Consider the following 57,671-nt stretch of genomic DNA (forward strand, 5'->3'; position numbering starts at 1 on the left):
TAGGGCTGGTGTATGTTGTTCAGTTCTGGGTGAAGAGGTGTCTTTAGTCGTGGAGCCCGCCCCCTGCTCCCCCTGCTCCCGCTGCTTCCCCTGCTCCCCCTGCTCCCCCTGCTCCCCCTGCTCCCCCTGCTCCCCCTGCTCCTCCTGCTCCTCCTGCTCCCCCTGCTCCCTACCCCCACCACAAGACTTATTCAGCAACCCCTAATTATTGGCGGTACTGAGAACTTCGACTAAAGCCTGATAAGCTGGTTTTGGACGATAGGATTTATCAAAAATTAAGGGCAAGTCTGGCTGACCGACAAATCCAGGAATCCAGGTAAATTTATCGGTAAATCCCCAGGTGACAAATGCCGTACAGTTGGGCGCCTTTAGACAGACGCCTAGCATATCCTGATAAACCGTTGCCTGTTTGACTAATCTCTCTGCCTCAGTTCCTGTACCGTTGTGGATTTGTACATCCATTTCAGTAATATGTACCTCTAATCCCAACTCCTCCAACCGCTTGATATTGGCGGTTACATCTTCTGGTTTAGGCGGATTTTTGATACTTTTGTGCATCTGCAAACCGACGCCATGAATGGGGACATCTTTCTCTAGCAAATCCTTAACTAAGGCGTAAATAGCATCAGATTTTTCGCCTAATCCTTCTCCGCCATAATCATTATAAAATAAGAGTGCTTGGGGGTCAGCTTCATGAGCCCAGCGAAACGCCAACTCGATGTAGTCAGATCCAATTCCTTGTTGCCAAATTGTTTTTCTGAGAGAGTCTTTACCGCCAACGGCTTCATTGACAACATCCCAGGCAGAAATTTCACCTCGGTAGTGACTGACTACGGTAAAGATATGCCGCCGCAAAATCTCTATCAACTCCTCCCGTGTCCACTCGGTTTCAGTTAACCAGTCGGGTAGCTGTCGATGCCAAACCAAGGTATGACCGCGTATTTGCATCTGATTGGCTTTGGCAAAGGTAACGATTTCATCAGCGGCGGTAAAATCGTAGCGATCGCGTTCTGGATGAATAGGCTTAAATTTCATCACATTCTCAGGCGTAACCATGTTGAACTCCCGCGCCAATACCTCCTGATAGGTGGAATCGTCGCGAAGGGCTTTTATCGATACGGCTGCGCCTATGTGGAAGTTTTGTTCTTGGGCTAAAGCACGCAAGGTTATATTGCCCGGTTGGGAAATGGCAGGGAGAGAAATGAGTAATGTTACTATTAATCCTAAGAGAATTAAGGCGCTAAAGCTGAGGATTTTTTTAATCATTTTAATCTCATTTATTTAAGGTATATATATGATATAGTACTTATTTTCCTATCTAGGTAATCATTAAATCTTTGTATCAATCTTATGGGGAGTATAGTTTAGCAGATATCACTAACGGCTAAAATCCCTCCATTTCTCCTATCTCTAAGCGGTAATCAAATACTTTTCCGCTCATACACCTGTTAAAGCGGGTACTCGGTTAGCTTGGGCTTTTTGTAAATCCACGGTTAAATTTTCACCACTGCGACGGGCTTCCCAAGAACCGGAGTCAACGCCACCGATACTCCACTGTCCATGCATAAAGTCTTCCGATTCCGAGATTGTACCGGTGTAACTAATGGGATAGTTAGAACTCGCGAGATAGCGTTTAACAAAGCTAATCCGGCGTCCAACAACTTCCCCAGTTAGTGACGCTTCGCCCAAGTAGCTGTCATCTAAGATATTACCTGTCACGGTATTGCCACTATGCAGCAGTGTTGCCTCAAATCTGGTGGGAACGTCCCACTGCCAATAGGTTCCTAGCCAAGTACCATTTACATCTGCCATCGGAGAAAAATGTATAGGATAAGGGATGCGATCGCTATTTTAACTAACTCCAACTCAATTCTGAAACCCATCCACCTAAATAAAGCAATTATAGCTGGTTTTCTCCAGAGGAAAACACCAATTATTTATATTGAGAATACATTAGACACCAGCTAAATTCTTGGCTGGGACTAGAATATTTTATTACAGATGATAAATTATCGGCATGGTCAATACCAGTCTGCGATCGCGAGTCCTGACACCCTGGAAAATTCCTTGACCTTTAAAGTAGTAGATCAGGGTATTTGTATCTAAAACGTACATTCAAAAACTCTCTCGTCGGATGTCTTCTCCTGATTCAGCACGAATCTCTTCCAGGTTAGGAAAGTCTATTGACCAAGTTCTATATTAGGCATTATCTATAAAATACAATCAATAGTACAAGAAAGCCGCCGCGATCGCATCCCTAGCTGTGAGGCTTCAGTTCAGCCTGGGTTGTATGATTTAACATGGAGGAGAGATGACTTTAAGGAGGAGAATCCTAATGACGTTGCCAGAATTACAAAAGCAAGCTTTACAATTACCGATTGGCGATCGCTGGAAATTAGTGCAAACTCTGCTGGAGTCTCTACAATGGGAAACTCGTTCCGTGGTGAAAAAGGGTAACTTGTCTCGGTTGCGAGGAATTGCCAAAAGTACAAATAAGTTGAGTGATGAAGGAATTACCGAGAATTATATTACCTATCTCACTGAGAAATATCAGTAATGCGAGTTTTAATTGATACAAATGTTGTAGGCGTGGTATGGGTATTTTGGCGATTCGAGCTGACGAGAGAGTTAAAAACGTCTACTTTACAGAGGAAACAATAACTGTAGATCTCATGGATGGGCGGGTAATTTCTGTTCCTCTCACTTGGTATCCAAGATTACTGAATGCTACGTCTGAACAACGGGAAAAATGGGAAGTATGCGGTGGAGGTTATGGGATTCACTGGGAAGAGATAGATGAGGATTTGAGTACAGAAGGAATGTTAAGGGGAGCGCCTGCTCCCAGAGCATCCTTGGCTAATAGCTAAGATGAATTCTGACGCGATCGCACGCCGCACTCTCCACAATTCCCCAAGTTGAGTTGGCATCATTTTATCAGATATTGGATATTGTAATATTAAGCCAACTTACGCTAATAGAGGTATGGCTTACCGCATCGAATACTCACCAGAATCAGAGACACATCTACAATACCTAACGGCTCGACAGCAGGCGATTGTCTTGGATACTGTCGATGAGCAACTGATGTATCAACCGACAGTTGAGACAAAAAACCGAAAGCTAATGCGCCCTAATCCCCTTGCTCCTTGGGAACTTCGCATTGGTAATTTGCGCGTCTACTATGATATAGAAGAGGAGCCTGACGCTGTGGTGTATATCAATGCCGTCGGTATCAAGGAACGCAATCAAGTTCGTATCGCTGGGGAGATTTATGACCTATGAAAATTGTGGAAATTGGACAGGCAAACGCAACACTAGCTGAATATACCTCTGAGCTAGCTGAGGAACCTGTTATCATTACCAGCAACGGTCAACCTATTGCCGCTTTGATAACATTAGAAAATGTCGATATGGAGACGATTTCACTGAGTACCAATCCTCAATTTATTGAATTAATTGAGCGTTCACGGGAACGTCGTCGCGCTGAGGGAGGAATTTCTAGCACAGAAATGCGGCGTAGACTGGGATTAGGCAATAAAGATAGTTTTTAGATTTAGCCAACATGGATAATTAAGCATCTTGGGAAATACCCGTAAACAAGTCAGAGATATCAACAATTTAATTATGAACACACAAGTTTGGATGCCCCTTCCCTATTTTCCCGTAGACCCCAGTAACTACCCGCCTGCACTTGTTCAATTGGGCGCGATTCCCAATCAGCATATTGAACTAGGGCAAGAGATAGAACTAATAAATACTGTCAGTCTATTTACAGGAACGTCTTTCTGCATAAAAATTACGGGTTTTCGAGATAACTTTGTTCTAGCACTTTCTCCCTATAGATCGGTTAGAACCCAAGCTGAGAATTATTTCTTTTCAATATATCCACGAAATGCTTACAGGCGGCTCACGACAGAAGAATACTATAGACTTTACCCGGAAGAACAGAATTTGCTGCCTGAGAGAGTAATAAACCCTGAGTAATTTTTTCGGAGGAATAAAAATAACCTGACTTCTCATCGGAAATCTAGAAACCTGCGAAAGTCGGGGCGGGTTTAGTAAAATCTGGGTGCAACCAAAAACATAGTCGTGAAACCCGCCCCTACACACTCAACACCCACGTTGCGCTACATACCGTGCGTGAAAAGTCAGAAATCGTCATCAGTATATGAGCAGAACAAATAGCACCTCTAATAGTTGACGCGAGATATGGTAATCCAATAAAATAAAATCATAATATTTTTGTTCTTGATTTTCCATGTTACTTGAGGCAATTTTTGCAATCGGTACAATTATTATTACAGAGTTTGCGAGGGTGGCTTGTCGAGAAGTCATTGAGCAATGGACTTCTCGTAGTAAAGAGAATGCATCAAATCACGGTGGATATAGTGAGCGCACTAACAAAACTACTAAAGACATTATCAATGATATTGAAAATATAGATGCTGAAATTGTTGACCTTGAACGGAAGAAACAGCGTGATGTTTATGTACCAATCTCAGACAATGAACATTTAGAGTATCTGGAATTTTTGCGAAATGAAAAATTTAATGATTATCAAAAAGCAAAGAAAAAAGAAATTGCAGAGGAGCAATATAAAAACCCTGATAATTATGAAACGTCAGTTCTAAAAAATGACAGTATCCATGTACTTCAGTATCACATGGGTCAGGTAGTCCTTGAAAAAAAATGTGCAGAACCAGGATGCGGAAAACCAATGATTCTGCAATCTAGAAAACGCTTAGATGGTAGTTTATATTGCCTTGATGACTTCTTCTGGTCTTGTACTGGTTATTATAGCAATCTACCTTTTAAGTGCAACGCAACGCAAAAATTTAAAGCAAAGGATATTGCTTTACTTCACAAGTCAGATATTTTTGAGTTTCAAGTTTCCCAATCTGATCTATCTAGAATATTTAATGAAAAATCGATTCAAAAAGCAACAATAAATCGAGTTAAATATCACTTAAGAGATAAGGATAATGAAGTTCTATGCCCCATTCATTATGTACCTATGATTCTCAGAGAAAAACGTGAACATAAGGGTGTTGCTTTAGATATGTTTTTTCTAGCGTGTCCTCATCCAAAATGTCCGCAACTGTTTAAATTAAAATCACCGGCTCAATTAGCTGCGTATTTGAGCAGAAAAGAAGGTCGTGGAATTCTATAGTCATACCCTCAAATTGAACATGACTAGAATCTGGGAAAATATCTGCAAGCCGACTCACCAGTTTACGGCTTAGATTTTGGTCAAACAATAGCTTCAAGTCTCACCTACCACAGCAATAATACGACGTTCCCGATCAGCCGCAAATGCCAAACACGCTCGGATATCTTCCTCTGTCAACTCCGGGAAATCATCTAAAATTTCTGCATGGGACATTCCCCCCGCCAACCAGCCCAACACATCATACACAGTAATCCGCATTCGTCTAATACAAGGCTTCCCGCCACGCTTACCGGGTTCGATGGTGATAATGTTTCTATAACTCATAACTTGACCTCAACTATAAATTATCATCTCATATACTATCGCCTCAAAAACCTCTGCGTCCCTCTGCGTAAACCTCTGCGCCCCTCTGCGTTAAAAAAACACATCGCTAGCAGAAATAAATCCCCAAAAACAACCCAACTTTTCAAGAGAAATCTAGAAACCAACAAAAGTCTGGGCGGGTTCATTCACATCCCTTGTGCAACCGAAAAGATAGTAGTAAAACCCGCCCCTACAGAGACACCACATACCGTAAAAAGCAAAAACAACGCCCCCTCACAACCAATGGCAGAGGCAACGCTAAGATCATCAAGGACAATTACCCGCCATTACCCTCATGTCTGATCTGACCAAAATTGCCTCCAACCCTACCCCATCCCTCAATGGAAACCAACCCCCCAGCCAAAACACCATCCGCATCCGGGGAGCCAGACAACATAACCTAAAAAACATTAACCTCGATCTCCCGCGCGATCGCTTAATCGTCTTCACAGGCGTCTCCGGTTCCGGCAAATCCTCTCTCGCCTTCGATACCATCTTCGCTGAAGGACAACGCCGCTACGTCGAATCCCTCAGCGCTTATGCCCGTCAATTCCTGGGACAACTCGATAAACCCGATGTAGACGCCATTGAAGGGTTAAGCCCTGCTATCTCCATTGACCAAAAATCCACATCCAATAATCCCCGTTCCACCGTGGGTACAGTTACCGAGATTTACGACTACCTGCGCCTATTATTTGGTCGAGCCGGAGAACCCCACTGTCCGATCTGCGATCGCAACATCGCCCCTCAAACCATCGACCAAATGTGCGATCGCGTTCTGGAACTCCCCGATCGCACCAAGTTCCATATCCTCGCCCCTGTCGTCCGGGGTAAAAAAGGCACACACAAGAAGCTACTCTCCAGTTTAGCCGCCGAAGGATTTGTTCGCGTCCGCGTCGATGGCGTGATCCAAAATCTTTCTGATCCGATTGAGTTGGATAAAAATTATACCCACACCATTGAAGTGCTGATTGACCGCTTAATCAAAAAGCCTGGACTACAGGAACGTCTAACCGACTCCCTCGCAACTTGTCTCAAGCTTAGCAGTGGAATTGCGGTGATCCAGGTATTAAATGATACATCGGCAGAGTCAGCCGGAGTCCGACCAGACTCAAATTATATACGTACTGACGAAGAAAATGCAACCTCTTCTGAACAACAAATCCCCCAAGAAATCGTCTTTTCAGAAAACTTTGCTTGTCCCGAACATGGCGCTGTCATGGAGGAATTATCCCCTAGACTCTTTTCCTTTAACTCCCCCTATGGCGCTTGTCCTCACTGTCACGGATTAGGTAATTTACGCACCTTTTCTCCAGAACTTGTCATCCCCGAACCCAGCCAACCCCTATACTGTGCGATCGCGCCTTGGTCGGATCGAGATAATTCCTATTATCTATCCCTGCTTTACAATATCGGACAAGCCTACGGCTTTGAACTGGGAACGCCGTGGCAGAAACTAACACCCGAACAGAAACAGGTGATTCTCTACGGGGCGGATAATCCGATTTGGATCGAAGAATTTAACGATTACCGCCGTTATCGGGGGGTACTTCCGATCCTGCAAAAGCAATATGACGAAACCAGTTCCGATACTTATAAGCAGAAATTAGATCAATATTTAGTAGATCAACCATGTGAAGTCTGTAAAGGGAAACGGTTGAAGCCAGAAGCCCTCGCGGTAAGGCTGGGACAGTATCGGATTACTGATTTAATTGAGGTTTCCATTGAGGAAAGTCGCCAACGGATTGACCAATTCCAACTCTCATCCCGTCAGGCAAAAATAGGCGAACTCGCCCTCAAAGAAATTAAAGCTCGATTGCAATTTCTCTTAGATGTTGGCTTAGATTATCTCACACTAGATCGGGCGGCGATGACCCTTTCTGGGGGAGAAGCTCAACGAATTCGGCTAGCAACTCAGATTGGCGCGGGATTGACGGGGGTTTTATATGTGTTAGATGAACCGAGTATTGGGTTACATCAACGAGATAATGGGCGGTTATTAGCAACCTTGCAGAAATTGCGGGATTTGGGTAATACCTTAATTGTAGTGGAACATGATGAAGAAACCATTCGCACGGCTGATTGGATTATTGATATTGGTCCAAAAGCGGGAATTCATGGTGGCGACATTGTGGTTGAGGGAAATTTCACCGAATTACTCAATAGTGAAACCTCGTTAACGGGAGCCTATTTATCGGGACGCCAGAGCATTGAAACACCAGGAGAACGGCGCAAAGGTAACGCGCGATCGCTGGTGATCAAAAATGCCCACCGAAATAATCTTAAACATATCGATGTGGAGATTCCTTTGGGTAAGTTGGTTTGCATTACAGGAGTTTCCGGTTCGGGTAAATCCACGTTAGTCAACGAACTCCTTTATCCAGCGTTACAAAATCACCTGAGTCGCAATGTACCGTTTCCCAAAGAGTTAGATAAGGTCAAGGGATTGAATGGAATAGATAAAGCAATTGTCATTGATCAATCCCCAATTGGTAGAACCCCCCGTTCTAATCCCGCCACCTATACTGGGGTATTTGATGTGATTCGCGGACTCTTTGCGGAAACTATTGAAGCCAAAGCTAGAGGGTATAAAGCCGGACGGTTTTCTTTTAACGTTAAAGGAGGGCGCTGCGAAGCCTGTGGCGGACAGGGAGTTAATGTGATTGAAATGAATTTCCTCCCCGATGTTTATGTGCAATGTGAGGTATGTAAAGGCGCAAGATATAACCGAGAAACCTTGCAGGTGAAATATAAGGGATATTCGATTGCTGATGTTTTGAATATGACAGTGGAGGAGGCGCTAGAGGTATTTAAGAATATCCCGCGTGGGGTGAATCGTTTACAAACTCTCGTGGATGTGGGATTAGGATATGTACATTTAGGACAACCTGCACCTACCTTATCCGGGGGAGAAGCGCAGCGGGTGAAATTGGCGACAGAGTTATCGCGACGGGCGACAGGAAAGACGTTGTATTTAATTGATGAACCAACAACGGGGTTATCGTTTTATGATGTGCATCATTTGTTAAATGTGTTGCAGCGATTGGTGGATAAGGGAAATTCGGTGTTGGTGATTGAGCATAATTTAGATGTGATTCGTTGTAGCGATTGGGTGATTGATTTGGGTCCTGAAGGTGGGGATAAAGGAGGAGAAGTGATTGCGGTGGGGACACCGGAGGATGTGGCGGAGAATGAAAAATCCTATACGGGGATGTATTTAAAGGAGGTGTTGAAGCAGTATCCGTTGAAAGTAGAAAGTGCTAGTTCTTAGTTGGGGAAATGTAAGGTTATGGAGGGGAACGAATATATTTTTTTAACGCAGAGGTTCGCAGAGGGTAGCGCAGAGGTTCGCAGAGAATTTTGGAGTGTAGTGATTTCCTAGTGCTAAGGGTTCGCCTAACTGTAGGGGCACCATCCTTGCGCCTTTATCGATTTGAAACAAATATATAATATTATGGTATATGAATTGGAATAGGATAGACTTTTAGGACTATTGGCTGAAAGATAAAGGATTGACCCAATATGACTGACGAGGATCAAACACGGGTAGAACACTTTGCTATCCTTAAGTCTAAGTACCAAGCCAGCGACTATGAAGACTCATCCCCCGCGAGTCTGCTGTATTTTATCCTTCGGAAAGCTGACTTGGGAATTCAGCTAGCCGAGATAGAGGCAATTTGGCTCATAGAGCGTAACCTTTTTGAAACAATTAAAGCTATCCGTAAGCAACAAATACAGAGAAAACAAAAAAATCGAGAAATTAGAGAATTAGAAAGTGACTTTGAGCATTTAAAATCTAAGTATACAGCCACAAAACACTCTATTCCTTGGGAATCAACTCCGCTTTACTTTATACTTCGCAAGTTAGACTATGAAAATAAGCTAAGTGATTCGGAAATAAAATGGCTTAAACATTGTGGGTATGATGAGACAATTGCAATCGCTCAAACAATCAAACATTTTTATACATTAAAAACAAAGTACAAAGCGACTAAATATCAAGATACATTTCCTGATAGTCGGTTGTATCAAATCTTAAAAAAACTGGATGCAAAAGAACCGTTACGTGATTCAGATATTACCTGGCTCAACGAACATGAGCTATTTGAAACTTTGACAGTTATCCAGGAACAAGAAGCGGTAATGGAATCTGAATTTGCTCAACTCAAAGATAAGTACCAAGCGACTAAACACCCAAATTCGTCTGTATCCAGTCCGCTGTATCTTATTCTAAAAAATCTTGAGGCAGATCAGCCGTTAAGTAAGTCACAAATAGACTGGCTAGAAGCGCATCAACTGATTGAAACCCTTGATATTGTTCAGCAGTTGGAACAGACGCGGCACTTTACTGAACTGAAAACAAAGTATAAAGCGAGCCAATACGAAGATTCATCACCCTCTAGTCACCTATACAAAGTCCTGAAAAAACTTGAATCAGAACATCCGCTAGGTGAACAGGATATTAATTTTCTAAAAAAGCGTCAATTAACTGATATAATTACCATCGCTCAAGAGCAATACGCAGCGACGCTAAAGTCCAAGATTGAATTAGGAGATAAACTGGAGGAGTCAGAGGTAGACTGGCTGAAAAATAATGGACGGGAGAATATAATTGCGATCGCGCAAGCCAAACACTTCGCGACTCTCAAGTCCAAGTATAATGTTTCGGACTATAAAGATACATCTCCCTCTAGCCCTTTATATGCGATTCTGAACAAGTTAAAGAAAGCCGAACGTTTGGAACCAAAGGATGTGGCTTGGCTTCAGGAGAATAAAATTTATGAATGGCTTTCACTGTTATCTGGGAAAATTGCGATCGCCTACCACAAAATTGAAGCCAATTTTTACGAACAAGAGTATCAGCGCACTGGCAACAAATGGAATTTGCCCAATGCTAGCAGTCATTGGCGTAAGGCAGATAAACCCAGACAGGCATTAAAACTGACAGAAAACCTCGACTTTGACAAAATTAAAGAAAATAAGCTAAAATCAGCATTACTAACCACTAGGGGTGGAGCATTTCGAGACATTGAGGAATTAAAGAAAGCCGAAAAATGTGCGCTTAAAGCGATTGAGTATCAGCCAAGTAGCCATCACCCTTACACCTTAATGGGAGCAATTTGTTATGAACGGCGTGAATATGGAAAGGGTGATTATTGGTTTGAAGAAGCAATTAAACGTGGGGCTTCTCCCAGAGATCAGGATGCTGAGATTAAGCGAGTGGTGAAAACGGCTAAAGATGAGAACAAGCGCCGCGAAGTTGTGAACTATTTACTTAAAAAAGATCCACAAAGGTATGCTTGGGCTAAGTCTTATCTGAAAAAGTCTAAAAAGAAAGGAAAATGACAGGGAAAAAGATACCTTGCACCTATGGTGTTCAGTTTGTGCGATCGCGCATTCTTTTGGGGCGCATTCTTTTGGGGCGTCTTTTGTAGGGGCGGGTTTGACAACCAACTGATATGACTCACCATTTAATTTTATAAACCCGCCCCGATCGCATCCTAGATGTGACAGATGTATTATATTGGTAGGATATCCTAAATCTTACCCATCCTGAGAACATGCGATCGCGTCTTTCCTGTAATCTGCTCCCGGATTATTTTTTTGCCCGATTGGGGTGGAGAGGGGGCGGGTTTAGATACGTTATTCCCAAAAACCGTTACGTGGGCTGTAAAACCCGCCCCAGAGAGAATTAATTCATGTTTGATTTATAAATTGTCTCTCACCCAAACCCGAAATACTTTCAATAGAGCTATTTCTCCCATTGTTTTACTCTGCTGAATAAATCGACTCATTTCACTGACAGATACCAAAGGAAAAGCTAGGCTAGATTCGCACTCAATATATTGTCCTTCTACCCGTTGATAAAATCGCAAAACTTGCCCATTATACCGCCAAAGTTCAGGTACACCTAGCGCCGAGTAAATCTCAAACTTATTCACAGAACTGCTGGTAATATCAATTTCAATCGCTAAGTCAGGGGGCGGATCAGTTTCTAAATTGATATCTTGGCGACCTCGAATATCGGGTTCATTTTGGATATAATAACAATTATCAGGCTCTATACCTCGCTTGACTATTTCTCGTTTTAGCGTGGTCGAACCAGCACTTTTAATCTCAATATCTAACTCTTCGGCTAATACAACAATGAAATTACCCAAATTAGCTTTAGGATTTTCATGTTCAAAACGAGGCGTCATAATTTCCAACGTACCACAATCATAAGCAAACCGATAACCCCGGTTTTCACCCGTTTCTGCCAATAAGGTTTCAAACGTTTGCCAGCTAATATTGTGCAGGACAGTTCGTTGTTCAGCTAGAGTTGAGATTGTCAGCATATCTATACAGTTAGTTAGGATCTGTTAAAATCATGGCAACAAACCTATTCCCCTCAAAAACCTCTGCGTCCCTCTGCGCTTACCTCTGCGTCCCTCTGCGTTAAAAAAAATATAAATCCCTAACCCTAAAAAACCGTAGGGTAGGCAACGCCCACCCCACACCTCTACTCCATGACACTTTTGAAAAAGTCTATTGTCTCTTTCAACGCCTGAACAAAAACGTCAATCTCTTCTCGTGTATTGTAGAAATACAAACTCGCCCGCGCCGAACCCATTACCTCTAAAATACGGTGTAACGGTTGAGTACAGTGATGACCCGAACGAATCGCCACCCCTTCATGGTCTAATAACGTAGACACATCACTCGACGCCAATCCCTCAACATTAAACGATGCTAAAGCTGCCCTTCCTTTCCCCTCTGCTGTCGGTTGAGGACCATACAGGGTCAAATCAGGAACATCCCGTAATTGTTGGAATAGATACGCCGTAAGTTCCTCCTCATAAGCATGGATTTTATCCATACCAATCCCCATTAAATAGTCTACCGCTGCACCCAGCGCGATCGCTTCCCCAATCGCAGGTGTCCCCGCTTCAAATTTGTGGGGCAATTCGGCGTAGGTGGAATAGTCGAGAAAGACTTCAGAAATCATCTCACCCCCACCCATAAAGGGAGGCATTTCCAGCAACAAATCTAATTTGCCATACAAGAAACCAATCCCTGTGGGCGCACACATTTTGTGACCCGATGCCACTAACCAGTCACAACCCATCCCCTGGACATCAATGGGTGTATGGGGGACAGATTGGCAAGCATCAATCAATACCTTAGCGCCATACTGATGTGCGATCGCAATAATCTCCTCAACTGGGTTAATACATCCCAACGTATTCGAGACATGCACCACACTAACTAACTTCGTCTTCTCAGAAATCAGAGACTTGAACTGTTCTAAATCAAACTCCTGGCTTTGTGTCAGTTCCACATACTTCAACACCGCCCCCGTCTTCTGGGCAATCATTTGCCAGGGAACAATGTTGCTGTGATGTTCCATCACCGAGAGAATTATTTCATCCCCTGGCTGCAAACGATTTAATCCCCAGCTATACGCCACCAGGTTAATCGATTCTGAGGCATTCCGGGTAAAAACAATCTCATTCCGCGACGCCGCATTCACAAACGCCGCCACCTTATCCCGCGCCGACTCATACGCTTCTGTCGCCCTAACACTCAGCGCATGAGCGCCTCGGTGGACATTAGCGTTATCCCTTTCATAGTAATTTTGCAGCGCCTTAAGCACCGCCAAAGGCTTCTGAGATGTGGCAGCACTGTCAAGATAAATTAATGGTTTATCGTGAACTTTCTCCTGCAAAATGGGAAAGTCAGAACGGACGATAGCAGCTAGGGTCTTTTCTTGAGTGATGGTCATTGGTTATTCGTCATTTGTCTTATGTCATTGGTCATTTGTCAAAGAATTATAGAAATCAAGACTCAGATTCAGGGCGGGTTTTGCATAAAAACTAGATAAAACAATCAACCTTAATCCCTAAACCCGCCCCGGAAAGACGTGCCATGCATCTCTACATTTTTTGGGACTACATTGTCCTACACATCGCACATTGGGCAAGTCTTTGCCCCAGGGATTCCACAGGGATTTGCTGGAGAATCTCCGCTACAAAGGCATCAATTAACAGATTCCGGGCATTAGTTTCATTCAGTCCTCGACTTTGTAAATAAAACACGTCTTCTGGGTCTAATTGACTCACTGTCGCACCGTGAGAACATTTAACTTGGTCAGCCGTAATTTCCAGTTGCGGTTTGGTATCCACACGGGCTTTAGCTGAAAGCAATAAATTGCGATTCAATTGAGCCGCATTGGTGAATTGAGCCCCTTGGGGCACGAAAACCTTACCATTGAATACTCCGTGCGCCCGGTCATCTATGATACATTTGTGCAACTGGTTGGTTATGCCATGAGGATGATTTAACAGCACAGCACTATGGGTATCTGCCACCTGTTCCCCACCAATCATGGTTAAACCGTTGAGCGTGGTTTCTGTCGCCTCACCCGTCTGCACGATTTCTAAATTATGCCGAGATAGTTTCGCCCCTAAACTAATCGCGTTACAAGTATAGCGGCTATTCCGGGCTTGACTTACCGCTGTTTTACCAATGTGCAACCCATCAATCGCTTCTCGCTGATTCCGGGTATGGATAACTTGGGAACCCTCCTCAAGCCAAATCTCCGTCACTGGGTTATTGAAATAAGGACGATTCACCGGAATATCTGGACATCCTTCTACATTCGCCGCGTAATGTTCAATCAGATTCACCACCGAACCCGCTTCAGCAACCACCAGACAGCGCGGTTGGCATATTACAGGTACTTCGTCAGTCGTGGAAATAAACAGCAGATGAATCGGTGTCTCGACTATTCTATTTTTGGGAACCCACACCACCGCCGCATCCGTGAGTCCCGATGTATTTAGGGCGGTGAAGACATCACCAGCGCCCTGTTGCTTCCCCAAATAATTTTGGATTTTCCCTTCATACGCCCCAGGTAAACCCGCCAAATTCCCCACATACACGCCTTCGGGTAATCCACTTACCGACGATAAATCCGACGCATACACCCCATTCACAAAGACTAATCGACTATTCGGGGTTTCGGGTAGGGTTAGGGAAGTCAAGTCTAAGTGTTGCAGGAATTGCTCAAAAAACGTCTCCACCCCTTGAAAATTCACCGCCAATAACGACGACAAATCCGTAAACCGCCATTCTTCATCGCGACGAGTCGGAATTGCCAATTCTTGCACAATCGCCGCCGCTTGGTCGCGCAGTTGCTGGAGAGTGGCGTTTAATTGTCCCCCGACAACGGGTTCATCTTGGCGACATTGGTCTAATAGCGCCTTTAAATAGGAAATTTCCGGTTTCGCAGATAGTTGTATACTCATCAGGCAATCACCTCAGCCGCCGCTTCTTCTATCACCCAGTCATAACCACGGGATTCTAATTCTAATGCCAATTCCTTACCCCCGGTTTTGAGAATGCGCCCTGCTGCCATGACATGGACATAATCGGGTTCAATATAATTGAGCATCCGTTGGTAGTGGGTAATCAGAATCATGGCATTATCAGGATTTGCTAACTGATTCACCCCGTTGGCGACAATCTTTAGGGCGTCAATATCCAAACCGGAATCCGTCTCATCCAGAATCGCCAGTTTTGGTTCTAACAACGCCATTTGCAGAATCTCATTCCGCTTCTTCTCGCCGCCTGAGAAGCCTTCATTTAAACTGCGCTCCAGGAAGCTGGGATTCATCTTGACAATTTCCAGCTTTTCCTCGATTAGGTCTTCAAAGTCAAACGTATCAATTTCCTCTAATCCCTGATGCTTACGGCGGGAATTATAAGCGACGCGCAAGAAGTCTAAATTACTCACCCCAGGAATTTCTAATGGATACTGAAACGCTAGAAAAATGCCAGCCAATGCCCGTTCTTCGGGTTCGAGTTCCAGCAGATTTTGCCCCAGAAATGTCACCTCGCCCCCGGTGATTTCGTAGGCTGGATGTCCCGCTAAAAGCTTGGAAAAGGTGCTTTTACCTGAGCCATTTTGCCCCATGATGGCGTGAATTTCTCCCGCCTTCACCTCTAGGTTTAAGCCTTTGAGGATTTGTTGTCCTTCAACATTTGCCGTCAAATTGTGGACGGATAAGATTACGTCGCTATTTTCTCTAATCATTACACGTTTTCACCAATTCAGATCAATGATTCTTCGGGATAAGGGAGATAGGGTGTTCCAGACGTAGCTGGTCGGGGCGGGCGCGAGTCACATCTGGGTGCAACGGAACAAGAGTAGTAAAACCCGCCCCGGAAAGACGCGCCATGGTACGTGTCAACACTCAACACTCAACCTAACCCACGGCTCCTTCTAATTTCAGACTCAATAATTTATCGGCTTCAGCGGCGAATTCCATCGGCAATTTATTGAAGACATCCTGACAGAACCCACTAACCATCATGGAGACAGCATCTTCTTCTGAGATTCCGCGTTGAGTAAAGTAGAAAAGCTGATCCTCGCCAATTTTCGAGGTTGAGGCTTCGTGTTCGACTTTAGCCGTATTATTTTCAACTTGAATATAGGGGAAAGTATTCGCCTCAGCCGTATCGCCAATCAACATGGAATCGCACTGGGAATAATTCCGCGCCCCTTTTGCTTTCGGACTCACTTTCACTAAACCCCGATAGCTATTCTTAGAATTACCAGCGGAAATCCCTTTAGAAATAATAGTGCTACGGGTATTTTTGCCAATATGCACCATTTTAGTGCCGGTGTCGGCTTGCTGCATGTTATTGGTTAACGCCACGGAGTAAAACTCACCCACGGAGTTATCCCCCACGAGGACACAACTGGGATATTTCCAGGTAATTGCTGAACCGGTTTCTACCTGCGTCCAGGAAATCTTGGAGTTAACCCCTTTGCACAAGCCGCGCTTGGTGACAAAGTTATAGATTCCCCCTTTACCCTTTTCGTCACCTGCAAACCAGTTTTGTACGGTGGAGTATTTAATATCGGCGTTATCTAGGGTGACAAGTTCCACAACAGCCGCGTGGAGTTGGTTGGTGTCGTACATAGGCGCGGTACACCCTTCTAAGTAGCTCACCGAACTCCCTTCTTCGGCGACAATCAGGGTACGCTCAAACTGTCCTGTGTCCCCGGTATTAATCCGGAAATAGGTGGATAGTTCCATAGGACATTTGACGCCTTTGGGAATAAATACAAAGGAACCGTCACTAAACACAGCCGAGTTTAGGGCAGCAAAGTAATTATCGCCCACGGGGACAACACTACCCAGATATTTCTGCACCAGTTCTGGGTGTTCTTGCAGCGCTTCGGAGATGGAACAGAAGATAACGCCGACTTCGGCTAATTTTTCTTTAAATGTGGTGGCGACGGAAACGCTGTCAAAAATAGCATCCACGGCGACGTTGGACAGTCGCTTCTGTTCAGACAGGGGAATCCCCAGCTTTTCAAAGGTTTCTAGGAGGGCTGGGTCAACCTCTTCCAGGCTGTTTAGCTTTTCGGTTTTCTTTTTCGGGGCGGAGTAGTAAATGATATTCTGGTAGTCGATGGGCGGATAGTTAACGTGGGGCCACGTTGGTTCCTCCATCTTCAGCCATTGGCGATAGGCTTTGAGGCGAAACTCCAGCATGAACTCCGGTTCGTTCTTCTTGGCGGAGATCAGGCGGACTACGTCTTCATTCAAGCCACGGGGAATGGTGTCGGCTTCGATATCGGTGACAAAGCCGTACTTGTAGGGCTGGTTGACTAATTTCTTGACAGTAGCAGTCATTGGATTTAGGGTTCTCTCTTCTACTAAGGATGGGAAGTGGGCGGGAGCGCTTCTGTATAAATAGACCCGTCACCAGTTTTCCAGAGTTCAGGCTAATTGGGTCACGTTGCACTAGCAATAGGGTTAAACAACAAAAGTGTTGTTTAACTCTATTGTAGGTTATATTAACAACTAAGATGTTGTCAAAGTCAACTGAATTTCTTCTGTTGCCCTAACACAAGCGTGATTTCACCCCAAAAGCCAATGACCACCACTCAGCAATCTTCTACCAAGCAAGACATTTTGCAGTATTTACTCAAACAGGAGCGAGCGATCGCGCAGACATTAGCCGAAGCTCTCGATATTAGTCCCCAAGCCATTCGGCGTCACCTGAAGGATTTGGAAACCGAGGGACTGATAGAGTATGAGTCGGTATCGATGGGGATGGGGCGTCCCCAGCATGTTTACCGCTTGAGCAAGAAAGGACGCGATCGCTTCCCTAACCATTATGGCGAGTTTGCTGTGTCGTTGCTAGACACCTTGGAAGAAACAGTAGGTCGGGATCAGGTGAGTAACATTCTCCAGAAGCAGTGGGAACGCAAAGCCCTGGAATACCGCCAGCGCTTGGGTAAAGGTTCATTAGCCGAACGAGTCGCCAAATTGGTAGAACTGCGCCAAAGTGAAGGGTATATGGCTGAATGGTATCCAGTTGAATCCAGTGACGTGAGTCAACAGACCCGTAATCAGTTTATCTTGAAAGAACACAACTGTGCTATTTCCAACGTCGCTGAATCCTTTCCTAGCGTCTGCGGACATGAATTGGAAATGTTTGCCGCCATTCTACCCGATTGCCAAGTCGAGCGCACTCACTGGATTAATCATGGAGAACATCAGTGTGGTTATTTGATTAAGGGGAAATAGTTTGTCATGGTTCATGGTTCATGGTTCATTGGTCATTGGTCATTGGTGGTTAGGGATTGGGCGAAGCATTCGCGTTGAGATTTGAATAGAAAACCGATAGATTTGGGTGCGAATGCTTCGCCCCTACGAATGCATCTGCTTTCCCTGCTCCCTCTGCTCCCCCATCTTCCCCGCATCCCCCCTTTCCTATGTCCCAACAACCCACGACACAATTTTTGAGTCCAGAGGAATCTGCTGCGGTCGATACAGCGTTACTCGCAGCCCATGAGAAGTTTTTAACCCGATTAACTATTTCATCCCTGCGCCTTTTAACCCATATTGCCCAGGATACAGGAGTAGCTGTTAAAGACTTGACGCCTCAGCAGGTGATTGATTGGTTTGAAAAAGACAGTAAGATTCGCCGCGAACAGGGATCTGATGCTGCATTTTTGAAGTGGTGATTCCGGGTGCATGTCAACGTTGTAGATTGGGTCTGGAGAACCTAGTGCAAGAAGACAGAAATAACGCCAACAGCTAACATCTCCCCCAGCTCCCTCTGCTCCCTCTGCTCCCCCTGCTTCATCGTATCTACGAAGCTGCTCAAGTATTTCCATGCCCGCCGCACTAGGCTCCCGTCTTCTTTTTGAGTAACCAAACCCTAGAACACCAGTCGGTGTAATCGAAATCGATCCTCCCATTCCTGAAAAACGGTAACATAAGCTACCTTTATTTTCCCCGTTATGACTTAGCCTAGGCGGGTTTTGTGGAGCAGTTATCGGTAACCTACTGAACCGACTGATTAAAATTTTTCCATAAAAAAATAGACCATCTCACATTGTTATTCGCTCCTTATTAGTCAAGAACAGGACAATAAAAATTTACATAAATCAACAAAAATAAATTTATCCAAAAAAAGAAAATAATTTTGCCAAAAATTTATAGATTGAGCCGATAATTTTATGCGGATTTCACCTATTCGCTGGTGAAGGTTAATTATGATGGCGAGTATACGAAACTCGTGCTTAGAGGTAATTCCGTGAAACTCAAATTAACTTTTTTACTATCAGCCGCCTTCGTCGCTGGTGTAGCGGCAAAAGCGCAAGCGGCGAATTTTTTTACCTATAATCCGAATGAACAAGAAATTTATCACACTACATTTGATAACGCAAATGATTGGCAGCTAAACAATACCACGGTTGATCAGGGTGAACTTCAGGCTAATCCTGAGACGAATTGGGCATCAGCATACTACGATCTCTCATCCTTAAATAAATTGGATTTAGATGATGGTGATATCGCTATTTACTGGAGCGCTCGCACAGATCGAAGCAAGCCCGAACTGGGTAAGTTCTTTATGGAACTGAATGTTGCACCAACAGATACCCAGGAACCGCGCCAAATTAACTGGAATATCCGTCCTGTTTCTCCCCGTGATGGCAATTTCCGCAACTTACCCTATTTACTTTACGTTGATCCCGGCTTTAATATTCCCCATGAGGTTGAACAAGAACTGGTTGTTCCCGATCAATTTCCTGATACTGAAACTTACGAGAATTTCCGACTCACATTGAGTAAAACGGGAATGGATACTGTTGAAGTCACGCCCTACTATTGGCTGAATGATAATTGGCAAGTGTTTTCCGCTAAAGACGGTTCAACGCTACCCATGAGTGTTAGTATCCAAGATAACCTAGTAGGTCAAGATTATTTTGAATCCCTCAGCTTTCGCTTCCGCCAAAATCGGTCATATCTTGATGCGGTTGCTATTACTCGGATTCCCACCGATTCAGAACCCGTCGATATTCCAGAAGCCTCTACAGCATTAGGTTTATTCGCTATGGGTGCTTGGGGAATCCGTAAGTTGATGCAAAAGCTGAATCGATAGAAGGATTACATGTAGGGGCAATTCATGAATTGCCCTTATTAGGGTGAGAGCGTCACTCCAGCAACCACATTTAGTCATAAAAATAAGTCAGAATCGCGACAGCTTTTCCTACTAGCATTATCGCACTTGTTGCTCGGTTAACAATGTATTAACCCAAACCAGATCATCTGCTAACAATGGCGGTACGGGTTCTTGCGTATAATCGATTGCTAAATCATAACTGGCTTGCTCGTACACATTATTCAACAATACCTGTAAATCAACTACGGGTTCTTCATCACCCGACTTCAAGGGTAAGGGAAATGAGGGAATCGTATCGGGTAGATTAAAGGCATATAAATCAGCTTGAGGACGACGCTCTCCTCGACTGACTAAAATTCGATAATGAGTTTGACCATTGCTATGATATACTGGCATAGGTTGCCCCTTCCGCAGTAAATCAATTTCCACTAAATGAGTTGAACTGCCGAAGATTTTATGGCGTTTAGTTTCATATTGATCGCGTCCTTCTCCAGAACGTTTATTAACCGGAGATAGTATCTCAATAACGGTGACAACTTCACCCGTGGCGACTTCTCGTACTTCTAAATAACCTTGTTTAATTGTTTCCGGTACAGGAACTTCTACGATTTTGGGTTGAGTTGGAGATGGGGCGACAGCAACATTACTCATCGGTTGTTTCGTTGTCGCCTGTGAACCTTTGACCGTTAAATCAGGAACACCAATCAGTAGGGATTGTTCGCCAATGGTTTCATACAGACGCACCTCAACCGCCACTCTGTATTTTGGGCGCAGTTGAGGAGAAAGTGACCTAGCTAATTCAACAATTAGCCAGTGATGGACTCCGGGCCAGATTTCCGGATGTTCTAGGTAAGGGTTCATCCCCGCAAAAGGGTTTGGCATAAATTTCCCTCCTTGGCGTTCGATTCTCGTTGCTTAAATTTTATCGTCGTTTTGCCCTAGCACGGGGAAATCCCGGAATCAGACAGATTAATTAAATGCGTCTTAGTTTAATAGGGATGAGATTGCAGCCAAGTGGTAATCTGTGGGATTTGACTCACTGTATTTTTCAGCGTTTCCAGGTTTGGATAAGGCTGCAACAAATCCTTGGGCGGCTGATAGGGTCCATCGGGTTCTGGGATGTAGGAAAATGCCGAGGGTTCATTCCAGAATTTTCCGGTATGATCATATATACACAGAATGTCAAACACGGCTATATCTGCCCAGGTTAAGGATGAGCCAACTAGAAATGAAGAGGCTTGATTTTGAGTAATTATTTGTTCCAATTTCTCTAAGTGCATGGGTACGGATGTGGCGAAATACTCGTTTAAGCGTTTTACTTTAACGGATGGTTCTCTCATTTTCATAATGAATTGACCTTTTTCCACCACCCGGTCAACATAACACCCATATAGCAGATCCTGGAGATCTCTCCAGGCATCAACGATCATATCGGATAGGGCTGCCTGTAAATGGTCAATGGGATAGAGTCCTGCCTGTTTAGCTGCATAACGAGCGATCGCGCATGACTGGCTGATCACTGTATCACCCAGCTTCATAATCGGCAGTTGACCAAAGGGAAGCTCTCCACTAGAGCACATTTGTCCGTAGTCTTCAAATGAGAGTCTTTGATCGTCAAATGAAACCTCGCCACACGTAAAAATCAGACGTGAAAGTTCGGCTCTACCCTTTGCTTGAAAATACACTAAAATGGGATAGTTTTTTATCATAATTTGTTATCCGATAAATCTCTGAGAACCTCTGCTTCTACCCACACAGGGTATCATGTTCCTTGCCCTACAATGCTCCACCGGATGCTCCTTGTCATGTGTGATTAGGGATGGCAAACGTTGTGGGGCGCAAGGCTTGCGCCCCTACAGAATTTGACTGGAAACGGTTAAAATTCGGCGCTCAATGGTGTGCGCGGGAAGGGAATCACGTCTCGTATATTTCCCATCCCCGTCATAAACTGCACCAAGCGCTCAAATCCTAAACCAAACCCCGCATGGGCAACGGTACCATAACGCCGCAAGTCTAGATACCACCATAAATCCTCTGGATTCATCCCCTGATTCTGGATGCGAGAAAGGAGGACATCGAGGCGTTCCTCCCGTTGGGAACCGCCGATAATTTCCCCAATCTTGGGTGCTAGTACGTCCATGGCGGCAACGGTTTTGCCGTCATCATTTAAACGCATATAGAATGCCTTGATCCCTAAGGGGTAATCGCTAACTATAACGGGTTTCTGAAATAATTCTTCTGCCAAATAGCGTTCGTGTTCCGACTGTAAGTCTGTCCCCCACTCAACGGGGTACTCGAACTTGCGGTCAGCTTTTTCTAATTGCGCGATCGCATCGGTGTAGGTAATTTGCTCAAACTGATTGTTGATAATATTTTCCGCCGTTGCCAGTACGGTATTATCAATCCGCTTATTGAAAAATTCCATGTCTTCGGGACAGTTCTCTAGTACCGAGGAGAATACATACTTGAGAAACTCCTGTGCCAAGTCCATATCGCCCTGTAAATCACAGAACGCCATTTCCGGTTCCACCATCCAAAACTCGGCTAAATGGCGGGAGGTATTGGAATTTTCCGCCCGGAATGTCGGACCAAAGGTATACACATTCCCAAATGCCATCGCCATCACCTCGGCTTGCAGTTGACCACTGACGGTGAGGTAGGCTTGGCGTCCAAAGAAGTCTTGGCTAAAATCCACCAATTGGTCTTCGGTTTTGGGAATCTCGTTGAGGTTGAGACTGGTTACCGTAAACAGTTCCCCCGCCCCTTCACAATCGCTAGCTGTGATAATCGGGCTGTGAATCCACAAAAAACCTCGTTCCTGAAAGAATTGGTGGATAGCATTAGCACAAGCATTACGCACCCGTAGTACAGCGCCGATCGTATTGGTGCGCGATCGCAAATGTCCAATGGTTCGCAGGAACTCAAAGGAATGGCGTTTTTTCTGTAGCGGATAGGTAGCAGGATCGGCTTCACCATACACCTGAACCGAATTTGCCCTCAACTCAATCCGTTGTCCTTTTCCTGGAGATGGCACCAATACGCCAGCAACTTCTACAGACGCCCCAGTGTTGATCCGCTGGAGAATCCTTTGATAATCCGGTACGTCAGGATTCAGGATGACTTGCAAATTTGCCAAGCAGGAGCCATCATTAACCTCCATAAAGGCAAACTCTTTGAGTTCTCGTTTCGTGCGTACCCAGCCCTGGATGGTTACATTTTCATCCGGCTGACCTGTGCGTAAAAGTTGTGCGATCGGTTTTTTTTGCATAATTTTGCCAGTTTACCAAAATCAGTCACTCCGGGCTTGCCCATACCTGGACAATTAATTCAGCTTTTTTTAGCGTCAGTTGAATGGAGATTACGGTTGGGGATCAATGTAAAACAATAGAGGATCAATTATTTTTGCGAATGAACGGGGGATTGGTTATGACTGGGAAATAGATATCTCCACTGCCTTGGTGTGGATCAATCCTTCAGGCTCTGCAATGATAAATCCGGGCAGATTTGGCGCTCTGTTAACTATTGTGAAGGGTTTGGGCGTCAATTGGCAAGGAAAAGAGGACAACCCGAGACAATTGATGAGCCAAGGGCGACCCGAGACAAGTGAGCGGATGGGGTTGTTAATCGATGCAGGCGGCGGGTCGCCCCTACCGATTAACCTGCACAAGATTTGAGCAACCAGCCGATCACAATCCCCAGTCCCCCGAAGCGAACGGCTTGCCAAAAGGGTTCTTTAAAAGCACTCCAGGAAAAAAGTTGGCTCTCTAAATTCAGTTCAATGGTTTCAAGCTGCTCTTGAATTTGCCGGAGTTCAGCTTTCAAGGCGGGTTGGTTACGAGTTTGACGCCCAGATCGTCTAATTTGCTCGCGACGGTGCTGAAGCTGGGCTTGTCGCTGCTGATCTCGTTGGACTTGTTCATAGCGCTCTTTGAGAGCCAAAAGCGATTGCTCAACCTCAGATAACGCTTGCTCAAACTCGTCAGCATCTGGATTTTGCTGATTGGGATCAGAATCAGCACTCATAACAGAAGAAGGGATCAATCAATGGGTGAAAAAAAATAGATACAATCAAACACAAGACCCCAGAGGCTTCAGCCGTGGGATTAGCTTAACAAACTTATACCTAGACCGATGCAATATACTAAAACCGATAGTCTCAAGGACGCCAGTACCCTGGAACTTGCCCAAGCCTTAGCAGAACGTTTAGGGATTACACCCCAAGATTGGCATCGATTAAAGTCAAATCGCCCAGCTAGAGCCAAGGAGCAAACGGCGGCGGCTTTAGTCTTTTTGCTCAAAGAAAAGCCAGAGGAAGCTCTAGATCGGTTGCGTCAGGCGTCAGGATGGCTGGATCGCTCGATCTGTGCCCCCCCTTGCCCAACTCATGGAAATCGCGATCGCTAGGGAATCAAGGGTAACCTTGAGCGACTCTTCATGTGTTTGCACAGTCGCAGTTCAGTTCCCTGAGGATTCCAGTGAACTTGATCAAAAATTTGGTAGAGAAGGCATAACCCTCTACCATTTTCTGATTCATCATGGGGCAAACTCTCGTCAGCATCCCCTTGACGACAAGGCGGAGAAAAGCCGGAGCCTTGATCTGAGATGATCCACCAATATTCGTCATTGATGACACTAAAGTGAACCATTACGGTCTTACTTGGGTCTAAATTATTGCCGTGCTTTGCCGCATTTACTAATGCCTCTTGGAGTCCGAGTCGGATCTCCGGTCGCCACTTGCGCGGAATTTGTTCCACAAGTATGTCGAGAATTGGGCAAAGGTAAAGGGTAGAAGCAAAGCTAATTGTTCCCCAGTTGCGTTCAACTGGGCGCAAAGATGATACAGCAATCACTTAAAAAACCCCTAGCTTTTCGTTGGTGGACTGGATACATGACACGGTCTATAGCCGCGTTTGTCGATCTCATTTTTCTCAAACCAGACGCTCCACACTCAGGTATGAGTTATCATAAAGGTTCGTCCAGATTTTGTATACTGGCACCCTAATCGTTGAATTCGCTGATCTAAATTTTGTCGAATCCTCATGCTCAATCTTGAGTTTCTTGCTACGTCAGCAGGTTGGTGAGCTTCTTATGGTTGTGGTGAATAATTTCAACTACTGCCCATTGATTGATTGGTAGATTGTGGTATTATAGGTCAAATTTGCCTCTCAGGGGGTAGTTTTTCTGTGAATTAGTAATGACAATGTACTTTATCTACTATTGTATCCAAACTCTCATTCAAATACCAGAGCTTTGTTTTAAATGAGGGCAGATTGATTCGTTATTCGTTAGGGAACAGGGAACAGGGAACAGGTAAGGTAGAATTTTGAGTTAACTTCCCCTGCTCCCCCTGCTCCCCCTGCTCACTGATAACTGATAACTGATAACTCCCTCATCCCTCCTGTTTTTCCAGGAAAGCCGCGCACTCAACGTGGGGGGTTTGGGTAAACAAGTCTGCCGGTTGAATGTAGGTTAATTGGTAGCCGCCCGACTGACAGAGACGTTTAAGATCTCGTGCTAGGGTGGCTGGCTTGCAGCTAATGTAGACAAGGCGTTGAGGGAGAACTGAAAGCAGGGTTTCAATGACTTGAGGATTGCAGCCCTGGCGTGGTGGGTCAAGTAATACGATATCTGGAGCGATCCCCAGTTGCGGCAGCACGGTTTCCACAGTTCCTGTCTTAAAGGTGACATTGGTAATACCATTAATCTGGGCATTAAGTTGGGCTTGCTCCACGGCTGTCCCTTGCGCTTCGATCCCCAATGCTTGCTGCACCTGTTTGGCTAAGGGTAGGGTGAATGTACCAATGCCACAGTAGGCATCGACTAGATATTCAGTGCCTTGGAGTGCCAGCTTTTGCCGAATGACATTAAACAAGGCTTCTGCGGCTTCGGTGTTGACCTGGAAAAAGGTATCAGGTCTTAATTGGAACTCTAAATCCGCGAATATCTCCCGCAGATACGGTTGACCCAGGACACAATGGGTTTGAGTGCCGAAAATGGCATTGGTACGGTGGGGATTCACATTCACACAAACACCCACCAGGTCAGGATAGCGATTGAGCCAGGTTTGGGCTTGAGTTTCCAGATTGGTTAAGTTGGCATCGGTTGTGACTAAGGTTAAAAGCATTTCCCCGGTTCGGCGTCCAATCCGGAGTGACAGGTGACGCAATCGTCCTTGATGACGGCTTTCGTTATAGATTGACCAACCTTGTTGCTGAATATCCTGCTTGATTTGGGCTAATAGGGGATTTAAGCGAGCATCTTGAACGGGGCATTGATTCAGGTTAATCAGTTGATGGGTTCCTTTCTGGTAATACCCAGCTTGAACTTGACCCGTTGGCGATCGCTGCATCGGATAGGTGGCTTTGTTCCGGTAAGCTAAAGGAGAATCAGTGCTTAAAATCGGGGCGATCTCGATTGATGTGAAGCCGCCGATACGGGTTAATACTTGCTCTATCAGATTTTCTTTGACTGATCGTTGATACTGGGGATCAATATGCTGCCACTGACAACCGCCACATTTATCCGCCACGATGCAGTGGGGGCGGATACGATGGGGAGAGGGTTCGAGAAGTTGATGGAGTTTCGCGATCGCGTAATTGGGTTTGACGCGCAATAGTCTGACTCGGACATGATCCCCGGTTACCGTATCAGGAACAAAAACGACTCGATTCCCCAACCGTCCGACACCATCGCCACTATCATTTAGGTCTTTGATCGTCACTTCCACCAATTGACCTTGTTGCCACTGATCAGGGGAGACGGGAGGATGGGGGGACAGGGAGACAGAGTGATCCATAAAATGTAGATTTGTGAATACTTTTCCAGCAACTGACTTTATTTGTGGGGTCTAGAGTCGCTAAACTACAAATGTTATCTAAGTTAACCCAATAAGATGAGCGTAGTTAGCCAAGTTATCCTCAAAGCCGACGACGAGCTGCGATACCCCAGCTCCGGTGAACTGATGGGTATTAAAGCCTTTTTGCAGACGGGTGAGCAGCGGATGCGTATCGCTTCCACCCTAGCAGAAAATGAAAAGAAAATTGTTCAGGAAGCGAGTAAGCAGCTATGGCAAAAGCGTCCTGACTTTATTTCACCAGGAGGCAATGCTTATGGGGAGCGCCAGCGATCGCTATGCCTACGGGACTACGGCTGGTATTTGCGATTGATTACCTATGGTGTTCTGGCTGGAGGCAAGGAACCGATTGAAAAAATTGGTTTGATTGGGGTCAAGGAGATGTATAACTCTCTCGGCGTCCCTGTCGCCGGAATGGTTGAATCGATTCGTTGCCTCAAAAATGCTTCCTTGGAGTTGCTGAGTCAGGAAGATGCGATGGAAGCGGCTCCTTATTTTGATTACATCATTCAATCGATGTCCTGACTCTTGACAAGGTTCTTGGTCATCAGGTTACCTCAGGATTGGTGATTCGGGATTCGGGATTCGGGATGGGGAAGCGTTTTGATCATAACATTCCCAATTGTCCCAATCACCGCCTCATCTCACCAATCCTCAATAATGTATTGACAAATACTTGATGATCAAGTATAAAAAACCGACAGTCTCTATGGGGAGAATCTGTCGGCTGTTTGTGTGTTCCCTATTGATGACTCGGCTAGAGTTCAGTCATTAGCTAGTATGCAAAATTAACCCGCCTGAGGATTGCGATCTCGATCAGCGATTGGTTGTGAACTTGATCGTAGCCAATCGTCCTGTTTGCTTGTGAGGCGAGATGAGGAGAATAAATTGGCGTCTTCCCCAACACTAACGGCTATTACGCCAACCGAGGCTCTCGTGGCGCGGTTCAGCTAAAATGGTGGAATAGATTTACGGTTAAATTGGGCACAATCCTTTGCGCCCCTAAAGTTTCCAGGCGTAAGCATCATCCACTAAATTCGGTGTGCCACGCCACTAGGGCTATGTTGTTTGTCAAAAAACTGCCTTGGACTTCCTTATCGATCTTGTTCGCCACCCATTGCGTCTTTGGCTGGTTGATCGCCGCTTCAAGGTTAATCGCAGATGCAGATAGACCTTGGGTGTTGTGGCTGATGGGGGCAATATATATCGTGTTTATCGATTTAGCCCTAACTGCCCCACTGACGCTGATTCAGAGCGTTTATAGCGGTTGGCTCAAGTCAGATACCCGCGCTTTTATCTCCGTGATTGTGGGCGCTTTTTTGGCAGTGCTGATTCTGTGCTGGATACATGTTTTTGCCCGGATTCTGGTGCTGCTATCAGCCGGGGCGTTAGTGCGGTTAGATTTGCAAGTTGCCAACTTTGGCGAATGGCAAGCTTTCAGTCTGTTGGTTGTCTTTTCTCTGGTTGGCTATGGGTTAGGCATAATCGCACAGCAGATCGTGAGCAGTATGTTCTGAAGTGCTTTGTTTGCTCCCTCGCCTCGCCATAGTTCCACGCCTTATGTCTGGAACATTGCTTTCCCTGCAAACTTTAATCACTGCTTGGGAGTTGAATTTTCACAGCACCTTCTGGGGTGGTGACAACTTTACCGCCGAGTGCTTCAATCTGATTAATGGCACGCTGACGAGTGCCATCGTCTAGGGCATTTTGTAGCACCATTGACCAAGCACTGACTTGGGCTGATTTACTTAAGGGATTGCGGGCAAGAAATTGAGCGGTTTGGCGGGAAATTGAGGCAACATACTGACTTTCTTCGTCTTGATATGTGCTTGCCCATTCTGCGGCTTTCTCAAAGGATTGGCGGGCGGCTTGGGCGTCACCCAGGAATAACAGTTCGTCAATTGCCTTATAGCGCCAGATGTAATAGGATTTGGGGGGAACTTGGGGGGAAAGCTGCTGGAGTCCTTCTTCCATCAGTTCTACCGATCGATCTGGCATACCCGCATAGAGGGATGTGCTACCTGAAAGGAAAAAGTAGGCTTCTAAGAAGCGGGGGTCACGGGCTAGAATCACTTCAAAGTATTCGGGACTCAGTTGATAGCCGGTGACATCGCGAGCTTCATCATCCCCAAAGTATTGCAGGAAATTGAGAAAAACCCAATCGGCTAATAGGTTATCAAATCCGAATGTTGGTACTTTCTGGAGGAGAGTTAGGCGCACCTTTTCGGCTTCGATTTGGCGTTGCAGTTCTGTGGGAGAGGGCGTTTTGCCCCTGCCTTGGAGCTGATTGAGTTGGGGAATTTGCAACCCCCCTATGGCGATGATACAGAGGATGGCAATCAAGGAAGGAATGAGAGATTGACGTAAGGGTTGAGAAGATTGGGTCAGCATTTTTGGTAAATGTATTGATTATTAGTTAGGGGATTGAACCACAGCTACACAAACAAAACTAGCCTAGCTTCGCTAACGTTAGACTAACGCGAGTTCCTAAAGATTTGTAAGTCCCTGTAGGGGCGCACAGACGTGCGCCCGATACAATTGACGGGAATGGGAATAAGGGAGCGATCGCAAGGTTGAATTCACCGGAAGGGAACAGGCGATCCTTGTAGGGGCGACCCGCCTGCATCAATGAATAACTGTAGTCCACTCAATTACGTCGGGTCGCCCTTTACTTAATAAACAATAGCAATGCCTTGATTTAACCCCTCCCTAACCCTCCCCTTCAAGGGGAGGGAACAACAACGGCACGTTTAGTTTAAGGACTGGCTTGGGGAAATCGAGCTAGGAGTTGCTCACGGGATAGCTGAGGTAGTTGTGAGAGGTATTGGCTTAACTGTTGGGGGGGTAATGCTAATAAAGAAGTGACCAGTGCGCTGAGTTGCTCATCCAATTCTCCAAATCGAATTTGAAGCAAATTTTCGACAATAAAATGCTGTGCTTGGTGGATTCCCGATTCACTGTTTTCGAGTTGAGATAATTGCAGGAGAAATGGGGTTAACTGCTGAGGGGGTAATGTCGATAAGGGAGTAATTAAAGCACTCAGGGTGGGAGTCAACTGTCCCACACGAGTCTGGAGGAGGTTTTCGAGAATCAGCCGTTGTCCTTGTTGTATACCTTGCTGCATACCTTGTTGCATGCCTTGTTCTATGCCTCGTTGTATACCTTGTTGTATACCTTTTTGCATACCTTGTTGCATGCCTTGTTCTATGCCTCGTTGCAGTGCGGCGTCGAGTTGTTGCCGATATAGGGGTGCTAATGCCATAATTAACTCCCTCTCCTCTGTTTCTAAGTTTTGATGGGCTTGTAAGTTGGCTTGCAAGTTATACAATAAATCTAGCGCAGATTTCCGCAATGGATGGTCTTCGGGTAATCCGGTGATCTCCTCAATGGCTTGCTGTTGAACTCTGCCTTTTCCGAGAAGTCTTAGCCATAGGGTTTGGGGAGTAAGAGGGAGTTTGTGGATGACGATGATGGCTGTTTTGAGAGATTCTCCCATGAAGTAGATTCCTTCTAGCCAGTTAGGTTCATCGTTTATGGCTCTAAATCCTGCTAATAATCGGCTTGAGGCGGTGGGCGTGAGAATCCATAGTTGGGGGAGTTCACTGTCGTTGATGGAGGTATTTTCCCGTCGGGCGCGTCGTTCTAATTCTGAATGTAGGTCAAACAGTTTAGACAGACAACTGCGGATTTGACTAGGGATGACAGCGTTGCGAAAGGGTTCAAATACGGCGGGTGTTGTGGCTAGGCGTCCCAAAAGTCCAAGGGTGGTTTGGTAGTCATTTGGGGTAGAAGTGGGGGTGAAGTAAACGTCAACCTGTCGCACTTCCCCAGCAATGTCTCGACTCGTCTCAACGGTTCCTATGGGGGATAAGAGTTGGTCAAGATAATCTTTGGCAAATTGGTCGTGGGGAAATCGAGTCATTGGGGAATGGGGATAGTCTACCAGTGTAGCCGTCTATCTTACCGGAGTTGAAGAAAATTCGCGATCGGTAGGGGCGAGATACCTGCATCAATTAACAACCCCAATCCATTCAATTCGATCGGGTCGCCCTTTACTTAATCAACAAAGCAATACCTTGACGCGACCCCTCCCCTTCAAGGGGAGGGAACGACAGCGGCACGTTTAGTTTAAGGACTGGCTTGGGGAAATCGAGCTAGGAGTTGCTCACGGGATAGCTGAGGTAGTTGTGAGAGGTATTGGCTTAACTGTTGGGGGGGTAATGCTAATAAAGAAGAGACTAGTGTTGTCAGTTGCTCATCCAATTCTCCAAATCGAATTTGAAGCAAATTTTCGACAATAAAATGCTGTGCTTGGGGGATTCCTGATTCACTGTTTTCGAGTTGAGATAATTGCAGGAGAAATGGGGTTAATTGCTGAGGGGGTAATGTCGATAAAGGAGTAATTAAAGCACTCAGGGTGGGAGTCAATTGTCCCAGACGAGTCTGGAGGAGGTTTTCGATAATCAGCCGTTGTCCTTGTTGTATACCTTGTTGTATACCTTGTTGTATGCCTTGTTGTATGCCTTGTTCCATGCCTCGTTGCAGCGCGGCGTCGAGTTGTTGCCGATATAGGGGTGCTAATGCCATAATTAACGCCCTGTCCTCTGTGTCTAATTTTTGGTTTTGGTTGGCTTGTAAGTTGGCTTGCAAGTCATACAATAACTCTAGCGTAGACTGTCGCCGTTGGCTGTCTTCAGGTAATGCGGTGATCTCCTCGATGGCTTGCTGTTGGACTGTACCTTTTCCTAGAAGTCTCAACCACAGGGTTTGGGGGGTACGAGGGAGTTGGTGGATGACGACGATGGCTGTTCTGAACGCCTTGTGGAGAAAATAGAGTCCATTTAACCAGTTTTGTTCATCGCCCAAGGCGCCAAAGCTATCGAGTAAGGGGGTTGAGGCGGTGGGGGTGAGTATCCATAGTCGGGGGAGTTCACTTGGGTTCAGGGAGGTGGATTCCCGTCTGGCGCGTCGTCTCAATTCCCGATGTAGGTCAAATAGTTTGGAAATACAATCACAAATTTGCTCGGAGGTGACAGGATTGCGAAAGGGTTCAAAGACGGCGGACGTTGTGGCAAAGCGCCCTAAAAGTCCCAGAGAGAGGAGGTAGTCATTTGAGACAGAGGTGGGTGTGAAGTAAACGTCAACTTCTCGCACTTCCCCAGCAATATCTCGACTTGTCTCAACGGTTCCTATGGGGGATAAAAGTTGGTCAAGGTATTCCTTGGCAAATTGGTCGTGAGGGAATCGGGTCATTGGGGAATGGGGATTTAATTAACAAAGCAATACCTTGACGCGACCCCTCCCTAACCCTCCCCTTGCTAAGGGGAGGGAACAACAAAGGCTAAATTGACCGGAATGGAACAGGCGATCGCAGCCTTTGTCGTCCGTCCGTAGGGGCGCATAGACGTGCGCCCGATAAAATTGACGGGAATGGGAACAAGGGAGCGATCGCACCATTGAATTGACCCGAATGGAACAGGCGATCGCAGCCTTTGTCGTCCGTCCGTAGGGGCGCATAGACGTGCGCCCGATACAATTGGTTTGAGGCATTATAAGGTTAGGTGATCGCTCTGGGTCGAGATATGGGTAGGTTAAGGATAGGGCGAAGCTGTGAACTCAGGTTCACCGTTCAATGCTCAAGCTGGTTAAATTCGGTCGTTCTCGCTCGCTTTGGCTGATTTGAGCGATTAGCCGAGACTTGATTAACTGGCAGATTCATTTACCCCTAGGTCGGTATGTCTGATAAGAAACCCAAGGAAAATCCCCTGAAACGAATTCTTCTTGTATTCTCAATGGTAGCCTTTCTGGGTTCTACGGGCTATGGGCTATTTGGTCTATATAGTAATGCCTTACAGCAACCGCAGACGACGGCTACCTCGGAAGAGGCGTCAGTTAATCAACAGCTAGCGGCGAAGGAACGGGGGTATGAGTTGGTTTTAGAACGGGAACCGGAGAATCGGGTGGCGCTCGAAGGCTTGGTGGAGATACGGTTACAGATGCAGGATACTCAAGGTGCGATCGCGCCGTTGGAAAGGTTGGTTGAGTTGCATCCTCAGGATGCTGGGTATAAGGTACAGTTGGAGCAGTTGACGCAGCAGGTGGGAGAAGGGAGTGAGGGGAGTGGAGAGCGCGATCGCTAAACAATAGATCAAGTTTATTTAAATGTCACCCCATGGATAAAAGAACTTCAAAATCTGATATTGACCGTCTTATTCCTCCAGAAATTAAAAATGATAATTTTTATGCGGCGATTCAACAAATTGTTCGCGAAGAAGATATTAAAACAATTTTAGAGATAGGCTCATCTTCAGGTGAAGGAAGTACTGAAGCTTTTGTTCAAGGAATTCGCGACAATCCCAACCAACCCACTCTGTTTTGCTTAGAGGTTTCAAAACCTCGCTTTGCCGCACTTCAAAACAGGTATGCTAATAATGCTTTTGTCAAGTGTTATAATCTTTCATCTATTTCTCTAGAGCAGTTTCCAGATGAAAAAGATATTGTTGATTTTTACAATACTGAAAAAACAGCTCTAAACAATTATCCCCTTGAACGGGTGTTAGGTTGGTTACACCAGGATGTTGAATACATAAGAACCGCCGGAATTCAAGAAAAGGGAATTAACAAAATCAAGCAAGAAAATAATATTGATATTTTTGATGTTGTTTTAATTGATGGATCAGAGTTCACTGGCAATATAGAACTTAATGAGATTTATAGATCAAAATATATCTTCCTAGATGATATTAATTCCTATAAAAATTATAAGAGTTTTTATCGGCTAATTGAGGATTATAACTATACTCTTATAGGTGGCAGCCTTCAAATACGGAACGGCTATGCCATTTTCAAAAAAATGACTGTACAGCCAATAAGTTACACAACGATTCAGTCAGCCGTTGAAGCAATTGAAGGCTTCATGATACCTGGGCAAGAAGCCTATCTTTTTAATAAAGTAAAATCCTTACCAGACGATGCAGTTATAGTAGAAATCGGTTCCTATAAAGGTCGATCAACGGTTGCTATGGCTATGGCTTGCATAGGAACAAAGCGAAAAATCTATTGTATTGATACCTGGAATGGAAATGATCGTGACTTTTCCGATAGAAAATTCTTTGAAGTTTGGCAACAAAATATCAAAAAAAATGGTGTTAATCAGTATGTAGTTCCATTGCAGGGTTTTTCTCATGAAATTTTGAACCGTTGGCACGAACTAACCAACACTAGGGAAGTAAATTTTATTTTTATTGATGGTTCTCACCAATATTTAGATGTTTTACAAGATTTCCAACTGTCGTTTCCTCTGGTCAGAAATGGAGGATGGATAGCATTTCATGACGTTATACATACATGGCCCGGTTCAGAAAAGGTTTGGCACAAAATTGCCAAATACTACCTTGTTTCTCATGAATATTCATCTAGTCTTGCTTGTGGACAAAAAGATAATAGTTTAGTTATTGCTTCATTTCAATTGCCCATTCATTTCTTCACAATTGTCCTCAACGGTGAACCATTTATCCGTTATCACATTGAAGTCTTCAAGCAATTGCCTTTCCCATGGCATTGGCATATTGTTGAGGGTGTAGCAGACTTGAAACATGATACGGCTTGGAGTTCTAAGCTGGGTGGACATATCAGTGATGAAATTCATCGGAATGGATACAGTAAGGATGGTACGACAGACTATCTAGATGAACTGGTGCAGGAATATCCCGACAACATTACAGTGTATCGGAAACCGAAAGGGGTTTTCTGGGATGGTAAGCTGGAAATGGTGAATGCGCCACTGGCAAATATTCATGAGGAATGTTTACTTTGGCAGATAGATGTCGATGAATTGTGGACAGTTGAGCAACTTTGTACTGGACGACATCTATTCATCAGCAATCCTGAGAAAACAGCCGGGTTTTACTGGTGCTGGTATTTTGTCGGAGAAAATCTGGTTATTAGTACTCGTAACTGTTATGCTCAGAATCCTCAACAAGATTGGCTGCGTACTTGGAGATTTAAACCGGGGATGATGTGGGCAGCCCATGAACCTCCAGTATTGATAGAACCTCTACCCGATAACCAATGGCGCAATGTAGCAGAAATTAACCCGTTTTTGCACGAAGAAACTGAAGAACGAGGATTAGTTTTTCAACATTTTGCCTATACAACTTCTGCTCAATTGCAATTTAAGGAACAATACTACGGTTATAAAAATGCTTTTTCTCGATGGACAGTATTGCAGAAACAGGCTAAGTTTCCAGTTTTATTGCGCCAGTATTTTCCCTGGGTTCAAGATGGAACCATGGTTGATACAGCTAAGTCCTGTGGTATTATACCGATTGCTCGGAAGGATGCAGATAGCAAATTATGGAAGTTTTTCCAGGTAGATAAATTTCAAAAACCTGTAAAAATAAAACCCGTAATTGTTATAGATGGGGTATTTTTCCAGATGTATAAAACTGGAATAGCCCGGGTTTGGAAATCTTTACTCGAAGAATGGACAGGAAGTGATTTTGCCAAGCATATTATCGTTCTTGATCGAGCCAGAACCGCCCCTGACATTTCTGGTATTCGTTATCGTATTGTACCTCCTTATGACTACAATAACACTGCTGCTGATCGCGAAATGCTCCAGCAAATCTGTGATGAGGAAGGCGCTGATTTATTTATTTCTACTTACTATACGACACCCCTATCAACGCCTTCTGTCTTTATGGCGTATGACATGATTCCAGAAGTGCTGGGATGGGATATGAATAATCCCATGTGGCAAGAAAAGCATCGTGCGATTCAACAGGCGTCTGCTTACCTGGCTATTTCAGAAAATACGGCGCGTGATTTGGTAAAGTTTTTCCCAGAGATATCTCCAGAATCGTTAAGAGTGGCTCCTTGTGGAGTTAAAATCAGCTTTTCTCCAGCGAATTTGGAAGAGGTGAATAGTTTCCGCACGAAGTACGGCATCTCGAAACCTTATTTTATTCTGGTAGGTACTGGAGGCGGGTATAAGAATACAATTCTATTCTTCCAAGCTTTTGCTCAACTGTATAGTAAACAGGGTTTTGATATTGTTTGCACGGGTAGCGGTTCCCTGCTTTCTCCAGAGTTAAGAGCTTATGCGTCGGGTAGCGTTGTCCATACGCTGCAACTTAGTGACGAGGAATTGAGAGCCGCGTATTCTGGTGCTGTTTCATTAGTTTATCCATCAAAGTATGAAGGGTTTGGATTGCCAATTTTGGAAGCAATGGCTTGTGGTTGTCCAGTGATAACTTGTGCTAATGCATCTATTCCTGAAGTGGCTGGGGAAGCCGCATTATATGTGAATGACACTGATAGTAATGGACTAACGAATGCGCTTTGTGATGTGCAAAAACCAAATGTTCGCAACTCGCTAATTGCGGCGGGTTTAGCACAAGCGAAAATGTTCTCATGGTTGAAAATGGCGGAAATCGTTAGTGCGGCTTTGGTTGATGCTATCCTCTTGCCTTTAAATCTGAGAGATATTAATTTAATTATCTTCCCAGATTGGTCTAAACCTGAAGAGTCACTCGGGATAGAATTGGAACAAGTGATTAAAGCGATCGCGACTCACCCGGATAGAAGTCATATCACGTTGCTGATAGACACTAGTAATATTTCTCAGGAGGAGGCTAATCTCTTTTTGTCTGGTGTCGCCATGAATCTGCTCATGCAGGAAGATTTGGATATTACCGAGGGTTCAGAAATATCTCTCATGGGACATTTCGGTGAAATGCAGTGGAAATCTCTCTTGCCTCACCTCCACGCTCGTATTATCTTAGAGAATGAAAATCAAGAGGCGATCGCACAAGCCAACGTGGACGCTTTGCAATCTTATGAACTAAATCGGTTCAGCGATGGAGAAGTTGGCGGCTTTTTTTTTAAGTTGAGCCATAAATTCTTTCAGGAAGGAAGATGGCAAGAGGCAATTGAGCAATATCAACGGATTTTAGCCAGCCAGACAGGAACTCCAGAGATTTTTTGGCGCTTAAGCCAGTGTTATAAACAGCTCAAGCTTTTAGACCAAGTGTTTAGCACACTCCAAGAAGGGGTTAGAGTTTATCCGACAGATGGTCGTCTTCATTTTACATTAATTATCGAATTACAAAGATTTGGACGCACCCAAGAAGCAATCGCCTGTGCGAATCAGGCATCGGATATTTTACCAAATGATTATACCTTTAAAATCCTCAAACATTTAATTGTACCGATAATCTATGATTCTCCAGAGGAAATAAGTTTTTATCGTCAACGCTATAAAATTGGACTGCAACGATTAATTCACGAAACCTCTCTAGAATCCTATGCCGAAAAAAAGGATGCTTTGGCAGGTATCGGTAGGCTGACTAACTTTTATATTTCCTATCAGGCTGAAAATGACGTTGATTTACAACGCCAGTATGGAAACTTAGTGCATCAAATTATGGCAGCTAACTATCCAGATTGGATTGAGCCTAGAGTAATGCCTCCACTTGAACAGAATAACAAGATTCGGATTGGCTATGTTTCGGCTTATCTGCACTGCTATAGTGGAACCCTTTGGTTAACGGGGTGGCTGCGTCATCACGACAAAGAAAATTTTGAAATCTACTGTTATTACACGGGTAGTACTCCAGACTTGATTACCCAACAGTTTCAGGACTATAGTGATGTGTTTCACCACATTCCTCATAATTTAGAAGCAGTCTGCGAACAGATTATTGCTGACCAACTGCACATCTTGGTATTTCCAGAAATTGGTATGGATGCGCCAACCCTGCAAATGGCGGCTCTGCGACTTGCACCAGTACAATGTACGGCTTGGGGACATCCGGTTACATCGGGTTTACCAACGGTTGATTACTTTTTATCCAGTGAGTTAATGGAACCGGAAAATGCACAAAACCATTACTCGGAAACACTGATTCGTTTGCCGAATATTGGGGTTTCTTATCCTAAACCTTATATTCCGCCACGAACAAAAACTAGAGCAGATTATCAGTTACCGGAGGATGCGGTACTTTATTTGTGTTGCCAAGCACCTTTCAAGTATTTGCCGCAATATGATTATATTTTGGCTGAAATTGCTCGTCGGGTTCCGCACGCTCGGTTTCTGTTTCTGCGCGGTGAGTTGCTTCAGCCGCGTCTTGAGCGTGCGTTTAGCGCCGTTGGTCTTAAGTATGAAGAGTATTGTGTATTCTTGACTATTCCAGAGCGGTTGGATTATCTTATGATTAACTTACTCTCAGATGTTTATCTGGATACACTTGACTGGTCTGGTGGAAATACTAGCTTAGAGGCGATCGCCTGTCATCTACCTATTGTTACTTGTCCAGGGGAATTTATGCGGGGTCGTCACTCGGATAGTTTTCTCAAGATGATTGGCGTGACAGATACGATTGCTGAAGATGAAGCAGAGTATATTGAGATTGCGGTTAAGTTGGGACTAGATTTAGCTTGGCGACGGGAGATTGCAGAACAAATGAAAGCGCGACACGATAGCGTCTTTGAGGACAAAGCCTGTGTAGCAGGTTTAGAAGCATTTTATCAGCAGGTTGTTCAGGAGCGGCTTACGATGCTCGGAGAAATGGCTAACTAAAACATGGGTTATGCGCGATCGCATGTTTAAGGACTGGCTTGGGGAAATCGAGCCAGGAGTTGTTCACGGGATATCTCAGACAGTTGTGAGAGGTATTGGCTTAAGTCTTGGGGGGGTAATCCTAATAAAGGAGTTACAAGTGCGGTGAGTTGAGAGTCTAATTCTCCAAAACGAATTTTGAGTAAATTTTCAACAATGAAATACTGTGCCTGTTGGATTCCTGGTTCGCTGTTTTCAAGTTGAGAGAGCTGTAAGAGAAATGGGGTTAACTGCTGAGGGGGTAATGCCGATAAAGGAGTGATTAAAGCAGCAAGGGTGGGAGTCAACTGTCCCAGGCGAGTCTGGAGCAAGTTTTCGATAATCAGCCGTTGTCCTTGTTGTATACCTTGTTGTCGAGCTGCATCCAGTTGTTGCCGATATAGGGGTGCTAATGCCATAATTAACTCCCTCTCCTCTGTGTCTAATTTTTGGTCTTGGTTGGCTTGTAAGTTGGCTTGCAAGTCATACAATAACTCTAGCGTAGACTGCCGCATTTGGCTGTCTTCGGGTAATGCGGTGATCTCCTCGATGGCTTGCTGCTGGACTGTACCTTTTCCCAGAAGTCTCAGCCACAGAGTTTCTGGGGTGCGAGGAAGTTGATGAATCACAACTAGAGCGGTTTTGAGATACTCTGGCAGAAAATAAAGTCCACTTAACCAGTTTTGTTCATTGCTTACGGCTCCGAATCCTGCTAGTAATCGGGTTGAAGCTGTGGGGGTAAGTATCCATAGTTGGGGAAGTTCACTGTCGTTAATGGAAGTGGACTCTCGTCTGGCGCGTCGTGCCAATTCCCGATGTAGGTCAAACAGTTTGGCAAGACAATCACGAATTTGCTCAGGGGTTACAGCGTTGCGAAAGGGTTCAAATACGGCGGAAGTTGTAGCGAAGCGTCCTAAAAGTCCCAGAGAGAGGAGGTAGTCATTTGGAGAAGAGGTGGGTGTGAAGTAAACGTCAACCTCTCGCACTTCCCCGGCAATATCTCGACTTGTCTCAACGTTTCCGATGGGGGATAAGAGTTGATCGAGATAATCTTTGGCGAACTGGTCGTGGGGAAATCGAGTCATTGGCGATGTGGATAGTCTAAGATGCAGATGTCTATCTTATCCGGATTTGGAGAGGATTCGCGATCGCACCGCTTGTTGTCGCGACGGGTACCCGATAAAGTTGATGGAATTAGGAATAATAATTATTAAGTTATATAGCAACCGCCAAGACGGTTAGGACACGATGGATTTGTAGAGACGTTCCACCGGAACGTCTCCAGACAGTGCATTTGTCCTAATCGATGTGTCTACTGCTATACATTTCGCCTCGATATTCACTTTGGATGAAGATGATTTTTTTGATTCAATCACTAGACTGTCTCCACTATGAATTTTTCCAGGCTTCATCCAGGGTAAATTGGCGAGGATTTTTAAGAATAAAGACGTTACCTTCCTTGATTAAGTCCCCTATACAGGATACAGGTAAGCGTTCTTGATAGGCTTTAATCGCTTTAATATAGTCATGCTCAAATAACTCTGTTTTGATTTTACAAAGCTTATCAAAAATAACACCAATTAGTGTGATTTCTCCGCTGAGTTTATCGGGGTTAGGCGAGTTAATTTCCATGACTACTCCCTGAATAATTCTATTGGACAGCTTAATAATTAAATCATTGAGAATATCAAGTTGAGAACGTTCTTCTGCTTTGGCAAGGGTTTCCAGCAGAAGGTTCATGGAAACGGGAAAATCAGGAACGTCTGGATTTAAGGGTAAGACAAGGTTCAATTGTCCGTGAGATTCCTTGTCTTTGAGCCAAATTATTGCCTGATCGGGTATCTGCTGCTTTTGTTGCCAACCCTTTGCCTGTAGGTAAGTTGCTACCTGTTGGGGATGTATGGCTTTGAGTAATTCAATATCTTTAACTGTTACATTCATAACCGTTCTCCTACTGTAATGCGCTGCATCATGGTTTTAAGTACATTGGCAGTGAATATATTTTCTCTGGGTATATAAACGGTGATGGTTTCTTGATTCTGGGTTGGTGCTTTACCTGCTAAAGATATCCAGTAAGCGCAACGCTTGAGGCAGAGTTCAGCTTCGGATTGATTTAACCAGTCATTTACTTGGTCTGGGACGATAACGACAATTAAGATTAAGGGAGGATAGCGATCGCGGATTCTTAATTCTTCATAGTTTTTGATGGAGAGAGGATACCGGATAGTGTTATCAGTAAGGACTTGTCTAGACGTACATTTTACCTGAACATAGAGGAGAGGGAAGTCTATTATATCTTGATTGTTAACTCCTGTGATGATTAGGTCTACACCGAGTCGATCTAAAGGTGTAGTTGTTCTCTGAACGGCACAACCTGCGGTTGCGGCAATGGCATAAATATAGGCATAGCTAAATTCTTCTTTTTGAATGTTACTATCCACTTCGATATGCACCTTGAATGAAGACGATTTTTTGATTAAATTATTTATAAGAGTATCTCTACTACTTTTTATTTTAGTCTGATATGAATTGATCTAGGTTTTGCCCGTCTGGTAATGTGGATGTTGACAGCGGTATCAGTCATTATTAGTCTATTGATTCCCTTCAACATACTTTGCCCACATTTGCTGGTAAGCCTTTTCCATTTCGCGGGTAAACTGCTTGGCGTTCCATAATGGTGCTGTTTGCTTTGACTGTCGCAGTTTCCAGGCAATTTGTTGGCGCATCGCTTCATTTTTGCCTAAGCGCACACCCCACTCGACGTATTCTTCATCCGTCCAGGCAATACCTTCTGTAATACCAGCATTGATCATCATCGTATAGCTATTACGTGCCGCAAATTGCTGTCCTACTCGCGTCACCAAGGGAATACCCATCCAAAGGGTTTCTAGGGTAGTAGTTGCACCATTGTAGGGGTAAGTATCTAGCACCACATCAGCAATACCCAAATTAGCTCGGTGAGTTGCTTCTAACGCTACAGAAGGTAGAAATCGCAGATGACTACAATCGACTCCCTCGGCTTCGGCAATCTCGATAAAGAACTTTTGAATTGCTGCTTGCTCGGCAAACCCTTTAATCAAAAAGTAGCTATTTGGCACTTCCTTGAGAATCTTCATTTGCAGTTGAGCTGTATGGCGATGACGCTTGTATCCACCTTGGCTACTGAGATACACCACCGCATCAGTGGGGATATCTAGCTGATCCCGACGCAAAGTTGGCACACCCACCTCAAAGCCATCTACAGCGATATAAGTTTGGGGTAAGCGCCAGATTTTCTCTCTGTAATAGTCTTGAGCCGAATCGGGTAAGACATAAGGATCAGCAATGAAATAATCAATGCTGGGTAATCCTGATGCATCCCAGCCTAACCAAGTCACTTGCACTGGAGCTGGTTTAAGCGCCATCACCTCATAGCTAATATCTAGCGTGATGCTATCAAGATCGATTAAAATATCTATTTCATCTTGAGAGATTTTTTCAGCGATTTCTAGACCATCCATTCCTAACTTGTAAGCTTGGTCTACCTGCTCGACATACCAGTCTTGTAAAAAGTCGTTTATCTGTCTATAGTTAATAAAATAAGCATGAATTTTAAAGCGATCGTGATCGTGATGCTCAAGCAGCCATCGAGCTAGCCAACCCACTGAATGTCCTCTAAGGCAATGAGATAAGTAACCTATCTTGAGAGGTTTGTCACTCGTTTCCTTTTTTTGTCTAAGGAACTGTTGTTGACGATATCGCTCTACTTGCCCTTTGGCATAGTGTTGAACGCTAGTATGGCAAATCTGAGAGACTTGATTCTGAATCCAGCGGTTACTTTTTGGCTCATCTCTGTAGTAAGGTAGAAAAAAGGTAGGAGTAGACAGACGCAGGGTAGCGATTTGATCGAGTTCAATCGATTCTTTTTCTACCAGTGCCAGCAGTAATGATTTCTGCTTTTGCAATACGGAAAGAGCTTCTTTATCCAATCCCCCCGCACTCATTAATCCTCGCAAAACCAAATGTAGAGCAAAAATCTTATCTGGCAAGGCCTGCATTAAAGAATAGCAAAATTTAGCTGTTTTTATACCTTCATCTCGTTTCCCTGCACTCTGATAAAATGCTGTTAGATGCGTTAACACCTCTTTGTTTTCTGAATCTAAGCGCAAACACAACTCGGCTAGTTGTGCTGCTAAAGCAGGTTGGTTTATAGAATAAGCTATTTTGATAGATGCAGGCAGAACAACATTGATGAATACCTGAGGCTCATGAATGTAAGGTAGACAAGCTTCTGCAAATTCTAGCAGTGATGGTTCAGTGGGTGCGTATTCTAATAGGGTTTGCAAAACCTGTAGCAGTAAATCTAGGTTAACTTCCTCCCCTTGCTGCAACTGGAGTATTTGAATGACTCCTAAGCAAGTTAAGTCTTCTCCACTAAATTTATCCAGCCGAATAGAAAGTTGCATAATCTGCAACAGATTATCTATATCACTGGGACTAATTTCTCGTAGGTGCTGTCGAATTACCCAAGCAACTAAGTAGTCACCAATTGCCTCTCGCCTAGTTGCTTCTGTTTGCAGAACTTGTATCAGTTCCTCTGTCCATAAATCGGCTTGTTCGGGTTCACCTTCTGCCATTGCCAGCAGCCAAGTCGTTTGAGCTTCTACTTCTTGCCCCTGCAACAGCAGCATCAAACCTAAATACCAGTAATGAGACTTGACATCGGGTTCTGTTTCAATTGCCTGTTCGTATAAGCTGGCAGCCTTACTATAGTTTCCTTGGATTAGCTCTTGATAGGCTTGCTGCTGCCAGTTAGTTAGCTCCCTAGAAGAGAATTCAGTAGTCATAATTTTACCTACTGGAACTATTGTGACTTTTGTCCAAGGACGCAGGCTTGAAAATCAGCTTATCAGCCAAAAACAAAGTTGAGTAGGTAGAAAAATTCTACCCACTCTAACCAACAGTTGAACCTGCCTCTGCTCAAACCAATACAGTGACGTCCTCCTACACCGACCCTACGGGTACGGTTGTAGGCTTCCTTTGGCGTTCCATTTCAGAACGACGCTTCCGGCGTTTTATAGTGGGGAATACGCCCAGCCCCACTTCTTGCTTATCGCAAGAGAAACTGTAGTTATGGAATTTAGTTTTTGCTGTCAATTTACCAGCTTTTACAGCTTTGTCAATGAAATACAAAAACAATTTACCCTTAATATTAGCTTACAACAAGCAAGTTGTAAGCTAATAAACTGGCGATTCATCCCACGCTCAATCGAAGATTAGATCGTGGGGAACCTATCGCCGGATAAGCTAAAGATTTCTTACCTACTTACCCCTTACCCAAGTTTGAATAATCGTCGGGACATACTGGATTATCGGCAAGATCTACTTGTTGCTCACCATCTAAAGCTGCGTTTTGGACAGCAGCCTTATTAGCTTCACACAATAGAGCGATCGTGGTTGCTTCTCCTGTACCTGCTACTTCTCCTACTTGTACGCCACCTACATAGGCTTTGAGCGGAGCACCCTCAAGTGCCTGTTGTGCCTGATTGGTAACATCTTTGTTGATTGCTGAACCGACTTTAATTTTGTATACATAATTTGTGGTCTGGGTGGCGATGCCAAGACCTAACTTACCAAATTCCTCTGTTTCTTCACCCACAAACTCATTTTTTTCCAGGTAGTAAGCTTGTTGAGCCCGGTTCATCGAACCAATGTATTGCTTAGCTTCCGACTGCTTCGCCTTGTTTGCTTGGTTCAGGAAGGAAGGCAGAGCAATAGCAGATAGGATACCGATGATGATGATCACCACGAGCAGTTCGATCAGCGTGAATCCTTCATCATGCTTTTTCTGGTTTAGGTGCTGTAGGAACTTAGCCTTTAGTTCTGTTTTCATCAGGTGTCTCTCCTTAGGGGTGTGGGATGAGTGATTTATAACTCCTAGATTTAACTTACCCACTTTCGACGACTTTCCTATCACCTGCGGCAAAAAATTTGGCTTTTGAGAGCCAATGCTTCTCAGGACTGGCGCTCTAGTAACACGTATCCTAGTCTCTCTAGCTGAGTCAACATCTGCTGGATCAGATAAAATGCCTTTTCCTCATCCGTCGGTGCCAACGTCACAGGATTGAGCGGTCTAACCTGCTGCCAACGTTCCACCAGTGACCTCATTGACTGAGGGGCTTCCACCAAAAGCAGGAGGCATACTGCCATGGAGGTGTCTAGTGTCACAAACTTTTCAATTAGCTGTAAATGCTTAGAAATTTCAAACATTCTTAACTGAGGAAGGGACTCAATTAAGTCTGCTTTAAATTTTGGTGTTTTTAGTTGAGGATGTAGGTAAATCTGCGCCTTTTGCCAGTCAGAGTTCGTCCATTCAGAAATCGGGGTAAAGGATTCAGCTTGATTAGGATGACCGCACCAAATGTCTAGCAGACGATTTACAGGATGTAAGAGTTCAAATAGATGCAGCTCCTCTTCCACAGAAAGTTCTGGTAAGGTCATGCCCAAAAACACAGGCAAATCATCGGGGTCTTTGAACAAAGCCATTAAATCCCATTGCCACCAATTAACCATGCTGACAAATTCTAAATCAGCGGCTCTTAGGGCAGAAAATAGTTCAGGAATAGTATTACCTCTGTCACCCCGAAGCAAGTGATTGACAACAATCAGCTCGTCTTCTGTTTCATACTTTGAGTGCCAAGTCTGTGCTTTGAGAAGCACTTCGTCTCTCAACGCTCCCATCGTTTGTCGAACTAATTCTATCCCTAACTCTTGCTCTTCTTCCTCCATCACTCCCATCTTCTTGAAAAGTGTCTGCACCCGAAAAAAGTTGGCGCGTTGAAATGAGCTATGGAGATTAGTTCGGATAATTCCATCCGGTTTCAATACTGACTTCATTGCCTGCAATCCCACCACTGGATCGGGCAAAAAATAAAGCATTTCATCATTATTAATATAGTCAAACTCCATTTCCAAGCTTGGTAAATCTTCAATGGCTAGGACATGGAATTCTGTATTATCAAAACCGTGGTATTGCAAGCGCTGACGAGCTAACTTAACCGATTCTTCCGATAAATCAACACCCACGATTTTTGCGCCAGGATTGGCTTCTGCCAAAATTAGTGATTTGTAACCTGTGCCACAGGCGGCATCTAAAATAACCTTGTCTTGGGAGTCAATAATTTTTCTATTTCTTCGGTAGTAAGGTGTAACTATATTATAAATATAAAGTAAACTCGGTTTATCTTTTGGAGATTCCTCTAAAGGAGTTCTCGGATAAGGAGAAAAATCAAATTGCTGCCTGATTTGTTCTGACAGCTCAGATGTCTGACTGTTGATTTCTCGACGTTCTGATGGGGATTTTTCCAGATTAGTTGATGGTTCGTTCGTATCCATTTTTTTTAGCTCCACAGCAAGTTCAGCAAGCTGCTCTGAAAGGGGGTAAATGTGCTTGTATTGAAGGATTTGCTTACCAATCAAGCCCAAGCGTTGAGAGAACGTTGGCGGCTTAGATGGGTCAAGCAGGGGTGTATTATAAGGTGTAACATCACCCCGTTGAAACTCAAAGGCAAAGCTTAGGCGTGGATGAGTCGCTCTTTCACTACTGCGTCCCCCCCAGTGCAGCACAGCTTGATTCCAGCACAAAACTGAACCCACTGGGGCAGGTAATGCCCGAATATCTTGAATACTATCAATTTCATGAACTGAGAAATCACGACCGTAATTAGGGTCAAACGCTGCTGGTAGAATGTACATACATCCATTGAGCGGCGTGGCGTCGCTGAGAGGAATCCACACCGTCAAACTTTTGGGCATTCCGTCTGGTAACAGTGTATTTTGCGACTTGTCACGGTGGGGGCGCCATCCTGTCTCCGTCTTGTTTGGGTCAATATACCACGCCCAAAAGTCAGGAAGTTGCTGATAATCTTGACCCAGTACCGTTGATAATATCTGAGATAATCGGCAAAAGGTCTGCCAAAATTCATCATAAACAAACACAAAAGGTGGCGTCCAGCCTACCTGACGTATCTTTTCCACGCCAGCCGACATGCGTAAAACATCTGCCTCAGGCAGAATCCCATCGATTTGAAAATAGCCATCCGTCTTGAGCGTGAGCAACAGCTTTTTCATCTGTTCTGGCTCAACTGTAAAAGGAGCTAAGGATTCGGGGAGCAAATCTTCACTGACACTCAGCTCAGGATTTAGACTCCTCCAGAAGTTGGGATTTCGAGCTTGCTCCAACAGAGATTTCACCGCCGTCATAGTTTTTTGCTGTAACCCCATTGAGTTTATCATCTCAACTGTATCACCAGTTAAAAGGCAGTCAGCGCAAGCTTTGCTTACAAGGGCGCACGTCTGTTCGCCCCTACGTAGATGTGCCACGCCAGTCGCGGGGTTTTTCAGGTAGCACAGAGCAAAACACTGATTTCACAGATTTGTAGAAGCGGTAGGGGTGGGGATGGGAGATTTTAGTAGCACTGATTACACTGAAGCGTTAGTTCTCAATGGGCAAAGGATGAAAGGATTATTGGATTGGGGTAGGAATTATTCAGTTATCTGTGTCAATCTGTGTTATTTAATCGTGAGTCTACAGCAGAATGTGATTAAATTTGTGTCATCTGTGTTATCACAAAGTATCCGGATCAACACCTAGCGATCGCAGTCTCTCCTGTAACCTATTAAAGATGCCCAGCTAGGACGTGCGATCGCTCTTTCTATGTTCTTGTCTGCAAGCTTATGTATCGAGTTTATAGGCAGGCACATTTTCCCATGATGAAAAGTATACCAAAAAATAACACGCGATCGCATTAAGTTATGTTTTTTACCTCAACCGTCGCACCTCTTCTAAACTCAAGCCAGTGATTTGACTAATCGTATCTTCATCGACAACCCCTAACATTTTCCTAGCCATTTCTACTTTAGATTCCTGAATCCCCTGTTCTCGTCCCACTTGAATCCCCTGTTCTCGTCCAAGCTGAATTCCCTGTTCAATTCCCTGTCTCAAGGCTAATTTTATTGCATTCCGTTGGTCATGAATATACATTTCCCGTTGTTCTAGCGAATCTAACTCTTCACGAGTCAGATTCGCTTGATTCGCTACTTCAAACGCCTTGCGTATTTCCGGGACTTGTGCCATTGTTTCCGGTATCGTTTCTAATCCTCTAGCACATTTAATAAAGTATATCCATTTATCCGCTAGGGTTTCTAGTTCTTCTAGCTCTTTGGTAAATTTTGGTAATTCAACAAAGACTAACTCCAAGTCATTAATCGGGTAATCTGTCAAAAGATTCTTTTCTTTGAGGACAAAATTAGAAATCACTTGGGGCAAATCCTCAAACATTTCAAAGTCAGTCAGCGTCAAGGCAATAACCGGATTCAATAGAGTATAATCCTCCCCGGGTTGCAATTGAATCGAATAGGCTTTAGTTGCGTTATACAATATCCGCTTCTCAAACCCCGATAAATTCAGGACTTGCATCTCTATAATCACCGTTGTCTCATCGGTTAGTTTAGCTTTAACATCCAGGAACGTATCTTTAATTCCCTGAATCTTCGGCGCTAGATAAGGGTTAATAATTTTTAACTCAGTGATTCGGGGATGTCCACCGTAGAGGAGGGAATTCAGGAAACTAATTAGGATTTCTGGGTTTTGCTCAGAGCCAAATATCTTTTTAAAGGCAAAATCTGTTTTGGGATTAATAAAAATCATAGTTATCCTCCCCTGATTAAACGTTTACTTTAAAAAATGGCAATCTGTTGTAAGCTCTACTCGCTTCGTGATCGCGTGAAACCTCTTTTTGTGTCAATCTGTGTTACTTAATCGTGAGTTTACAGCAGAATGTGATTAAATCGGTGTCTTATGTGTGATCACAAAGAGTCTGGATCAACGAAAGAGCGATCGCACTCTCTCCTCTAACCGATTAAAGATGCCCAGCTAGGACGTGCGATCGCTCTTTTTGTGTCCTCGTCTGAAACCTTATGTGTCGAGTCTATAGGCAGGCACATTTTCCCATGATGAAAAGTATACCATAAACCAACACGCGATCGCAGGTCAGCAGGAGAAAATCAACCAGGCTTTAGAAATACCAATTTTCGATTTTCAATTCATTAAAATTAGCATAATCGGATACATTATTAGTCACTAAAATCAACTGATTAACCTTAGCAATCTTTGGCTTCATCGGTTCAGATATTATATTACTATCTAGCAAAAATCGAAGTCACCTCGCGTCCAGGAGATTTATCGCGCACATCGCCAAAAATAGCATCAACATCAATGTCTAGTTCAGCGATATTATATCTGAGCCTAAATTCCTCTAATTTGTCACCAAACTTGCCTTTATCCTGATTGATTGGAGTATCAATAATTTCAATTCTCACGGCTTGACCTTCAGGAATATCCAGAAGTTCTGAAAATTCTAAGGTTTGACCGCGTTTAATCGCTGTGATTTGCATAATCGACTCTCCCGATGCTAAAAAATTCTCACTCATACAGATAACCCCAAAATCCAAGATAACCTGGGGACGAGTTTAGACTCACTGATCACCCCATTTTCCCCCATCATCAGCTCAATCCTACCCGATATCGCCACAATTGGGTCTTGGGTGCGATCGCTCTTAACGTCTTTCTGTGTCAATCTGTGTTATTTAAGCGTGAGTCTACAGCAGAATATGATTCAATCGGTGTCACCTGTGTTATCACAAAGAATCTGGATCAACTCCTAGCGATCGCAGTCTCTCCTCTAACCGATTAAAGATGCCCAGCTAGGACGTGCGATCGCTCTTTCTATGTTCTTGTCTGCAAGCTTATGTATCAAGCTTATGTATCGAGTTTATAGGCAGGCACATTTTCCCATGATGAAAAGTATACCATAAACCAATACGCGATCGCGCTTCCACCTTAAAGCTACAACCTGAATACCTAATTACGATGAATCAGTCTGTCATACTCATCATGATCTCCTATCCATACCCAAATAAAGTCAGAACCATCTTCTACAGCTAAGGCTCTATAACTTAATCCAATCCTTGCTGACCAATACTTTCCCACCTTTTTGAAGTTTAAAGATGGATGATTGGGATCAGCTTTGAGTAAATCATAGCTTTTTCTTGCCTGACGCTGAACCGTCTCTGGTAAGGCGTAAAAGCGTTGCCAGAATTTCGGGGTTGTTCGATGCACTTACAAGTTTCCTAGTTTTCCTTGAGACTTTGCTGTCATTGCCTCTTCCAGCAAAAAATCCAGTTTGCCATTAGCACTATCCGCCTCAATTTGCTTATCCCAGATTTCCCAATCTTTTTGAGCAAACCACTCTCTCAATCGCCGGAAATCCTCCTGAGAGAGCGCTTCAATTTCCGATTGAATCTGTTTCACTTGTTTCATTTAACGTCACGCTTGAGCAATCCACCTCTATCATTTTATCGCGTAGATGTGATCGCCTAAAACATCTTTCTATGTCAATCTGTGTCATTTAACCGTAAGTCGGCGGCAGAATATGATTCAATCGGTGTCATCTATGTTATCACAAAGAATCTGGATCAACGCCTAGCGATCGCAGTTTCTCCTCTAACAATTTTGCCCGTTGTCGCTCCTGTTGAGCCAGTTGTTCAGCTTCTCTTGTCCGTTGTCGCTCCTGTTGAGCCAGTTGTTCAGCTTCTCTTGTCCGTTGTTTCTCATGAGCAATCTGCTCTTCTGGGGTCAAGATTCTTTGTCCCTGTTCATCGTACCAATACAACCACTCTCGATTTATTCCCTGATAGGTTCCCCTTTCTGTTCCTATCCCTAATCCAATTTCCGATAACCACACCGGATTACCAAACTGTAACTGATACTCCCCATCCACTAATTTATACACTTCCAACGGGGCTTTACGACGCCGCCGGGGATTGTACACTACATAGTAGAGTACCCCCATATCCCGATACAGTTTTTTCTTGCGGCTATATTCGCCGCGACGCTTGTGAGATACTACCTCCAGCACCACCATGGGCACAACCTGCTCTTCCCACAACACATAAGACAGGCGCAACTCTTCATCGATAAACCGTTGTACTCCCACACTCAAAAACCCATCCGGTACAATTGCCGATTCCTCTGGGTGATAATAAATTCCCATATCCACCCCAAAGAACCAATCCCAGCGATTCTCCCACAACAGCGCTAGGACAGCTTTAAGTAATGAGGGAATCAAATCTTGCAGTTCATTATCCACTGGCGTATCGTCAGAATCAGGCAGCTCTTCTGCAGAGGGTAAGCAATCTAATGGGTTGTACTCTAGCATGAGTCGGTCAGGAAGCGACAACTTATTTCATTGTATTTGATTGGTCATATCATGTTTGGTGGAATACTAACACTATCGGTGAAGACAAGGCAGAGGGCTCTAGGGCAGAAGGCTCCAAGGGAAGAATTTGGAGCAACTAAGAGCGATCGCAGTCGCTCCTCTAACCGATTAAAGATGCCCAGCCAGGACGTACACAAGCGAAGCGAGCGCTCACTACGAACGACGCGATCGCTCTTTCTATGTTCTTGTCTGCAAGCTTATGGATAGAGTCTATAGGCAGGCACATTTTCCCATAATGAAAAGTATACCAGAAAAAAACACTTATTCCACAACACTGATTTCACGGATTTATCGAAACAGTAGGGGGGGCTGTGGGATTTTAGCCCCACTGATTTCACTCCACAACAGATACAGGTGTGAGGACATAATCAGATGATTAGATTGAGACATGAAACGGTTTTATGTGTCAATCTGTGTCATTTAATCGTGAGCTGGCGGCAGGGTGTGATTCAATCGGTGTCATCTGTCCTGCAATAAAGGGTCTGGATCAACTAAGAGCGATCGCCATCTCTCTTCTAACAGTTGACGCGAAATCTATCAGCAAGACAACGCTACTACGAGCGAGCGGACTTATGTTTAGAACAGATCGCAAAATTCTGGCTTTAAATCCCGCTCCATTAATGCTTCTACTGCTTCTTGGGGCGTAATTTTATGGTTGAGTAGGCGATAAACTTGCCGACAGATGGGTATGGGGATCTGCTCTCGATTAGCAATTTTAACCAATACGTTGGCTGTATTTACCCCTTCGGCTGTACTTTGCAATTCTTCGAGAATTTGCTCCAATCTTTTCCCCTGGGCTAAACCGTAGCCGACCCGATAATTACGGCTGAGTATACTACTACAAGTGGCTAGCATATCGCCCAAGCCCGATAATCCGAAGAAGGTTTCTGTTTGTCCTCCTAAGTGAGTCCCGATCCGAAGGATTTCAGTTAACGCACGGGTAATTAAGGCAGATTTGGCATTGGTTCCCAATTGTAGACCATCACAAACCCCAACCGCGATCGCAATCACGTTTTTCAGAGTTCCTCCCAGTTCTGTACCAATGGGGTCTGGACTGGTGTAGACTCGGAACAGACTGGAGGAAAACACCGTTTGCACTTCCTCAGCGGCTGCCATATCTGTACTCGACACCACTGTGGCGGCGGGGAGTTCTTGCTCAATTTCTTTGGAGAGATTTGGACCTGAAAGTACCACAATCGGATGGTTAGGAAAGTCGGCTTCCCAGATTTGAGAAGGGGTACGAGTCGTTTCCGGGTCTAATCCCTTGGTGGCGGTAATAATTGTCACATAATCCGGTAAACCAATTTCTTGAATCTTCGCCGCCGTCGTCACTACCCCTTTCATGGGAATCGCAGAGACTAGCATATCAATATCCGCCAATACCTCTTCTAGGGATTCGGTGCTGCTGCGAGACCAAAGTCGAACCTGATGATTCTTATGTCTAGCAATCGTTGCCAAGGCTTGACCCCAAGCACCAGCGCCGAGAATGGCGAGGGTGGCTTCTGGTGCAGGTCGGCGCGTGGATTGTGCATGAGCCTGACTGGCTTGTGGGTTCTGATCAGCTTGAGATGAGCTGGATTGAGAATTTGTCAGATTGCTCACCATAGATTTGATGTATTGAACTCAATAATTTATAGGTCAAGTTAATGGTCAAAGGCAAAAGAATGCATCTGCTTCTTTTGCCTTTAAAAAGATTATCAACTCACTGTTTGTGTCTGTTTCTGAGTCGCTATCGCGTAATTGGGAATACAATTGGCTTCCATATAAGCGCGATACTCCTCAACTTGGCGATCGCACTGTGCCGAACTCCAGCCCCCATATTGAGACAGGGTGTCGGTTAGCACCGGCAGAATATCAAAGCCATAGTTGGTATGCATGGCTAAGCTAGTACGGCGACGGGCAATATCCACCAACGTCCGCGCAAATTCCGACTGCACCGCATAGATAATTTGGGCTTTAATATCGGGCAAGTTCGGCGTAATCGCTTGTGCTAATTCCGGTTCCTCGTCCGTTAGCGCTAAAATATCCAACGCCTTAGCCCCATATATATCAAACAGGTGATGGATTGTCGCCAAGGGTAATGAGGTGCGATAGTCTTGCAGCGCTTTTTCTAGGCGCGGATCACTGGGTAAAATGGCTCCCGGTAAGGGTTTCTCGTAAGTAGGACAAGGGGGGGCAGATCGTCCCTGCTTGCGATATACTTTATCCACCATCTCTTCACCCACTTGGCGATAGGTGGTAATTTTGCCGCCAATTAGAGAAATTAGATTGTTCACACCCTCTGGGGTATGGTCATAGAGAATATGGCTGCGGGTGACACTGCCCGGTTTTTTCCCCTCTGCATTGGGCAAAGGACGTACTCCCGCGTAAGTAAATTTAACATCTTGGCGGGACAATTGGGCAGTGGGCAGAATCCGATTGGTTTCGGTGAGTAAATAATCAATTTCCTCGTTGTCTGCCTTAATTGAGTCTAGGGCACCTTGATGTCGCAGATCGGTGGTGCCAATCAGATACATACCTAACCATGGCACAATAAAAAACGGACGACCATCCGTTTTTGCTTCTACATACAAGGTTGTTTCGGGAGCGCCGGGGAAGGGAGGGACAATGATGTGACTTCCCTTGGTCGGACCGAGTTTTTTATCCTTACCAATGGGCGCTGATTGTCCATTTTGCACCCCAGACTGACAAACCTTATCTACCCAGGGACCGGCTGTATTCACCACCACGGCGCGATCGCTCCCTCGGACGGTGAATTCTTCTCCGGTTAAGGCATCTTTGCACGTAACGCTGGTGATGCGATCGCCTTGGCGCTGCAATTGGGTGACTTGTGCATAGTTGAGAACCGTTGCTCCCGCAAGTTCTGCACAGATAATATTCTCTAGTGCTAAACGCTCCGCATACGCCACCTGAGCGTCATAATATTGCGCTCCACCGACTAAACCATCGGGATCGAGATGGCGAAAGAGCTGATTAAACTTCTGTTTGGGCAGCATCCGGTGGGGGGGCAGGGTTTTCTCGAAGCTCAAGATATCATAGAGCAGCATCCCCGCTTGAATTTTCCAATAGGGACGAGAGCGATCGCTGTAGATGGGAATCGTCAGCATTAGGGGCTTGACTAAGTGGGGGGCTGTATGCAGGAGAATTTCTCGCTCCCGTAGCGATTCCCGCACTAGGGCTATTTCAAAATATTCCAAATAGCGCAAGCCACCGTGAACTAATCTCGTTGACCAACTGGTTGTACCACCGCAGAAGTCAGCCTTCTCCAGTAAAATGGTTTTAAGACCTCGCAAAGCCGCATCTCGGACGACACCAGCACCATTAATGCCACCTCCAATGACAATTAAATCGTAGGTTTGGCTCTGGATGGTTTGAAAATCACGCATGATCCCGTTTGAGTAACATCTAATCTAACTTCCACAGTAGTCGCGACTATGCAAAATGAACAAATCAGGGAAGGGCGACAAGGACGTTAACTCAAAACGTCCCTGGAACTTCCCGATCAAACAGCCACTGCTTCCGGTTGCTTCGCTGTCTGAGGTTTGGTTTTCTCAAACATCTCAAACAAGTGATCTGCCCAGCACTGTATATCGTACTTAGTTACGATGTCATACATTTTTGCCATGCGTTCCTTTTGCTCTTCCGGAGACATAGCCAGCGCCTGATCAATCGATTCATCCATGCGATCGACGGAGTAGGGGTTGGTCAAAATGGCATCGGGTAGTTCCACGGCTGCACCGACGAACTCCGAGAGGACTAATACACCTTCTTTTTTCTCGTGGGTGATGATATATTCCTTCGCAACCAGATTTAAACCATCTCTCAAGGGAGTTGTCCAGCAGATATCTGCGGCTTTGTAGTAACAGAGTAAGTCCGGTAAAGGAATGGGTTGGGTAAATAGCATAATCGGTAGCCAGTTTAAGTTCCCGTACCGCCCGTTAATTTTTCCGGCTAACTGCTCAATCTGAGTTTGGGCAGTTTTATAGACGCGCATTCCAGACGCTGAAGCCACACAGGTGACCAGCATATTAATTTTGCCATGCAAGTCCGGACGACGCTCTAACAGGCGTCCATAGGCTTCTAGCTTTTCACGAGTGCCTTTGACGTAGTCTACTCGTCCGGCTGAGATAATTAACTTGCGATCGCCTAAGCTTTCCTTAATTTCCTCAAACCGTTTTTGAGTTTCTGGCTTATGCAGGATGGAGAGAATTTGTTGAGGATTAGCGCCGACAGGGAAGGGATCGAGGTTGACTAATTGATCTTTGTATCTTAGCTGGGTGGTCATTTCTGGCTCAGCCAAGGCGATTCCCGTCGGGGTGATATGCTTGGGTACGGGTTCTTTCTTGACGATTTCTACCGGGCGCAGGCTGCGAGCCACGTTGACGAAGTTCTCTGAATAGCGAGGAATATGGAAGCCAACGATATCGCAACAGAGTAAACTATCGGTAATTTCTTCCCGCCAAGGTAAGATATTGAAAATATCCGCAGCGGGGAAGGGAGTGTGATGGAAGAACGCAATCCGAGCATTCGGCTTTAGCTGCCGGATGTAGTAGGGTACTAACCATAGATTGTAGTCATGCACCCAAATTAGAGCATCATCTGCTGCTTCGTCACAGGCGGCTTCGGCAAATAGACGGTTAATCGTGTGAAAGTTTTCCCAATCTGATGTCTCGTAAGTGAAGTGATAGGGGAATGAATGCAGAATGGGCCAAAATGCTTCTTTTGAGGTGATGTGATAGAAATGCTTGACCTGATCGGCGGAGAGGGGAATCCGACGAACGTTGTAGTTCCCTTCACCTTCGACAACAATCCGCTCCTCAAAGTTAGCTTTCTGCTTAGCATTCACCTGTTTCCAAGCAATCCAGGTGCCTTGATTGACGCCGGCAAAGAAACTTTTTAGGGTTGGTACAATACCATTGGGGCTTTTCTTTGCCCGATAATGCACTTTGCCATTTTCCACAACCTCGTCATAAGGTTCGCGATGATAAAGGATAACGAGTGATGATTTCATGCAACTACCTCCAGGTGTTTACCATTAACAGTGGTACGATTCCCGATCCCAATGCAACTTGGATGAGAAAATAAATTTGATAGATTCGATGAATTTAGAGTTTTAGGCTGTCCACAGTGATGATTTTCACCTTTGACTTTTGGCTTACTCTAAGAGTATCTCGTTACTCAAAGGCTGGAAAACCCAGTCAGTATTCTCCTGACAGGAAGTAAAGATTGAACCCATTACCCGTTTTGCTTATATTACCAACCATGATGTTTTTGAAGGTTGCAATGGATAGGGTCTGGGTTTGTCCTATAGAGATGTTCAACAGGGGGAAAGTCTGAGCGCTACAGCATTGCAGATATTGGTTTAATCCAGGCTTTTGTTGATTGCAAGCCCCCAAAATCCGCTGATTTAGAGCGGTGACAACTATTTGAAACAGATTGGAAGTCATTATTCGATCGAAAAAACTCTCAACAGTCTAATTTTGATGACAAAACCGCCAATGTACAGATTAAACTGGCTGTGCCATCAAATCCTAGGGGAATTGTGTTCAACCTCGATTACTATTTGCCGTACTCAGTACTCTGTCCATACGACTAACGTCGTAGCAGGTTGGCGAGAGTTTACTTGAGCCAAAGCTAACAACAAAACTGGGATACCTCAGAATTCAACAAGAGTCTGACATCAAGTGGACAAGGATTCATCACTTACACTCTGGTTATGGATGATATCTGCCATCGGCAGGTTTCCTTATCGAGTAGCTATCTGTAGCTACTATACTACAAAAGTATAAAAAAGTGTAAATTTTAGTAAAATTTAGCAGAATACTTCGTCTCACGAATGACTTATGACAATCAAACTATTCCCGATCGCAACGCCACCACCGCCGCTTGTACCCGATCATCAACCGAGAGTTTGTTCATGATCCCGCGTACATGGGTTTTAACGGTATTGGCGCTCAGGTAAAGTTGAGCGGCAATTTCTGGGTTACTATAGCCTTCGACGATGAGTTTTAAGACTTCTAGCTCCCGTTGTGACAAATTGGAAACATTACCCTTGGGAGAAGGGGGAGACAAATGCTTGAGAACTTGACGACCAATTTGAGGGTCGAGGTAAGTCGCGCCTTCAGCCGCCGCTGCGATCGCCTGGAGTAATCGTTCTACACTTGATCCTTTGACACAGTAGGCATCAGCGCCGCTAGAGAGGGAGGCAATAATTTCGCGATCAGTGGTGTGAGAGGTTAAGATGACCACTCTCACCTCAGGGAGTTCCGCTTTAATTTGCTGAGTAGCAGCAATCCCATCTAAACGCGGTAAACCAATATCCATGACCACGATATCAGGTTTGAGTTGTTTGGTCATTTCCACGCCCATATAGCCATCTTCAGCTTGTCCCACCAGTTCAAGCTGGGGGTTAGTGGATAAGGATTGTTCTAAGCCAAGCTGCATCATGGGGTCATCTTCTACAATCACCACTCGCAGGGGTGGGGAATTTGTGGGGGAATTAGTCGGGGAGGGAAGTTCTGAGGACATGGTTTGTACCCAAGTAACGCAGCAGGCGCGATCGCACTTCCGTATTTTACAAACATTGTGTCCCCTAGATGGATAGCCGCATACAATTTAAGGTTTGTCGTTGGTGATGGGGAGGATGATGGCGAAGACAGCGCAACTACGAACTCCTATAGTCGGTGATGCGGATTTGGCTCTATTGGTTCTCATCGGGTACTGGGAGACGATACTGACGAGCAATGTAGTAGAAAAAGCGATAGTAATCAGCAAATTGTTCGCTCTCACAGCGTCCCTGCCAGTTGTAGCTTACATTGTCCTGTGTCAGGGTCAGTGTAATCACACTGATCTCAGGGTCAAGGTCTACCTGGAGTTTACCTGTTTCACCTTGTT

At 44.8% G+C, this 57,671-nt stretch carries 53 protein-coding genes and 1 pseudogene (1 of these 54 running past the window's edge); 17 read left to right on the forward strand and 37 right to left on the reverse strand.

The features are described from left to right. The 3 genes from ACLGGO_RS13960 to ACLGGO_RS13970 form a co-directional block, all read right to left on the reverse strand. Nucleotides 1-198 (reverse strand): hypothetical protein (locus ACLGGO_RS13960; RefSeq protein WP_446419766.1); only part of this gene is annotated, 198 nt, incomplete at its 3' end. A gap of 3 nt (nucleotides 199-201) precedes the next feature. Then, complete coding sequence (locus tag ACLGGO_RS13965; RefSeq protein WP_446419767.1) at nucleotides 202-1,266, reverse strand: endo-1,4-beta-xylanase; 1,065 nt, start codon at nucleotides 1,264-1,266, stop codon at nucleotides 202-204. 171 nt (nucleotides 1,267-1,437) lie between these two features. Beyond that, on the reverse strand, nucleotides 1,438-1,812 hold the full coding sequence (locus tag ACLGGO_RS13970; protein WP_446419768.1) for a hypothetical protein: 375 nt from the start codon (nucleotides 1,810-1,812) through the stop codon (nucleotides 1,438-1,440). Between the two features lie 9 nt (nucleotides 1,813-1,821). On the opposite strand from ACLGGO_RS13970, the gene ACLGGO_RS13975 reads away from it, so the two are divergent. The 7 genes from ACLGGO_RS13975 to ACLGGO_RS14005 all read left to right on the forward strand — a co-directional run bounded on the left by ACLGGO_RS13975 (nucleotide 1,822) and on the right by ACLGGO_RS14005 (nucleotide 5,170). Further along, nucleotides 1,822-1,968: a hypothetical protein gene (locus ACLGGO_RS13975; RefSeq protein ID WP_446419769.1), complete on the forward strand. Its 147-nt coding sequence runs from the start codon at nucleotides 1,822-1,824 to the stop codon at nucleotides 1,966-1,968. Nucleotides 1,969-2,335: 367 nt separating this feature from the next. Beyond that, complete coding sequence (locus tag ACLGGO_RS13980) at nucleotides 2,336-2,557, forward strand: hypothetical protein (RefSeq protein WP_446382664.1); 222 nt, start codon at nucleotides 2,336-2,338, stop codon at nucleotides 2,555-2,557. Nucleotides 2,558-2,594: 37 nt separating this feature from the next. Then, nucleotides 2,595-2,867 (forward strand): DUF2442 domain-containing protein, encoded by a 273-nt coding sequence (locus tag ACLGGO_RS13985; protein WP_446361586.1) that lies wholly within the window; start codon nucleotides 2,595-2,597, stop codon nucleotides 2,865-2,867. Nucleotides 2,868-2,982: 115 nt separating this feature from the next. After that, nucleotides 2,983-3,282: a hypothetical protein gene (locus tag ACLGGO_RS13990; RefSeq protein ID WP_044205657.1), complete on the forward strand. Its 300-nt coding sequence runs from the start codon at nucleotides 2,983-2,985 to the stop codon at nucleotides 3,280-3,282. Next, nucleotides 3,279-3,551 (forward strand): type II toxin-antitoxin system Phd/YefM family antitoxin, encoded by a 273-nt coding sequence (locus tag ACLGGO_RS13995; protein ID WP_446419770.1) that lies wholly within the window; start codon nucleotides 3,279-3,281, stop codon nucleotides 3,549-3,551. Before ACLGGO_RS13990 ends, ACLGGO_RS13995 begins: the two co-directional genes overlap by 4 nt. Before the next feature lie 73 nt (nucleotides 3,552-3,624). Then, on the forward strand, nucleotides 3,625-3,984 hold the full coding sequence (locus ACLGGO_RS14000; RefSeq protein ID WP_446419771.1) for a hypothetical protein: 360 nt from the start codon (nucleotides 3,625-3,627) through the stop codon (nucleotides 3,982-3,984). 274 nt (nucleotides 3,985-4,258) lie between these two features. After that, nucleotides 4,259-5,170, forward strand: a complete 912-nt coding sequence (locus ACLGGO_RS14005) for a hypothetical protein (RefSeq protein WP_446419772.1) — start codon at nucleotides 4,259-4,261, stop codon at nucleotides 5,168-5,170. 10 nt (nucleotides 5,171-5,180) lie between these two features. On the opposite strand, the pseudogene ACLGGO_RS14010 reads toward ACLGGO_RS14005, so the two are convergent. Next, nucleotides 5,181-5,267, reverse strand: a pseudogene (locus ACLGGO_RS14010) (DUF5615 family PIN-like protein); the annotation flags it as partial. Next, nucleotides 5,264-5,494, reverse strand: coding sequence for a DUF433 domain-containing protein (locus tag ACLGGO_RS14015; protein WP_446419773.1), 231 nt, complete (start codon nucleotides 5,492-5,494; stop codon nucleotides 5,264-5,266). The pseudogene ACLGGO_RS14010 and the gene ACLGGO_RS14015, both read right to left, overlap by 4 nt. A gap of 334 nt (nucleotides 5,495-5,828) precedes the next feature. Between ACLGGO_RS14015 and uvrA the strand changes: the two genes are divergently transcribed. Next, the gene (gene uvrA / locus ACLGGO_RS14020) at nucleotides 5,829-8,804 is read left to right on the forward strand and encodes an excinuclease ABC subunit UvrA (RefSeq protein WP_446419774.1); all 2,976 of its coding nucleotides are present in this window, start codon (nucleotides 5,829-5,831) and stop codon (nucleotides 8,802-8,804) included. A 251-nt stretch (nucleotides 8,805-9,055) separates the two neighbouring features. Continuing rightward, nucleotides 9,056-10,879 carry a hypothetical protein gene (locus ACLGGO_RS14025; RefSeq protein ID WP_446419775.1) on the forward strand — a complete coding sequence of 608 codons (1,824 nt, stop codon included), beginning with the start codon at nucleotides 9,056-9,058 and terminating at the stop codon, nucleotides 10,877-10,879. Nucleotides 10,880-11,241: 362 nt separating this feature from the next. On the opposite strand, the gene ACLGGO_RS14030 is transcribed toward ACLGGO_RS14025, so the two are convergent. The 5 genes from ACLGGO_RS14030 to sufB form a co-directional block, all read right to left on the reverse strand. Then, entirely contained in the window at nucleotides 11,242-11,871 is a 630-nt protein-coding gene (locus ACLGGO_RS14030; protein ID WP_446419776.1) for a Uma2 family endonuclease, read from the reverse strand. A gap of 164 nt (nucleotides 11,872-12,035) precedes the next feature. Continuing rightward, on the reverse strand, nucleotides 12,036-13,298 hold the full coding sequence (locus tag ACLGGO_RS14035; RefSeq protein WP_446334018.1) for a SufS family cysteine desulfurase: 1,263 nt from the start codon (nucleotides 13,296-13,298) through the stop codon (nucleotides 12,036-12,038). A gap of 166 nt (nucleotides 13,299-13,464) precedes the next feature. Next, on the reverse strand, nucleotides 13,465-14,823 hold the full coding sequence (gene sufD, locus ACLGGO_RS14040) for a Fe-S cluster assembly protein SufD (protein WP_446419777.1): 1,359 nt from the start codon (nucleotides 14,821-14,823) through the stop codon (nucleotides 13,465-13,467). Continuing rightward, a complete protein-coding gene (sufC, locus tag ACLGGO_RS14045; RefSeq protein ID WP_446334020.1) occupies nucleotides 14,823-15,611 on the reverse strand; it encodes a Fe-S cluster assembly ATPase SufC in 789 nt (262 codons plus the stop codon). Before sufC ends, sufD begins: the two co-directional genes overlap by 1 nt. A gap of 172 nt (nucleotides 15,612-15,783) precedes the next feature. Continuing rightward, a complete protein-coding gene (gene sufB / locus ACLGGO_RS14050; RefSeq protein ID WP_446419778.1) occupies nucleotides 15,784-17,223 on the reverse strand; it encodes a Fe-S cluster assembly protein SufB in 1,440 nt (479 codons plus the stop codon). A 243-nt stretch (nucleotides 17,224-17,466) separates the two neighbouring features. Here sufB and sufR point away from each other — a divergent pair, with 243 nt between their 5' ends. The 3 genes from sufR (at nucleotide 17,467) to ACLGGO_RS14065 (ending at nucleotide 19,987) form a co-directional block, all read left to right on the forward strand. Continuing rightward, nucleotides 17,467-18,123, forward strand: a complete 657-nt coding sequence (gene sufR / locus ACLGGO_RS14055; RefSeq protein ID WP_446334022.1) for an iron-sulfur cluster biosynthesis transcriptional regulator SufR — start codon at nucleotides 17,467-17,469, stop codon at nucleotides 18,121-18,123. 188 nt (nucleotides 18,124-18,311) lie between these two features. Then, entirely contained in the window at nucleotides 18,312-18,563 is a 252-nt protein-coding gene (locus tag ACLGGO_RS14060) for a hypothetical protein (protein ID WP_446419779.1), read from the forward strand. A 575-nt stretch (nucleotides 18,564-19,138) separates the two neighbouring features. Continuing rightward, the gene (locus ACLGGO_RS14065; protein WP_446419780.1) at nucleotides 19,139-19,987 is read left to right on the forward strand and encodes a hypothetical protein; all 849 of its coding nucleotides are present in this window, start codon (nucleotides 19,139-19,141) and stop codon (nucleotides 19,985-19,987) included. A gap of 117 nt (nucleotides 19,988-20,104) precedes the next feature. Here ACLGGO_RS14065 and ACLGGO_RS14070 read toward each other — a convergent pair whose 3' ends face one another. The 4 genes from ACLGGO_RS14070 to ACLGGO_RS14085 all read right to left on the reverse strand — a co-directional run bounded on the left by ACLGGO_RS14070 (nucleotide 20,105) and on the right by ACLGGO_RS14085 (nucleotide 24,031). Beyond that, entirely contained in the window at nucleotides 20,105-20,890 is a 786-nt protein-coding gene (locus ACLGGO_RS14070) for a DUF4058 family protein (protein WP_446419781.1), read from the reverse strand. Nucleotides 20,891-20,997: 107 nt separating this feature from the next. Further along, nucleotides 20,998-21,717, reverse strand: a complete 720-nt coding sequence (locus tag ACLGGO_RS14075) for a glutathione S-transferase (RefSeq protein ID WP_446419782.1) — start codon at nucleotides 21,715-21,717, stop codon at nucleotides 20,998-21,000. Nucleotides 21,718-21,884: 167 nt separating this feature from the next. Then, entirely contained in the window at nucleotides 21,885-23,276 is a 1,392-nt protein-coding gene (gene asnS / locus ACLGGO_RS14080) for an asparagine--tRNA ligase (protein ID WP_446419783.1), read from the reverse strand. Between the two features lie 386 nt (nucleotides 23,277-23,662). Beyond that, a complete protein-coding gene (locus ACLGGO_RS14085; protein WP_446334029.1) occupies nucleotides 23,663-24,031 on the reverse strand; it encodes a DUF2203 domain-containing protein in 369 nt (122 codons plus the stop codon). A 108-nt stretch (nucleotides 24,032-24,139) separates the two neighbouring features. Between ACLGGO_RS14085 and ACLGGO_RS14090 the strand changes: the two genes are divergently transcribed. After that, complete coding sequence (locus ACLGGO_RS14090; protein ID WP_446334030.1) at nucleotides 24,140-24,412, forward strand: DUF6439 family protein; 273 nt, start codon at nucleotides 24,140-24,142, stop codon at nucleotides 24,410-24,412. Here the strand turns inward: ACLGGO_RS14090 and ACLGGO_RS14095 are convergent. Continuing rightward, nucleotides 24,409-24,855 (reverse strand): ATP-binding protein, encoded by a 447-nt coding sequence (locus ACLGGO_RS14095; RefSeq protein WP_446334060.1) that lies wholly within the window; start codon nucleotides 24,853-24,855, stop codon nucleotides 24,409-24,411. The genes ACLGGO_RS14090 and ACLGGO_RS14095 overlap by 4 nt on opposite strands. Nucleotides 24,856-25,397: 542 nt before the next feature. Then, nucleotides 25,398-26,804, reverse strand: coding sequence for a 23S rRNA (uracil(1939)-C(5))-methyltransferase RlmD (rlmD, locus tag ACLGGO_RS14100; RefSeq protein ID WP_446419784.1), 1,407 nt, complete (start codon nucleotides 26,802-26,804; stop codon nucleotides 25,398-25,400). Between the two features lie 96 nt (nucleotides 26,805-26,900). On the opposite strand from rlmD, the gene ACLGGO_RS14105 reads away from it, so the two are divergent. Together ACLGGO_RS14105 and ACLGGO_RS14110 are read left to right on the forward strand one after the other, a co-directional pair. Continuing rightward, nucleotides 26,901-27,386, forward strand: a complete 486-nt coding sequence (locus ACLGGO_RS14105; RefSeq protein WP_446334032.1) for an allophycocyanin — start codon at nucleotides 26,901-26,903, stop codon at nucleotides 27,384-27,386. A gap of 536 nt (nucleotides 27,387-27,922) precedes the next feature. Next, a complete protein-coding gene (locus ACLGGO_RS14110) occupies nucleotides 27,923-28,378 on the forward strand; it encodes a hypothetical protein (RefSeq protein ID WP_446419785.1) in 456 nt (151 codons plus the stop codon). A 73-nt stretch (nucleotides 28,379-28,451) separates the two neighbouring features. On the opposite strand, the gene ACLGGO_RS14115 is transcribed toward ACLGGO_RS14110, so the two are convergent. From ACLGGO_RS14115 to ACLGGO_RS14130, 4 genes are all read right to left on the reverse strand, one after another. Continuing rightward, entirely contained in the window at nucleotides 28,452-29,252 is an 801-nt protein-coding gene (locus ACLGGO_RS14115) for a hypothetical protein (protein WP_446419786.1), read from the reverse strand. A 364-nt stretch (nucleotides 29,253-29,616) separates the two neighbouring features. Next, nucleotides 29,617-30,783, reverse strand: a complete 1,167-nt coding sequence (locus ACLGGO_RS14120; protein WP_446419787.1) for a flagellar assembly protein H — start codon at nucleotides 30,781-30,783, stop codon at nucleotides 29,617-29,619. Between the two features lie 206 nt (nucleotides 30,784-30,989). Then, nucleotides 30,990-32,114, reverse strand: a complete 1,125-nt coding sequence (locus ACLGGO_RS14125) for a flagellar assembly protein H (protein WP_446419788.1) — start codon at nucleotides 32,112-32,114, stop codon at nucleotides 30,990-30,992. An 18-nt stretch (nucleotides 32,115-32,132) separates the two neighbouring features. Next, entirely contained in the window at nucleotides 32,133-32,411 is a 279-nt protein-coding gene (locus tag ACLGGO_RS14130; RefSeq protein WP_446419789.1) for a hypothetical protein, read from the reverse strand. Between the two features lie 185 nt (nucleotides 32,412-32,596). On the opposite strand from ACLGGO_RS14130, the gene ACLGGO_RS14135 reads away from it, so the two are divergent. Together ACLGGO_RS14135 and ACLGGO_RS14140 are read left to right on the forward strand one after the other, a co-directional pair. Beyond that, entirely contained in the window at nucleotides 32,597-33,001 is a 405-nt protein-coding gene (locus ACLGGO_RS14135; protein WP_446419790.1) for a tetratricopeptide repeat protein, read from the forward strand. 32 nt (nucleotides 33,002-33,033) lie between these two features. Next, nucleotides 33,034-38,442, forward strand: a complete 5,409-nt coding sequence (locus tag ACLGGO_RS14140; RefSeq protein ID WP_446419791.1) for an O-linked N-acetylglucosamine transferase family protein — start codon at nucleotides 33,034-33,036, stop codon at nucleotides 38,440-38,442. Nucleotides 38,443-38,468: 26 nt separating this feature from the next. Here the strand turns inward: ACLGGO_RS14140 and ACLGGO_RS14145 are convergent, their stop codons facing one another. The 17 genes from ACLGGO_RS14145 to ACLGGO_RS14225 form a co-directional block, all read right to left on the reverse strand. Continuing rightward, nucleotides 38,469-39,545, reverse strand: coding sequence for a flagellar assembly protein H (locus ACLGGO_RS14145; RefSeq protein ID WP_446419792.1), 1,077 nt, complete (start codon nucleotides 39,543-39,545; stop codon nucleotides 38,469-38,471). A 304-nt stretch (nucleotides 39,546-39,849) separates the two neighbouring features. Next, on the reverse strand, nucleotides 39,850-40,401 hold the full coding sequence (locus tag ACLGGO_RS14150; RefSeq protein WP_446419793.1) for a hypothetical protein: 552 nt from the start codon (nucleotides 40,399-40,401) through the stop codon (nucleotides 39,850-39,852). After that, nucleotides 40,398-40,901 carry a DUF4365 domain-containing protein gene (locus ACLGGO_RS14155; protein WP_446419794.1) on the reverse strand — a complete coding sequence of 168 codons (504 nt, stop codon included), beginning with the start codon at nucleotides 40,899-40,901 and terminating at the stop codon, nucleotides 40,398-40,400. Before ACLGGO_RS14155 ends, ACLGGO_RS14150 begins: the two co-directional genes overlap by 4 nt. Before the next feature lie 150 nt (nucleotides 40,902-41,051). Further along, a complete protein-coding gene (locus ACLGGO_RS14160; RefSeq protein ID WP_446419795.1) occupies nucleotides 41,052-43,286 on the reverse strand; it encodes an O-linked N-acetylglucosamine transferase, SPINDLY family protein in 2,235 nt (744 codons plus the stop codon). Nucleotides 43,287-43,765: 479 nt separating this feature from the next. Then, nucleotides 43,766-44,332: a type IV pilin-like G/H family protein gene (locus tag ACLGGO_RS14165; protein ID WP_446419796.1), complete on the reverse strand. Its 567-nt coding sequence runs from the start codon at nucleotides 44,330-44,332 to the stop codon at nucleotides 43,766-43,768. Between the two features lie 122 nt (nucleotides 44,333-44,454). Then, nucleotides 44,455-46,701: a methyltransferase domain-containing protein gene (locus ACLGGO_RS14170; RefSeq protein ID WP_446419797.1), complete on the reverse strand. Its 2,247-nt coding sequence runs from the start codon at nucleotides 46,699-46,701 to the stop codon at nucleotides 44,455-44,457. 559 nt (nucleotides 46,702-47,260) lie between these two features. Further along, the gene (locus ACLGGO_RS14175) at nucleotides 47,261-48,148 is read right to left on the reverse strand and encodes an Rpn family recombination-promoting nuclease/putative transposase (protein ID WP_446419798.1); all 888 of its coding nucleotides are present in this window, start codon (nucleotides 48,146-48,148) and stop codon (nucleotides 47,261-47,263) included. A 491-nt stretch (nucleotides 48,149-48,639) separates the two neighbouring features. Then, nucleotides 48,640-48,930, reverse strand: coding sequence for a hypothetical protein (locus tag ACLGGO_RS14180; RefSeq protein WP_446419799.1), 291 nt, complete (start codon nucleotides 48,928-48,930; stop codon nucleotides 48,640-48,642). Next, nucleotides 48,927-49,076 carry a hypothetical protein gene (locus ACLGGO_RS14185; protein WP_446334048.1) on the reverse strand — a complete coding sequence of 50 codons (150 nt, stop codon included), beginning with the start codon at nucleotides 49,074-49,076 and terminating at the stop codon, nucleotides 48,927-48,929. The genes ACLGGO_RS14180 and ACLGGO_RS14185 overlap by 4 nt, the downstream gene beginning before the upstream one ends. Before the next feature lie 284 nt (nucleotides 49,077-49,360). Continuing rightward, a complete protein-coding gene (locus tag ACLGGO_RS14190; protein ID WP_446334049.1) occupies nucleotides 49,361-49,618 on the reverse strand; it encodes a ParE family toxin-like protein in 258 nt (85 codons plus the stop codon). Beyond that, on the reverse strand, nucleotides 49,619-49,819 hold the full coding sequence (locus tag ACLGGO_RS14195) for a hypothetical protein (protein WP_446419800.1): 201 nt from the start codon (nucleotides 49,817-49,819) through the stop codon (nucleotides 49,619-49,621). Between the two features lie 139 nt (nucleotides 49,820-49,958). Then, a complete protein-coding gene (locus ACLGGO_RS14200; protein ID WP_446419801.1) occupies nucleotides 49,959-50,717 on the reverse strand; it encodes a Uma2 family endonuclease in 759 nt (252 codons plus the stop codon). 636 nt (nucleotides 50,718-51,353) lie between these two features. After that, nucleotides 51,354-52,382: an NAD(P)H-dependent glycerol-3-phosphate dehydrogenase gene (locus ACLGGO_RS14205; protein ID WP_446336777.1), complete on the reverse strand. Its 1,029-nt coding sequence runs from the start codon at nucleotides 52,380-52,382 to the stop codon at nucleotides 51,354-51,356. A gap of 92 nt (nucleotides 52,383-52,474) precedes the next feature. Beyond that, entirely contained in the window at nucleotides 52,475-54,163 is a 1,689-nt protein-coding gene (glpD, locus tag ACLGGO_RS14210; RefSeq protein ID WP_446419802.1) for a glycerol-3-phosphate dehydrogenase, read from the reverse strand. Nucleotides 54,164-54,279: 116 nt separating this feature from the next. Then, nucleotides 54,280-55,788 (reverse strand): glucosylglycerol-phosphate synthase, encoded by a 1,509-nt coding sequence (gene ggpS, locus ACLGGO_RS14215; protein ID WP_446419803.1) that lies wholly within the window; start codon nucleotides 55,786-55,788, stop codon nucleotides 54,280-54,282. An 839-nt stretch (nucleotides 55,789-56,627) separates the two neighbouring features. Further along, nucleotides 56,628-57,305 carry a response regulator gene (locus tag ACLGGO_RS14220; RefSeq protein WP_446365525.1) on the reverse strand — a complete coding sequence of 226 codons (678 nt, stop codon included), beginning with the start codon at nucleotides 57,303-57,305 and terminating at the stop codon, nucleotides 56,628-56,630. A 172-nt stretch (nucleotides 57,306-57,477) separates the two neighbouring features. Continuing rightward, nucleotides 57,478-57,671, reverse strand: the final stretch of a protein-coding gene (locus ACLGGO_RS14225; protein ID WP_446419804.1) for a hypothetical protein. It continues 310 nt past the right edge of the window; only the last 194 of its 504 coding nucleotides appear in the window; the start codon falls outside the window, past its right edge; it ends in the stop codon at nucleotides 57,478-57,480.

This window comes from Coleofasciculus sp., assembly GCF_046565525.1.
Lineage (GTDB): Bacteria > Cyanobacteriota > Cyanobacteriia > Cyanobacteriales > Coleofasciculaceae > Coleofasciculus.

Coding starts and splice junctions, on each gene's coding strand:
- ACLGGO_RS13965 (WP_446419767.1), bottom strand. CDS start 1,266: ATGATTAAAAAAATCCTCAGCTTTAGCGCCTTAATTCTCTTAGGATTA.
- ACLGGO_RS13970 (WP_446419768.1), bottom strand. CDS start 1,812: ATGGCAGATGTAAATGGTACTTGGCTAGGAACCTATTGGCAGTGGGAC.
- ACLGGO_RS13975 (WP_446419769.1), top strand. CDS start 1,822: ATGTATAGGATAAGGGATGCGATCGCTATTTTAACTAACTCCAACTCA.
- ACLGGO_RS13980 (WP_446382664.1), top strand. CDS start 2,336: ATGACGTTGCCAGAATTACAAAAGCAAGCTTTACAATTACCGATTGGC.
- ACLGGO_RS13985 (WP_446361586.1), top strand. CDS start 2,595: ATGGGTATTTTGGCGATTCGAGCTGACGAGAGAGTTAAAAACGTCTAC.
- ACLGGO_RS13990 (WP_044205657.1), top strand. CDS start 2,983: ATGGCTTACCGCATCGAATACTCACCAGAATCAGAGACACATCTACAA.
- ACLGGO_RS13995 (WP_446419770.1), top strand. CDS start 3,279: ATGAAAATTGTGGAAATTGGACAGGCAAACGCAACACTAGCTGAATAT.
- ACLGGO_RS14000 (WP_446419771.1), top strand. CDS start 3,625: ATGAACACACAAGTTTGGATGCCCCTTCCCTATTTTCCCGTAGACCCC.
- ACLGGO_RS14005 (WP_446419772.1), top strand. CDS start 4,259: ATGTTACTTGAGGCAATTTTTGCAATCGGTACAATTATTATTACAGAG.
- ACLGGO_RS14015 (WP_446419773.1), bottom strand. CDS start 5,494: ATGAGTTATAGAAACATTATCACCATCGAACCCGGTAAGCGTGGCGGG.
- uvrA (WP_446419774.1), top strand. CDS start 5,829: ATGTCTGATCTGACCAAAATTGCCTCCAACCCTACCCCATCCCTCAAT.
- ACLGGO_RS14025 (WP_446419775.1), top strand. CDS start 9,056: ATGACTGACGAGGATCAAACACGGGTAGAACACTTTGCTATCCTTAAG.
- ACLGGO_RS14030 (WP_446419776.1), bottom strand. CDS start 11,871: ATGCTGACAATCTCAACTCTAGCTGAACAACGAACTGTCCTGCACAAT.
- ACLGGO_RS14035 (WP_446334018.1), bottom strand. CDS start 13,298: ATGACCATCACTCAAGAAAAGACCCTAGCTGCTATCGTCCGTTCTGAC.
- sufD (WP_446419777.1), bottom strand. CDS start 14,823: ATGAGTATACAACTATCTGCGAAACCGGAAATTTCCTATTTAAAGGCG.
- sufC (WP_446334020.1), bottom strand. CDS start 15,611: ATGATTAGAGAAAATAGCGACGTAATCTTATCCGTCCACAATTTGACG.
- sufB (WP_446419778.1), bottom strand. CDS start 17,223: ATGACTGCTACTGTCAAGAAATTAGTCAACCAGCCCTACAAGTACGGC.
- sufR (WP_446334022.1), top strand. CDS start 17,467: ATGACCACCACTCAGCAATCTTCTACCAAGCAAGACATTTTGCAGTAT.
- ACLGGO_RS14060 (WP_446419779.1), top strand. CDS start 18,312: ATGTCCCAACAACCCACGACACAATTTTTGAGTCCAGAGGAATCTGCT.
- ACLGGO_RS14070 (WP_446419781.1), bottom strand. CDS start 20,890: ATGCCAAACCCTTTTGCGGGGATGAACCCTTACCTAGAACATCCGGAA.
- ACLGGO_RS14075 (WP_446419782.1), bottom strand. CDS start 21,717: ATGATAAAAAACTATCCCATTTTAGTGTATTTTCAAGCAAAGGGTAGA.
- asnS (WP_446419783.1), bottom strand. CDS start 23,276: ATGCAAAAAAAACCGATCGCACAACTTTTACGCACAGGTCAGCCGGAT.
- ACLGGO_RS14085 (WP_446334029.1), bottom strand. CDS start 24,031: ATGAGTGCTGATTCTGATCCCAATCAGCAAAATCCAGATGCTGACGAG.
- ACLGGO_RS14090 (WP_446334030.1), top strand. CDS start 24,140: ATGCAATATACTAAAACCGATAGTCTCAAGGACGCCAGTACCCTGGAA.
- rlmD (WP_446419784.1), bottom strand. CDS start 26,804: ATGGATCACTCTGTCTCCCTGTCCCCCCATCCTCCCGTCTCCCCTGAT.
- ACLGGO_RS14105 (WP_446334032.1), top strand. CDS start 26,901: ATGAGCGTAGTTAGCCAAGTTATCCTCAAAGCCGACGACGAGCTGCGA.
- ACLGGO_RS14110 (WP_446419785.1), top strand. CDS start 27,923: ATGTTGTTTGTCAAAAAACTGCCTTGGACTTCCTTATCGATCTTGTTC.
- ACLGGO_RS14115 (WP_446419786.1), bottom strand. CDS start 29,252: ATGCTGACCCAATCTTCTCAACCCTTACGTCAATCTCTCATTCCTTCC.
- ACLGGO_RS14120 (WP_446419787.1), bottom strand. CDS start 30,783: ATGACTCGATTTCCCCACGACCAATTTGCCAAAGATTATCTTGACCAA.
- ACLGGO_RS14125 (WP_446419788.1), bottom strand. CDS start 32,114: ATGACCCGATTCCCTCACGACCAATTTGCCAAGGAATACCTTGACCAA.
- ACLGGO_RS14130 (WP_446419789.1), bottom strand. CDS start 32,411: ATGCCTCAAACCAATTGTATCGGGCGCACGTCTATGCGCCCCTACGGA.
- ACLGGO_RS14135 (WP_446419790.1), top strand. CDS start 32,597: ATGTCTGATAAGAAACCCAAGGAAAATCCCCTGAAACGAATTCTTCTT.
- ACLGGO_RS14140 (WP_446419791.1), top strand. CDS start 33,034: ATGGATAAAAGAACTTCAAAATCTGATATTGACCGTCTTATTCCTCCA.
- ACLGGO_RS14145 (WP_446419792.1), bottom strand. CDS start 39,545: ATGACTCGATTTCCCCACGACCAGTTCGCCAAAGATTATCTCGATCAA.
- ACLGGO_RS14150 (WP_446419793.1), bottom strand. CDS start 40,401: ATGAATGTAACAGTTAAAGATATTGAATTACTCAAAGCCATACATCCC.
- ACLGGO_RS14160 (WP_446419795.1), bottom strand. CDS start 43,286: ATGACTACTGAATTCTCTTCTAGGGAGCTAACTAACTGGCAGCAGCAA.
- ACLGGO_RS14165 (WP_446419796.1), bottom strand. CDS start 44,332: ATGAAAACAGAACTAAAGGCTAAGTTCCTACAGCACCTAAACCAGAAA.
- ACLGGO_RS14170 (WP_446419797.1), bottom strand. CDS start 46,701: ATGACGGCGGTGAAATCTCTGTTGGAGCAAGCTCGAAATCCCAACTTC.
- ACLGGO_RS14175 (WP_446419798.1), bottom strand. CDS start 48,148: ATGATTTTTATTAATCCCAAAACAGATTTTGCCTTTAAAAAGATATTT.
- ACLGGO_RS14180 (WP_446419799.1), bottom strand. CDS start 48,930: ATGAGTGAGAATTTTTTAGCATCGGGAGAGTCGATTATGCAAATCACA.
- ACLGGO_RS14195 (WP_446419800.1), bottom strand. CDS start 49,819: ATGAAACAAGTGAAACAGATTCAATCGGAAATTGAAGCGCTCTCTCAG.
- ACLGGO_RS14200 (WP_446419801.1), bottom strand. CDS start 50,717: ATGCTAGAGTACAACCCATTAGATTGCTTACCCTCTGCAGAAGAGCTG.
- ACLGGO_RS14205 (WP_446336777.1), bottom strand. CDS start 52,382: ATGGTGAGCAATCTGACAAATTCTCAATCCAGCTCATCTCAAGCTGAT.
- glpD (WP_446419802.1), bottom strand. CDS start 54,163: ATGCGTGATTTTCAAACCATCCAGAGCCAAACCTACGATTTAATTGTC.
- ggpS (WP_446419803.1), bottom strand. CDS start 55,788: ATGAAATCATCACTCGTTATCCTTTATCATCGCGAACCTTATGACGAG.
- ACLGGO_RS14220 (WP_446365525.1), bottom strand. CDS start 57,305: ATGTCCTCAGAACTTCCCTCCCCGACTAATTCCCCCACAAATTCCCCA.